Source organism: Sandaracinobacter neustonicus, from assembly GCF_006385875.1.
Taxonomy (GTDB): Bacteria; Pseudomonadota; Alphaproteobacteria; order Sphingomonadales; family Sphingomonadaceae; genus Sandaracinobacteroides; species Sandaracinobacteroides neustonicus.
Map to the genome: position 1 here is coordinate 1 of NZ_VFSU01000023.1, position 56,675 is coordinate 56,675.

Consider the following 56,675-nt stretch of genomic DNA (forward strand, 5'->3'; position numbering starts at 1 on the left):
ATGTACCTGTCGACCGTGCTCGACGACTTCTCTCGCTACATCATTGCATGGAAGCTGTGCACCAACATGCGGGCCGAGGATGTCACCGACACGCTGGACCTCGCGCTCAAGGCCTCGGGCTGCGACAGCGCCACGGTGCTGCACAAGCCCAGGCTGCTCAGCGATAACGGCCCCAGCTACATCGCCGGCGAACTGGCGGAATACATCGATGCGCAGAAGATGAGCCATGTACGCGGCGCTCCGATGCATCCCCAGACCCAGGGCAAAATCGAACGCTGGCACCAAACCCTGAAGAACCGCATCCTGCTGGAAAATTACTTCCTGCCCGGCGACCTTGAGTCCCAGATCCAAGCCTTCGTCGAGCACTACAACCACCAGCGTTACCACGAGAGCCTGAACAATGTGACGCCCGCCGACGCCTACTTCGGCAGGGCTCCGGCGATCATCCAACAGCGTGAAAGGATCAAGCGACAGACCATCGAACATCGGCGCTTGCAGCACCGCAAGCTCGCCGCGTAACATCAACCCCCAGACGAGGCCCGCACTCCGCTAATTTACGCCGCGAGTTGCGCCAAATGTTCTGACGACTGACATATTCGAACGGCTTTATGCCGTGCGGCTGGACCGACTTCGTGCGTTGGAAGAATGTCGGTTGCTTCTCGCACCGCTCGACCGTCAGGAACTTTTGACCGGCGCAGAAATCGCTGCGCCTGTTTCCGCCGATGACATGGACACCGACGCGCTCATGGCCGAGCTTGCCGGGGCGGCTGGCGATTCCGAAATCACCGACCTTCGCCATGTCCGCTCAACCGCCGAAAAGCGCGCCGCCGAAGAAATCGCGAACCGAGAAGCTTGCTCCGACTTTGATCGCTTCAAGCCGCTATTCGAGCAGGTGCGGATCGACCTTGATTCCGGCGTTCGCATTACCCGACAGTTTGTGAAGGACGCCGGATTTCTGAAAGCTGACATCACCGAGGGCCAGTTTTTCATCCTTGGCGGTCAAGTCGCCTATGTTGCGGAAGTTGGTGAAACCCTCCGCGCGCCTAACGGTGAAAGTGATGCTCGCTTGCGCGTCATCTACTCCAACGGGACGGAAAGCAATCTGCTACTCCGCTCGCTGCAACGGGCACTCTATAAGGATGAGGCTGGGCGGCGCATCACAGAGCCAACCGCTGGCCCGCTGTTTGCCGACGAAAACGACGACGAGGATATTGCGAGCGGGACCATCTATGTCCTTCGCAGCAAGGCCGACCATCCGCTTGTCGCTGCCAATCGCGATGTACTGCACAAGATCGGCGTGACCGGCGGTGACGTAGCGCGACGTATTGCCAATGCGAAGCTGGACCCAACCTTTCTCATGGCGGATGTGGAAATCGTAGCGACTTACACGCTCTACAACATCAACCGCGTGAAGCTCGAAAATCTGATCCACCGCATCTTCGCGCCCGCGCAACTGAACATCGAGATAAATGACCGCTTCGGCAATCCGATAGTGCCGCGCGAATGGTTCCTTGTGCCGCGCTTCGTTGTGGATGATGCCGTGGAGCGGATCAAGGACGGCACGATAACAGATTACACCTACGATCCAGCGGCGGCGCGATTGGTGCGAATGGGGGATTTAATATGAGCGTCTGGGATTACTGGAACGCTACTCCCGCCGACAAAGCAAACCTCCGCCTTCTGATTTCGGGAAAAGGTTGGACGGCTTTTTCTGATCGCCTCGATGACGAGGGCAAGGTTGTCGAACGCGGCAGCAAGGAGCAGGTCGATAGCGCACTCATAAACGCTTTGTCGGCGTCGAATTTCCTGACCCTGACCGGCGCGGGTGCATCGCTGTGCGCTCGCAATGGTGCGGGTGAACCGCACGCCCCTTCTATGGTCGATTTGTGGGATGCTGTGAGCGCGGCGGTCGGGCCTGTCCCCTTCGCGGCGATTTGCGCAAAGTTCCCTAAGGCAAAGATCGAAGACAACATCGAGAAGCTCCTGAGCTTGTGCAAGGTCTATCTGGAGCTGAACGAAGCTGCCGAAGCCGATGACGCTGAAGTCAATGTAGTCAAAAACTTTGTCACGCAGGCCGAAGCCTGCATCCTATCCAAGGTGGATTTCGTATCGCAGACCACGGCTTTGCCGGCACATGAAGCCTATGTCAGAAAAATCGGGCGACGCGGCTTTCGAAAGGCGCGCGCCAAGATATTCACGACGAACTATGACCTGACGCTGGAAGAGGCCGCGCGGCGGCTGCGCTTCACGATCATAGACGGTTTCTCCCATTCGCTCGATCAGGTTTACGATCCGCAGCATTTCGATTTCGACATTGTAAGGCGAGACGCCAACAAGGATGCACCGGATTACATTCCGAATGTTTTCCACCTCTACAAACTTCATGGCTCCACCGACTGGCGGCGCATCGGCACTGACGTTTTCCGGTCACGCGATAATGACAAGGGTAAGCCAGTCCTTATCTATCCGAGATCAAGCAAATATCAGGAAGCGTTCGACCCACCTTACCTAGATATGATGGGAGCATTTCAGGCAGCATTGCGGGAGCCGGACACGTCGCTGGTCATTGCTGGTTTCGGATTCAATGACGATCATGTCAGCCGTCCGATCATTTCGGCGCTCGAAACAAACCTATCGCTGCGTCTCATCATCTGCGACCCAAGTTTCATACCGTCAGAGAATGATCTGCGCGGGATTGCGCCAGCCCCCGCTGCCCATGTCATTGCTGATGGCGGCGCGCATCGGAACAGTTTTCTCAACAAGATTAAGACGCTTGCCGCAGCGGGCGACCAGCGTGTTCATCTCATAAATGGCCGCTTTGAAGATTTGGCTGAAGGATTGCCCGATCTCATCGGTGAAACCGATAGAGAACGGCATATCGAGCGTGTGAAGGTTCTACGGGATCAGGCGCTCTGACGATGGCAAACATCAGCCCTGTCGATCCTGACCAATATATCGGCACCGTTACAGTCGTCAGCGCCTCGCAGGTGCAGGCGAACCTTCCGCTTGCCAGCGCGAACCCGGAAAGGCGCGCTTTATCCAAGGGAGCGGTTGGCGATTTTGTTTTTGTGGATTGCGAGCGCACGAAGCTTTTGGGACGGATCACGGAAGTGAAAATTCCGGACGGCGAAAGGCTATCGGTTGAACCTCATCTCGGGTCAGTTAGCACGCCGAATCCCATTGGTCGGATTCAGCTATTGGCCACCGTGATCGACGGCGATAGCAAACTCTCGCGCGGTGTGGATCACTACCCTAAGATCGGGGATGGCGTTTTCTTGGCTGGGGCTGAAATTCTCGCCCAGATGATTGGCCGAAGCACCACCCGTCAGGGAGAAAAGAACGTACCCGTTGGCGCTATTGAGGCAGGCGGTCGCAGCGTTCAGGTCGAACTTTCGCCCGAAAAACTGTTTGGCCGCCACTGTGGGGTTTTCGGCGCAACGGGCGGCGGTAAGAGCTGGACGATTGCCAGCTTGATCGAGAAAATCAAGGCGATGAACGGCAAGGCCATCGTGTTTGACCCTACCGGAGAGTTCTGCGGTATCGACGGCATAGATACGATTTTCGCGTTCGAGGCTGGGGTGCCGAATGCGCGGCACGTCCATTTTCCTTACACGGAGATCACGGAAGACGACTTGTTTTCGCTCTTCCGTCCATCGGGGCAAAGCCAAGGTCCGAAACTCCGTGACGCCATAAAGAGCCTGAAACTCGTCAGGGCGGTGGGTAACGCCATCCCGCAGGGGCTTTCCGTAGCAAACGGCGCATTGGAGAAGGCCGGTAAGTCGCGGACGGTCTTTTTCGATGCCATCAGAAACAACGCGCAAGCTGTCCATTCCGCCAAATGCAATTTCGACATTGCTCACCTTTCAGAGCAGATTAAGAATGAATGCGTGTGGGGAACCGCTAATGGCAACGCCGCGCTGTTCGGTGGCCCAGACAACAACGCCGCCAGCTACTGCGAATCCTTGGCCTCACGCATCAACACGCTGACCAATTCACGCGAACTGGAGTGCATTTTCCGAACGCAAGGGGACTCGCTAGTCGATGAACTGTCGAATTTCCTGAACGACGATGAGCGGGATATCGCCCTGATTTCGTTCAAAGAAGTGCGCTTCGAGCATAATACGCGCGAATTGCTGCTCAATATAATCGGTCGATTCCTCCTCAATATCGCACGGGAGGGACGGTTCCGCGATGCCCCGATTGTCGTGTTCCTGGATGAAGCGCACCAATTTCTTGGGCGAACGGTCGGCGATGAATATGGCAGTGTTCGACTGGATTCCTTTGGCCTCATCGCCAAGGAAGGCCGCAAATACGGGCTGACCTGCGTGCTTGCCACGCAGCGTCCTCGGGACGTTCCCCAAGACGTATTGAGCCAACTCGGCACTTTGATTGTGCATCGGCTCACCAACGAGCAGGATCGCGGCACCGTGGAACACGCCTGTGGCGACCTCGACCGTGCGGCCACACAGTTCATTCCAATGCTGGCTCCCGGAGAAGCGATCATCATCGGCCCCGATTTGCCAACTCCACTGCCGTTGCGAATGCTCAGGCCGAAATCTCCACCAGATTCAAAAGGACCACCGTTCCAAGCTTATTGGGCAGATCGGCAGGAGCGCTGGATCGAACGAGTCCTCGGGGATGGCCCTGCCGCCCCTCCTAACGCTGTTCCCTGAGATAATCCCGCGAATATCCATGCGATACCAAAAAGCCGCCGCCGGGTTTCCCCAGCGACGGCTTCGCTGCCCGTCTGGCGGACCTACTTCTTTTCGGTCGATTGGCGTCCGCGCCAATAATTTTCCCGCTCGGCGGCGCTAGCCTGATCGAGTTTGGGAACCGGGTTCTGCCTCTCTCCGTCGTTCTTGCCCTGATTGAAGCCGGGAGTGTTCATCGCATTTCCTTTCGTTCTCTCTGTCGGTCCAATCGACCGATGCCCATTCCCTGCCAGCGTCGCCGTCGCCATTCGGGGGGATAAGACGAAAGCGGTCCTGAAATGTCGGTAGGTTCTCGATGCAGGCCGGATGCGCATTCCATCGGTTTTATTCATGGGTTTTGGACCGGACGCGCCGGGGTTCAAGGCCGCTTCCTTCCTTCGTGCAGGTCCGCGCCAATGGTCAGGCTCCGCCTGAGCCTTTGATCCCCGGCTTGTTCGTCCGCTCCGCACTCTCCCCATGAACCGAGGGAATGATCCTTCGGCAAACATGAAGGAGAACATCATGTCCGACGCCAATCAGAACCGCCCCAGCCATCGCCTATTCGCCGTGAACGGCGAAGGCGACAACGCCCGATGGACAGACATCGGCGTGGCATGGGCAACTCGCGACGGAAAGGGCTTCACGCTCAATCTCAACGCGCTGCCGCTCAACGGGCGCGTCGTCATGCGGATCAACGATGCCAAGGACGAAAAAAAGGGGCGCGGTTAGCGCCCCTTCGCCGTCCCTATGGGGATGGACCGCGTTTCGCGATTTCGGCGCGGATCATCGCGAGAAGCGATTGCGCTGATGCGAGATCGGATTTGGTGGCGATCAGGCCTTTGCTTGCCTCCTGAAAAAGAGCGAAAAGCTGAGCGTTCGTTTTCGAGGCAAGATCGCCTTTGATCATTTTGAACATGGATTCCTCCTGTCTGTCTTGCGCCGCCCCCGTTGGGCCGCGTTGGGAAGGAGAAATCAGGCCGGATGAATGAGGTGCATTGCCCGCCAAGCGAAACGGAGGTGGAGAAGGCTGTTCACACGCCTTGCACCCATCGACATTCACCGGACGATAAGACGATCACAACGCGACCCGGCGGGGCGCGAAGACTGGGGAGGAAAACTGGAAGGCCAAAGCGATCAGGCCGAACGGACGACAGGTTGAGTTTCAGGCCAAGCCTATCGCCCCAACTCCGGGCCGCGCGGCGCAGGCCGAGCGCGTTCCGTGCCATCGCGATCAAACTGTCCATCGCGCATCATGCGGCGATATTGGGCCGCGTCCCGATAGAGGCCGAGCAACTGACGAGCATGACGATCACGCAGGAGGCCGATTTGCGATTGCAGGCCCGCTCGTTCTTTAAGCTGCGCCGAAACCAGATCGTGCCGCTGCGCCCGGTCGCGTTGAAGCGCGAAGAAGGCTTCCACCTCATTCTGCTTCCGCACCTTGAAATAGCGCCCGGTCACGATGTCCCATAGACCCTTCGCACCCGTGCGGACGCGGGCCGACCGCTCCCGCTGCTCACTATCCCGGCGCTCCCGCTGCATCCTGTCCAACTTTGCCCGTTCGGATTGATGCACATCCTTCATCGCTGCTTTTTGCTCATTGAGCGACCTGATAGCGTTCTGAGCTACTCGCTTGGCTTCCGAGATGAAGCGTGAAAGGCGAGGTGCGACCGTCTCACCGATATGGCGGGCGGTATCCGTGACCGAGCGGAGCGCCTTCGGATCGCCGAGCCGCGCCGTGACTTCCTTCGATTTCTTGTCGATCATCCGGGCGATGGCAAATGCCTCGCCCTCAATCGAGACAGCGACATGCCCCCGCCGATCACCTTGCGCGAGGAACAGGCCGCGCTCCTCCAACGCCTTCGCGAAGGCAGGGCCGTTGTCCGACATGGCCCAGCATTCCTGAATGGTCGCCTTGATTTGCTTGGCGTCTAGGCCCGCCCGCTTCGCCTGCTGCCATTCGTCGAGCGTGAAATTGCGGGGATCGCGCAGGCTGGAATCCCGAAAGCCCTCCGGCATCTTCCAGCCGTTTTCGAGATAGAGTTCCTTGGCAATGTCCCGCAGCTTCGTTCTGAAGAACGGCAGCGGCTTCGCGGTCATCGTGTCCGCGTCGATGCGCGACCATACGGCATGGGCATGACGACGCCCTTCCTTTTCATGGAAGACGATCATGCGCGGCTGGCCTTTCAGTCCTAGCCGCTCTTCAATCACGTCGCAGGCCTTCTCGAAAACCTCAATCCGCACCGACTCGCCGACAGGCGGATTGAGGGACACAGAGAAAAGGAATTGCTTGCATTTGGTCCCGAGCGACAGCGCATGGGCTTCCTTCATCGCACCCATGAGATCGTCGGACATGAAGCCGCTGACCTCATGCACTTCCACATGCTCGTTTTCCTCCGTCTTCATCAGATGGAGGCCGAGCTGTTTTGCGCCGCTGCGCTGGGAGGCCTTGAGGATCATGGCTCCACCTCAAGATTCAGCGCCTCCATCAACAGGAGGCGGATTTCCCGGATTTCGGCCACGGCAGCGAGAAGCGCCGCTTCCGTGTCGGGGGTGACAGGCAGACTCCCAGAATTAGCCGACCGGGCCAACTGGTTGAGGTTGGCCGAAAGGCGGGACTGGCCGAGTTTGCCCAACACCTGAGCCAAGGCCTGATGGTCCTTGACCGGACGCTTTCCCCGGCGACGCGGGGCGGGATTTTCAGAATCAAAGAGGCGCGACTGGATATAGGCCGCGAGGGACATGCCGCCCGCGTCCTGTTCCAATTGGGCGCGTTGTTCGAAAGTGAGCCGAAGCGAGAAAGGGGCTGGGCGTTTGTCCGCCATGCTGCCCCCCGCCTATGCCGTCTTGCGCCTCCGCCCGACAGCCGGACGGCTATCGCGCGGGGCGCGTCCATCCTTCCGGTCATTGTTGTTTTCGGCCTGTGGGCAACAGAGGCTGGAATGCTTGAGAACGGCTGACCATTCCATTAGCATATCCGACAGTTGGTTCGAACCTGATCCCATCAGGTCCGCCATTGCACCCGGCTTCAGCGCGGGCGGGCCTGATACATGGCCACGGCGTCTGCCCCGGCCGGGAACTGGAGCTGGCCCGACATGTCGTGGGCGGCGGCCCAGATGGCTTCGGCGACATCCGTTTCCTTCGTTGTCAGCGCGGGGCTGGCAAATGCCGCGAAGATCGGGGCCGCGAACCCGGCATAGGTGGGCGGGATGAGATCCTCGACACGCAGACCCGCATTTTGCGCGAAGCGGGTGGTGGGGGCGTATCCCGGCTCCACCAGCTTCGCACGGACATCGAAACAGGCGAGTTCCTGCGCGAGCGAGCCGGTGAAGCCCTCGATCGCCTGCTTACTGGCGGTGTAGGCCGCCGCCAGCGGCAGGGATGTCAGCGTCACGCTCGACGTGACGTTGATGATAACGCCGGATCGGCGTTCGCGCATCTGCGGAATGACGGCCTGAGACATCGCCATGACCCCGAATGTATTGGTGTCGAACAGCTTGCGGATATGCGCCATCGGCGTCACCTCGAACGCGCCGACGGTGCCGATTCCGGCGTTGTTGACAAGCACATCGATCGGGCCAGCGGCCGCGACGGCAGCGGCGATGCTTTCGTCGCTGGTAACGTCCAGCGGCAGGATGCGCAGCTGTGGCGATGCAGGCAGAACCGTCGCATCCGGGCGGCGCATCGTGGCCAGCACATTCCAGCCCTTGCCAAGGAAATAGCGCGCTGTCTCAAGGCCATAGCCGGATGATGCGCCGGTGATCAGAATCGTTTGCATGGGGAGCCTCCATTGGGTTCGGATGGCGCCTTCATAAAGATTGGGAACAGGACGATATATAATCAGAAGTCCATTTTAGATTTCCAACTGTCCAGATCGATCAACCCTGAACGGGTTCGGGGCTGCCGCCGATGCGGGCGAATTTTCCGGGTGGGCAGCCCAGCCGTTTTCGGAAGGCCGTGCTGAAGGCGCTGGCGGATTCATAGCCGATTTCATCGGCGATCCGGTCCAGCGTCTTGGTGCCGCGCAGCAGCGCGTCTTTCGCCAGCGCCATCCGCCAGCGGGCGAGATATTCGATCGGACCACAGCCGAGCATCCTGTTGAAGCGGGCGGCAAAGGCAGAGCGCGATTGCCCGGCGATCCGGGCAAGGCTGGCGACCGTCCAGTTGGTCCGCACATCGGCGTGCATGGCAGCCAGCACGCGCGCCAGCGCCGGATCGCGCATCCCGTTGAGAAGCCCTGTCCGATCGGTGTCGGCCGCGATGCCACCACCGCGCAGGGCCTCCACCAGCAGCACTTCCAGCATGCGCTGAAGCAGCATGTCCTTGCCCGGCTCGTCAGCGCTGCATTCCTCCATGATAAGGTCGATGATCCGGCCGAACCGGGCCGACCGCCCTTCGGAAGGGGGCACATGGATCATGCGCGGCAGCAGGGCGAGCAGCAGAGGCGCGTTGGCCGCCTCGATATGAAAGCTGCCGCCGATCGATTCAAAGTCCGCCTCTCCCTCTTGTTCGCCATGGCGGATGGGCCTGCTGGCCGGCTCGCGCCACTCACAGGCGATGCCGGGGTGGCTGCTCAGTGTGAAGGCCGGGATTGCGGGCAAGAGTAGAAACGTGCCCTTTTCCAGCTTCAGCGGCGGCGCGTCCTCGAATTCGATCCAGCAGGCTCCCTTCAGGATGATGGTGAAACCGGGCGAATTGCGCGCCGCATAGCGAACACCCCATTGGCCCCGCCCGGTGATGGGCTTGGAAATGGCCGTGTTCGGCCGAAGCAAGGCGATCAGGTCGCTGAGAGGGTCCATATGGACTATCCGTAATCAATGTTGATTATCGGCTTATATATCGTCCCAAGCCCTCTTCCAAGGCAGGAACGCGCTTCCAGCGCCACCCGCCCTCAATCCTGCACGATCTCCGCCAGCCGATCGGCGAGTTTCAGGCGGCCGTTTTCCTGTGTGGTTGGGCCGGGTTGGACCTGATTCCAGCTGACGACGATGCTGGTGTCGCTGGCGGGGCAATAGATGGCGACGAGGCCCCAATAGCCTGCGTGGCGGAGGCAGTATTCGCGGCCTGTGGAGCCGGGCTCCATCAGTGCGGAATGCGGCGGGCGTTTGGCGGGCAGGCTGGTGGGGGTGAGCAGGCTTGCTGCCAGCGTGCCCGGTTTCCGGAACAGCTGCCCCAGCAGCAGCGCCCGCATGAAGGTGGCGACTTCCGGCGTGGTGCTGATCAGGCCGCCGCCGCCCCACAGGTCCATGGAGGGGTCGATCGTCGCCACGTCGATGCTGCCGAACAGTTGCCGGGCGCGTTTCTGGCCGCCCGGCGTCGGGTCCAGCCGTTCGAAATGCGTCTGGGTTAGGCCGAGGCGGCGGAAGCCCAGTTCGTGCGCCATCGCCTGCCCCAGTGGGCGGCCGGTTGTGCGCTCGATGATCTCGCCCAGAATCACGTAACCGGTGTCGGAATAATGGAAGCGCTCGCCCGGCGCGCCGACCGGGGCGCCCGCCGTCATCGCCAGCGCGATATGCTCCTCGCGGCTCCAGCGGTGTGAGAGATCGGCCTGCACCGCCGCCACGAAGGCGGGCGAGGTGGCATAATCATAGATGCCGCTGGTGTGGGTGAGCAGCTGGTGCAGGGTGATGCTGTCTGGCCGGTAGCCGCCTGCTTCCAGAAGGCTGCGCGTCTTGTCGGACAGCAGCGGGGCGATGGGCTTGAACAGGTCGAGCCTGCCCTGCTCTGCCAGCCGCATCACCGTGGCGGCGGTATAGACCTTGGTCACGCTGGCGAGCCGCAGGGCGTGGGCGGGGGTGAGCGGCGCGCCGTCCGCCGCCTGCCCGACCGCGCCGGACCATTGCAGCCCGAGGCGCGGGGCGGACACGGTGGCGACGATTCCCGGCAGCGACGGATCAGCTTGCAGGCTGCTGGCCAGTTCCGCATCCAGCGCGCGGGAGAGCGCGGCCGGGCCCACCGCCGCCGGGTCTGCCGCCGCCGGGGCAGCGAGCGCCAGCAGGAGGCAGGCGGCCGCGATCCGCATCAGAAATCCGCCCGCATGGTGACGCCCCATGTGCGCGGCGCGCCGAGGATGATGTGCTTCTGGCCGACCAGGTCGCTGTTATACTGGTTGAAAAGCCGCACCATGTAGGTCTCGTCCGTCAGGTTCTTGCCCCACAATGCCACAGACCATCGGCCCTTGTCCGGCCGGATCGTCGCCCTGAGGTTCAGCAGACCATAGGGGGCGACGCGGCCATCCGGGTCATTGTCCGGCGTGAGATAGGTGCGGCCCTGCATATTATATTCGCCCAGCAGCGTCAGGCCGAAGCGGCCGCCCAGCGGCACCTCGAGAGAGGCGTTTAGCGCGGCGGTATAGGCCGGGGCGAGCGGGATATACGCCAGCGGTGTGCCATTCGGCAGCGTGCCGCCGCGATATTTCGCATCCACCACCGCGATGTTCGCGCCCAGTGTCAGCGCGTCGAACGGGCGCGCCAGCAGTTCGGCTTCCACGCCCTGAGACCGGGCCTTGCCGCCGTTGCCGATGGTGGGATCGTAAATGGGGGTGTCCGGGTTGTTCTGCGTGATCTGGATATCGTCCCAATCCATGCGGAACAGGGTGACGTTGGCGAGGAGGCGGCGCTCAAACAACGTAGATTTCACCCCGGCCTCGTAGTTCCACAGCACTTCCGGCCCGAAGGCGATGCCGTCCGCGTCGCCCAGCGCATCGTTGAAGCCGCCGCTTTTGAACCCCTTGCTGATGGCGGCATAGGCCATCACGTCCGGGGTGACATGCCAGCGCAGGTTGAAATTGGGGGTGAATTCGCCCCAGCTGGAACTGGCGCGGATGCGTGCGGTGCCGCCCAAGATGCCCAGCGGATCATATTGGCTGTAGTCAATCCGCTTGTCGTCCATGGTGTATCGGCCGCCCACCGTCAGGTCGAACCGCTCTGAAAAGCGCCATGTCAGGCTGGCGAAACCGGCGAAGCTATTCGTGGTCAGCGTGCCGTCCGATCCGGTGCGCAGCCCGGCGATGGAGGGGTCGCCGAACAGGTCGGCAAGGTCCGCGCCCAGATCGACGAAGCTCTGGTTGGAGCTGCGCTGGTTGAAGACATAGACGCCGGTGATCCAGTCCAGCTTGCCGAAGCTGCCGTCCAGCCGCAGTTCGCCGGACAGGCGCTTCACCGTTTCCGGGTCTCCGTCATACACCCATTGCAGCGGCGAACGGTCCGTGTCGGTGTAACTGTAATAATCATGGTAGCGATAGGCACCGATGAAGGTGAGGTTGGCGTCGCGAACCGGCGTCTTGAAGGTGGCGGAAATGGCGTGCGCGTTCAGCGTTTCCTTGGTGCGCACGTCTGACTGGACGATGCGATCGAAGGGATCGGCGTTGCGCGGATAGCCATAGGCATCCAGCACCGCCACGAACAGCGAATTTTCATTGTATTTCAGCGTTTCGAACACCAGCGGTTCCTGATCCACCCGCCGAAGCTCGCCGGTGAGCAGCAGGCTGGTTTCCGGGCCGAAGTTGAACAGCAGCTGCCCGCGCGTGTGCCAGAAGCCCTGCGTGTTCACCGCCCGATCCAGCAGCTCATTATGTTCGGTCCCGCCGCGCGACTGGCCCACGAACGCGATCTTGCCGAGCACGCTGTCCCCCACAAGCGGGCCGGAGATGGAGACGCCGCCACGGACATAGTCATAATTGCCCGCTTCGGCGGTGGCCGAGAGTTCGAAATCCTCGCTCGGGCGCTTCGTCGTCAGGCTGATCACGCCGCCGATGGCATTGCGGCCGAACAAGGTGCCCTGCGGGCCGCGCAGCACTTCCACCTGCGCGATATCATACAAGTCCAGATTGGCGCCCGCGCCCTGCCCCACATAGACTTCGTCCACATAGAAGCCGATGGCCGGATCGGCCCCGGCGGACCCGGCGCTGCTGACGATGCCGCGCAGCGACGTGGGGGAGAGTTTGAGGTCTCCGTAGCTGCCATAGCGCAGGCCCGGCGTGCGCTGGGCGATGCCGGCGAAATTGGTCACGCCCGCAGCTGACAGCGATTCCGCCGTGAACACGGTGACGGACACCGGCGCATCCTGCGCGCGCTCTTCGCGTTTGCGCGCGGTGACAACGATGTCCTCCAGCCCCTCTGCCTGTGCATGTGCGGGGGGCGGCGGCGCGAGCAGCGGCAGGCTGGAAAGGGCTGCGAGAATTGCGAACGGGCGGCTCGTCATGGGCACTCCCTACATTTTTTGAGTCTGTCCTCAAAACATGCTGGCGGCGCACAAATCTGTCAATATTATTGAGCAATTCCTCAAAAAATATTTCACCCGGCTGTCACCGGGCCGCAATGCTCAGCTCGACGCGCTGGCGCGCGCCTTCAGCGCCACCCTGTCAACCTTGCCGATGGGCAGCAGCGGAATGTCCGTGGTGATTTCAAACCGCTTCGGGCATTTGTAATTGGCCAGCCGCTCCCGGCACCAGCGATCCAGTTCATCGGCGGCCAGCGCCATGCCGGGATTGGGCAGCACGAAGGCCACCCCCACCTCCTGCCACAGCGGGTCCGCCACCGGCACCACAGCGGCGAGGCTGACGGCCGGATGCGCCTCGATCGCCATCTCCACCTCGCGCGGATAGACATTGTAGCCGCCCGATTTGTACATCTCTTTCAGGCGACCGACGATGCGGACATGCCCATCCGCCCCGCGCACGGCGATGTCCCCGGTGCGGAAATAGCCGTCTGCGGTGAAGGCCGCCGCCGTTGCTTCGGGCCGGTTCCAGTAGCCGGGCGTGTTCAACGCGGAGCGCGTCTGCACCTCGCCCGGCTCGCCATCCGGCAGGGCGTTGTCGGCGGCGTCGGCGATGCGGATGTCCACCCCCGGCGTTGCCCGGCCGCTGGAGCGCAGCAGCAGCTCCCGGTCGCGCGTCGGTTGCAATATCGTGATCGCGCTGGTGGTTTCCGTCATGCCATAGTTGGTGGCCAGTGGCGGGCCGATCCGCAGCAGCCGCTCCAGCAGATCGTCCGGCATGGCCGCGCCTTCCCAGACGATCAGCTGCACGGAGGAGAAATCGGTGCGCTCGAACGCCGGCAGCGCCATGATCAGCGCCAGCACGCTGGGCACAGAGCCCCACAGCGTCAACCGCTCGGTTTCCACCATGCGCAGCGCCTCGGCCGCATCGAATTGTTCCATGAAATGAATGGTCCCGCCCGCCAGCAGGCAGGGGGTGCCCAGATCCACCACGCAGCCGATGTGGTTGATCGGCAGGAAATTCTGCACCGAGAGTGGCTCGGTCGGCCACAAGCGGTTCTGGATGCGGCAGAATTCCACGATCTGCGCATGGGTGAGCAACGCCCCCTTCGGCTCCCCGGTGGAGCCCGAGGTGTAAACCATCAGGCAGGGATCATCGCCGCCGCAGGCGGACCGTGCTGCGTTGAGGGTGGCGGCGTCTATGCCCTCCCCTCTTGCCAGAAAATCGGCCATCGGCAGCGTGCCCGGCGGGTTCGCGCCCCAGCAGGCCGTCCGCTCGACGCCGGGCAGGCCCGCCAGCGCGGCGATCTCACCGGCATAGCCGCGCCCGCCCAGTTCGGCGCGCGCGAGCAGCACGCGCGGCTGGGCATCGCGCACCGTTCGTTCCAGTTCCATCAGTCGGTAGCGCGGGTTCAGCCCCAGCCAGATCGCGCCGATGGAAACCGTCGCCAGATAGGCGATAAAGAAATCCGGGCATGGCGCCTGCAAGGTGGCGACCCTGTCCCCCTTGCCCACGTCTGCGGCCAGCAGCGCCTTCGCCAACGCATCCACTTCAGCATTCAGCGCCGCGTAGGAAACGCGCTGCGGCCCCAGCGTCAGGGCGATGGCGTCTGGCCGGGAGCGGGCATGCAGGGCGGCATAATCGCTGATGCGCGGCAGCAGCGGCGCATCGCTCATTCCGCCGGAACCCACAGGAACAGCCATTCCGCCACCAGCGCCGGGCGGCTGTCGCCCTCGATGTCGATAATGGCTTCCGCCGTCGTCAACTGGCGGCCCTTTTCATCCAGATGGCTTTCCAGCACCCGGAAGCGGCCGCGAATCCGGCTGCCCGCCTTCACCGGGGCCACCAGACGCAGCTTGTTGAAGCCATAGTTCAGGGCATGGCCCGTGCCTGCGGTGTCCCGCACATCTTCCGATCGCGTGCCCTTGGCCTGGTGCATCAGGTGCGACAGCAGCGCCATCGTCTGGAAGCCGAAGGCAATGGTGGTGCCATAAGGGCTGTTCGTGCGCGCCCATTCGGGATCGATGTGCATCGGATCGGGATCGAGCGTGTTCTGGCCGAAGCCGCTGATCATCTCCTGCGTCACCTCCAGCCAGCCGGATTCGGCCGTGGGGCTGCCGCCGAACAGTTCAGATGCGGGAACCGGCTGGGATGTGGACACGGAAGACCTTCCTCGGCAAACTGCGGGATATTTTTTGAGGATTGGCTCAATTTACGTGCATGGTCAACCAACCCCAGCGGAAAAGCCGGACGACGCGCCGGACATGCTGAACTTCTGCGCCTTTCTGGAAACGAAGCTGGAGCAGGCCGGGAAAATTCCCAAGCGCGACCGCACGCGCGAACGGCTGCGGATCGCCGCCGTGCGCGTGCTGGACGAGCGCGGCTATCACACCATGCGCGCCATCGACGTGACAGAGGCGGCAGGCCTCGCCGAGGGCAGTTTCTACGTCTATTTCAAGAGCAAGCTGGATATCAGTGTCGATATCCTGCAATCCTATTTTCTGGAATTCCTGTCGCTTGCGGCTGCCTCCGATCGGGGTATGGGGCGGCTGGAGGCGATTCAGGCGGTGAACCGCCGCTGGCTGCAGGTGGCGGCGGCGAACCCCGGAATCACCCGCTGCGTGCTGCAGACCTCGTCTGAGGTGCCCGAAATCGCCGAACTGGTGACGCGCTTCGACCGGGTGTGGAACGAACGCGTGCTGGCGGGCGCAGAACGCCGGGGCGGGGCAGAAGTCTCCCTGCTGGCCGTGCATATGCTGGGCGGCATGATGGACGAAATCACCCGCCGGCTGCTGGTCTATCCCGATCCGCAACTGGTGGCCAAGGTTCAGGATGTCGGCGCGGATCTGGATGCCGTCGCCGATGCGGCGTCTGCGGTATGGCATCGCATCCTCTATCCGGGTCTGCCGCTGGATGCGGAGCTGTCGGACCCGGCGCGGGCGCTGGCGGGCAGGCTTTGACTGCATCTCAACAGCGCGGAAAATTGGGGCCGTCCAGACGCGCCCCGTCGGCGAAATCCAGCGGCGCCAGAAGACCGGTGCGGATGCTCTCCTTCTCGACAAATGTGCCGGGGCGCGCGTCCCAGCGCGCGTCATCGCCCAGATAGCGGATCGCGATCGCCCGCCGCCGCACGGTGGGTGAAAGATTGCCCGCCGAATAATGCAGCGCCAGCGGGTGATGCACCACCACATCGCCCGGCTGAGTCTCGAAGCAGAGGATTTCGTGCCGGTCGCGAATCTCCGCCTCCGAAGGCAACGGCTCCAGATTCATCCGCGCATAGAGATCGGCAAAGCCGGACCCGGCGGAAAAGGCGCGCGGGGCATAGAAATGCCCTTCCGCATGAGAGCCGCGCGCATATTGCACCGCCCCGGTTTCCAGCCGGACAGGATCCAGCGGCACCCAAAGGGACAGCACATCCTCCCCCTTCACCGGCCAATAGGGCAGATCCTGATGCCAGGGGGTTTCCTCCCGCGTGCCCGGCTCTTTCACCAGCAACTGATCGTAGAACAGCCGCGTCTCCTGCGATTGCATCAGCGATTGCGCCAGCGCCGGAAGCGGCGACTCCAGCATCAGCGCCCTGAAATCCGCATCCCGCATCCAGACGAAGAAATCGCCCACATAACGACCGGGCGCACCGCCGGGGGTGTATTCCACCGCCGAGGCGGACGGAGCGGAGATGACGCGTTCGACCGCGGCGCGCATGCGCTCGATCCAGCCCGTGTCCAGCACGTCGCGGATGACGGCTGCGCCGTCGCGCCGATAGGCGATGCGCGCGGTGGCGATGCTGTCGTCGATCATATTCCACCCTCCCATGGCGGCCCGGCGGCTTTCGAGTCTAAAATCTGAAGCCAACATCATATTTCCTCCATTGCCCGCCCGTCGCAAGCAATTTATGACGTTGACGTCAGTTTTCTTGGAGAGCCGCCATGTCAGCCAGACCGTTCCTCCCTGCCGCACTGTTGCTGGGTGGCGCGCTCGCCGCCTGCGCAACGAGTGCGCCGCCAAAGGCCCCGGCAAGCGCCTTCGCTGTGCCCGCAGATGCCGCCGCGCGCGCCGACGCATCCGTGAAGGCGCTGATGGAACAAGGGCCCTTCCCCGGAGTCGCGGTCGCCGTGGCGCAGAACGGCAAGATCATCTACAGCCGCGGCTTCGGCGTGGCAGACCGGGCGACCGGCGCGCCGGTGCTGCCGGATACCCGCTTCCCCATTGGCTCCATCACCAAGCCGATGACCTGCCTCTCCGTGCTGCAACTGGCAGCGAAGGGGAAAATCGACATCGACGCACCGGTTGGCCGCTACCTGCCCGATGTGCCCGCCCCCAGCCGCGACGTGCCGCTGCGCAACCTGATGGAGCATAGCTCGGGTATCCTCAACTATCTGCAAAACCCGGATTTTCCCTATAACAAGCCAGTCGGCCTCTCCCGCGCGGACATGCTGGGCTATTTCGCGGCCAAGCCGCTGCGCTTCACGCCGGGCAGCCAGTTCGATTACTCCAACTCCAACACCTTCCTGCTGGGCCTGACGATCGAGGCCGTCACCGGCGCGGGCTATGACGAGTATGTCCGCGCCAATGTGTTCCGCCCGTTCGGCATGACCTCCTCGGATTTTGGCGAACGCCCGGATCGGGCCAAGGGTTACCTGACGCGGGCCGGGGCCGTGCGCGACGGCACCCCCTATGACTGGCTGGTGCCCTTTTCCGCCGGGGCGGTGGTTTCAAACACGACGGACCTGATCCGCTTCGCGGATGGGCTGTTCGGCGCGGCCACGCCGGACAGCATCCGCGCCGCCGCGCTCAGCGGAGACCGGCTGGCCGATGGCAGCCCGAACATCTATCTGAAGGGCTGCCTGATCGAAGGGGAGCTGGACGGGGTGCGGAAATATTCGCACGCAGGCTCCATCTATGGCTTCAGCAGCCACCTCGCCCGCTACCCGGACAAGGGGCTGACGGTGACGGTGCTGACCAACGCGCAGGGCGAGAATTTCCCGGCGCTCACCATCGAGCAGGCCGTCGCCCGCGCCTTCCTGAACCTGCCCGAGCCGGACCAGCGGCCGACCGCCTTCGATGCGGCAGAGGCCGAATGGATCGGTGGCAGCTATGTCATCACCAACCGGCGCATGGGCTTCGACAAGCTGTTCATCTTCCCCTCGGACGGGCAATTGCTGCTGAGCTATGGCCCGCAGGGAAGCGGCGCGCCGACGATCGTGCTGAACCGGCTTGGCGAAGGGCGCTATGTCTCCTCAAAAGATCCGGCCCAGCTGTTCGGCTTCCGGCGCAATGCCGACGGCTCCGTCGATCTGGCGCTGCGATATTATGAAGGGGCGATCCCGATGCGGAAGGCCGGCTGAAAAGGGCGATCAGGGGCTTTGCAAACGCGTCGGCTTTGCGACCGTGCTGCTCCTCCCCCCGCTCAGCCCCCCTCTCCGCCCGCTCAGGCTGAGCTTGTCGAAGCCCATGGAGCAGTCCCCCCGGCTCAACTGTTGAACCTTCACATCCGGGGCTTCGACAAGCTCAGCCTGAGCGGGGGGATATCTGAGTGGGGCTGAGGAATCGCCCCAAAAAAACAGGGGAGAGCTGACCGGCTCTCCCCCGAACTCAGGGGCGTGAAGTCCGTCGGGATCAGAAGTTGAAGCTGGCCTCGATCCCGAAGGTGCGGGGCGCGCCGATGGCTTGCAGCGCCTGCCCCGGCACGATCGCGCCGCCGAAGCGGCTGACGGCATAGTCCCGGTTGCCGATGTTGCGCATCCAGCCATAGACGCCCCATCCCGCCGCGTCGTCGCGCACGCCGACACGGCCGTTGAACAGCGCCAGGCCGCCCTGGCTGAACGCGTTGTCGGCTTCGAAATGCACCCGGCTGCGCAGCGCCATTTCGCCTCGCAGGAACAGTTCCAGATTGGTGGAGATCGGCGTGACATATTGGGCCGAGACGCTGCCGCTGTGGCGCGGCGCATACGGCAGACGGTTGCCGGTGTAATCGTCGCCCGAGGTGTTGGCGTTCTGACAATCGGTGAAGCGGGCGTTCAGATAGCTGTAGGTGGCGGCCAGTTCCAGCCCGTCCAGCGGTTGCAGATGCAGTTCCGCCTCCAGCCCCTGGCTGCGGGCGCGGCCGGCGTTAGATGTCACGAACTGCGGCAGGCCGCCGATCAGTTGCAGCTGGTTCACCTGCAGATTCGCATAGTTCATGTGGAACAGGTCCAGCGAAAGCCAGCCCTTCACGCCGGGCAGCCCCGCCTTCAGCCCCAGTTCGAAACTGTCCACATGTTCCGGATCATAGCGGGCGTCGTCCGTGGGCGTGACGGAAAAGACATTGAACCCGCCCGATTTGAAGCCGCGCGCATAGCGGCCATAGAGCAGCACGTCGTCCGCCGGCTTGTAGTTCAGGCTGAGCGTGGGGGAAAAATCATCTTCCGAGCGGCGGATGTCCCGCTGGGGCGTGGTGGGCAGCAGAACGCCCCACGGATCGCCCGTCTGGCTGTGCTGCAGCAGCTTCTTCTCATAGGTGTAGCGCAGGCCGACCGTGAGGCTCAGCTGTTCGGTGAAGGCGTAATCGCCATGGGCGAAGGCTGCGAAGCTGTCGGTATCGACATCGCCGAAGATGGAGGCGGTAACGGCGTTGGGATAGACGCCCAGATCCGGCCCGACATGCGAGCGCGCCTCTGTGTCGAGGCTTTGGTGGAAGTAATAAAGCCCGGCGACATAGGTCAGTGCCCCGGCGGTTCCGCCGTAACGGAATTCCTGCGAAAATTGCGACTGCTTCTCGTGGATGCCGGACGCGAGGATATCCAGCACGGTATAATCATTGTCGGCGATGTTGGACCATTTGAAGCCGCGCAGCGCCGTGAGCGAAACCAGTTCGCCGCTGCCGACGCCCCATTTGATTTCGCCCGAAACGCCCCAGACGTCGCGATCCTGCACGCTGTCCTGATCCTTGGCGATCTTGCGGTCCCACGGGTCCGCATCGGCCAGCGGGGAGCCTGCGAACGCGCCATTGTCCAGCACATCGACTGCGCCCGAATGGGTGCGGTCGCGGCTATAGTCGGCGCGCAGGATCAGATCGAGCGTGTCCGTCGGCTGGAAGCGCAGCGCGCCGCGAACGGCGAGCGAGTTGATGTCATCCTCCCGCGTGCCGGTCGCCACATTTTCGGAAAAGCCGTCGCGCTTGTCGAACGCACCCGCAAGGCTGGCCGACACGCCGCGCCCCAGCGGCCCGCTGACGGCCCCGCGCACGCGCAGAGTGTTATAATTGCCATAGCCCAGTTCCACCCGCCCGCGCAGTTCGTCGCCGGGAAGCCGGGTGATATAGTTGATCGCCCCGGCAATGGTGTTCTTGCCGTACAGCGCGCCCTGCGGCCCGCGCAGCACCTCGATCCGTTCCAGATCGAACAGCGATGCGTTGCCCGGAGTCGCCCGGCCCAGATAGACGCCATCCACATAGATGCCGACGGACTGGTCCAGACCGGGGTTGTTGAGATCGGCGGAGAGGCCACGAATGGCCAGCGTCTGCGTGCGCAGCGCGCCTTCCTCGATGAACATGCCGGGCACAAATCCCGCCAGATTTTCCAGCCGTGTCACGTCGCGATCCTGAAGATCGGCGGAGGTGAACGCCGACAGCGAGATCGGCGTATCGATCAGCCGCGAGGCCCGGCGCTCGGCCGTAACGACGATATCGGTGGCGCTGTCCGGCTCGGCAGCGGCCGCCTGTTGCGCCATCAGCGCCACCCCGCACATCAGCGCCTGTTTTGTCGCACGCATCTTCAGACCCCTCATCCTGAACCTCCTTGGAGAAATTTTATGTTTATGACATCAGCTTCATAAATTTGTCCAACGCTATTCGAATCTCGCCCGGTCACGCCTGTTCCGGCGGCACCCACACCACGACCCACAGGGCAGAGAGCGCGGGCCGCCCTGCACCTTCGATCTCGATCACCACGTCCACGCCGAGGCGGATTCGCCCGGCCTCGTCGCGGCTGCGTGTCGCCAGCCGGAACTCGCCGCGCACGCGGGAGTCCACCGGAACGGGGGCCACCAGCCGCAGCCGATCAAAGCCGAAGTTCAGGAAATAGCCCGTCTGTTCCGGCTCGCACGCGGGGCCTTCCTGCATCGCATCGTGCATCAGGTGCGTCAGCAGCGACATGGTGAGGAAGCCATAGGATACCGTTTTGCCGAACGGGCCTTTCTCCGCAGCCCAGACGGGATCGGTGTGCATCGGATCATCGTCCAGCGTCGCCCGGCTGAAGCTGTCGATCATCTGCTGGGTGATGGTAACCCATTCGGATACCCCCAGAAGATCGCCTGTTTGTGCCGTTGCAATTGCGCTTTTCCGCTGATCCGCCATTATATCCCTCGAAGATTTCAAAATCTGATATCAGTATCATATTTTTCACGCAAGGTTCGGGGACGATGGGAAAAGCAGCACGACAGCAGCAGGACGAAGCGGCTCAGGCGGTGCCCAGAGATGTGACCTCGTTCATTCGCTATGCCGATTATCTGGCGCATCTGATCGAAACCGCGCCCAAGCAGACCAAGGGCGAACGCACGCGCGACAAGCTGAAATTCGGCGCGATTCAGGTGCTGGACGAAGTGGGCTATCACGCCATGCGCGTGTCCGACATCTGCGATGCGGCGGGCGTGGCGGCGGCCACATTCTACCTCTATTTCGACAATAAAGAGCAGGTGACCAGCGTGGTGCTGGGCGAATGCCTCGAAGCCTCGATGAAGATGATGGCGACACGGCATTCCGGCAAAAGCGCCTTCGAAGCCATTCGCGCCTCCAACATGAAATGGGTGCAGGTGACGGCCGCGAACGCCGGGCTGATGCGCTGCATCCTGCAACTGGGCGACGAAGTGGAGGAGTTCCGCAATCTCTCCAACGCCGCCAACAAGAAATGGTATGAACGGATTGCGCAATCGATCCTGCGCGAACATGGCACCGCCCTGCCCCATGATGTGGCGCTGCTGTCGGCCTATGCGCTCGGCTCGATGATGGATGAACTGGCGCGCAAGCTGCTGATCCACCCGGACCCGGCGCTGGTGGACCTGCAACTGCGGGTCGCGCCCAGCCATGAGGATCTGGCCGATTATCTCTCCGTGTTGTGGCATCAGGCGCTGTATGGGCGGATTCCGGCCGACATCGATCTTCGCCCGGCCGCCGCTGCGGCAACCGCGCTGGTGGGACGTGATCCGGGCTGACGGCCCTGCCGCGTTGACAAGGTTCTGACAAAAACTGATACTGACGTCAGTTTTTTGACCGGAGCCCTTTCATATGCCGCGCGCCGTCCCCGCCCTCCCCCGCTTCGCCATCCTGTTGTGCGGCTGCGCGCTGCTGATCGCAGCCGCGGCAGACGCGAAGCCGCGCGCCCGCGATCTGGGCATTCCCTTCGATGGCACCCCCGGCGCGTTCAACGCCATCACCGATGTGGCCGGTGTGGAAGTGGGCCATGTCACGCTGATCCGGGGAGAAGGCCGGCTGGAACCGGGGCGCGGACCCGTGCGTACCGGCGTCACCATCATCCATCCGCTGGGCCGGGCGGGTCTGGCGGGCGTTGCCGCCGGTCGCGCCGTGATCAACGGCACCGGCGAGTGGACGGGGATGCACCTTGTGGATGAAGCCGGGCTGTTCATGGGGCCGGTGGCGCTGACGGGTTCGGGCAATGTCGGCATCGTCCACCAGAGCCTGATGGACTGGTCTTTGAAAACGGTGCCGCCCGCCCTGCTCACCACCCGTGTGCTGCCGGTGGTGGCGGAAACGCTGGATGGCCGCCTGAACGATGTGTTCGGCAAGCCCGTTACCCCGGCCGACGTGTTCGCGGCGCTGGAAACCGCGAAGGGCGGCCCGGTGCCCGAAGGCAATGTGGGCGGCGGCACCGGCATGATCGCCTATGCGTTCAAGGGCGGGATCGGCACATCTTCCCGGATCGTGGAAACCCCGGCCGGGCGCTTCACCGTGGGCGTGCTGGTGCAGGCCAATCATGGCAACCGGCAGGATCTGCGCATCGCCGGAATCCCGGTGGGGGACGCCATCACCGGCGCATGGCCGGAGGTGAATGGAGTCGCGGTGATGGGGCCGGATAAGGGCAAGCCGCAAGAGAAGAATTCGCTGCTGGTGGTGATCGCGACCGATGCGCCGCTGCAACCGCACCAGCTGGAGCGCATGGCCCGCCGCGCCGTGCTTGGCGTGGGCCGCAACGGCAGCACGGCGGCGAATCTGTCCGGCGAAATGGCGCTGGCCTTTTCCACCACCAATCGCCTGATGCCCGGCGAAACCCCGCCGCCGCTGAAGCCGATTTCAGACCTCAGCAGCGACATCCTGAACCCGCTGTTCGAAGCCACCGTGCAGGCGACGGAGGAGGCGCTGGTGAACCAGCTGGTCGCCTCAGAGACGATGACGGGGGCGAACGGCGTGACGGTTCATGCCCTGCCGACGGACCAGCTGGTGGCGATCCTGAAAGCGCATGGGCGGCTGACGCGTTAGCGCTTCGGCTCGATCAGGATCGTCCCCGTGCCGCCGTTGGCCACCTGCGCCGCTGATCCGGTGATCCGCACATATTGGCCCTCGCTCCAGCGCCCGGCCAGATGCCCGAACCATGGCGACAGCAGGTTGCCGGACATCCCCGGCGCGATCATGAACAGGCTGTCCTCAGGCTTTGAGAGGTCGATCAGCTGGCGATAGCGCGGGCCATAATCGGTGGCGAAGGGGTTATCCCCCCACGGCTTGCCCTGCGCTGCGTTCACCGTGTTCGCATCCCCGCCCACAATCGCGCGCGGCGAAATCCACCGCCCGATCAGCGGCACGAAGCTGAAAATCTCATGCCGGAAGGTCACGGCGTGCAGTTCCCCCCAGCGCCAGCCCTTCCTGTCTCCCTGCGTCGCGTGCAACCCGGCCATGGCGCTGTCCAGCGCGGCCCCGGCCTCGCCCGCGCAATCGGTGCACCATGGGCTGCCGGGGCGCAGCAGCCGTTCAAAGCGGGGTTTGTTCTGCGCCAGCCATGCGTCCGCCAGCGGCCCCATTGCGGGCTTCATCAGCCGCAGCGCCAGATCGCGCTGCCATGCGGCCCAGATCAGCGGCTCGGCCCGGTCCCGCGCCATCGTGCCGTCCCACGCCAGCAGCGCCTCGCGCGCGGCCTTGCCCTCGGCGCTGTGCGGCCGCGCCGCGCGGATCAGCGGCATCAGCACCGGCACTTCGGCTGATCGCACATCCAGTTGCAGCGCCGCCATGGAGCGCAGTGTCGCGCCCTGTGTGCCTTGCAGCGTCTCGCCGATGCGGGTGGCGCGCCAGCCGGGTTCGAAACTGTGGCTGTCCAGCGCCGCGCCGCTGCCGGGCAGCAGCCGGTTGTTGGCGTTGAACTGGTATCCGCGCGCCGGGTTCAACACCTGCGGCCAGTTCGCCGACGGCAGATGCCCCGCCCAGTCGAGCCGCCCGTCCCAGCCGGGCACCGGCAGGAAACCGTCGCTGCGGCGCTGCGGCAACCAGCCGACGGAGACCATGCCGATGTCGCCGCTGCGCGATGCGAAGGCGAAATTGTGCTGCAACAGGAATTCGCGCGAGGCGGCGTGGAAACCCGCCCAATCCTTTGCTTCGGCCATGCCCAGAAAGGCCTGTACCAGCGGATTGCCATCCGGATACTCCAGCCCGGCCAGCGCGATCACATGGCCCGGGCCGATGCCGGTGCGCAGCAATTCGGCTGCATCGGCGTCAAAATCGGAAATCACCACGCCATGCCGTGTATAGCGCAGCGTCAGCGTCTCGGCCCCGCCGCCTTTCCGCGCGATCTTCACATGGCGCACGCGGAACGGCTGCGGCCCATCCGGTGTCAGGTAGCGCGACGGGTCCGCCGGATCGAGCCGTTCCACGAACAGATCGGCCTGATCGGCCATGATATCGGTGACACCCCAGGCAATGTCGCGGTTGCGGCCCGAGGCAATCACCGGAGACCCGGCCCGCGTCACGCCGACGATCTCCATCCCCGGCCAGTTCAGCCGCACCGGGTAATAATCGGCCGGTGCCGTCAGCCCGCCATGCGGATCATTGGCGAGGATCGGCTTGCCGCTGGCGGTGCGGTTGCCCGCCACTGCCCAGCTGTTGGAAGCAGGCATGGCCCGGCCATGGGGAAGGCCGGTTTCGGCTGCCTTCGCCCCCGCGCCAAAGGCCAGCAAGCCGCAACTGTCCGCCAAAGGCGCGGCGGCGGGTTGATCCGGATAGGTCGGCGGCCCGCTGTCCGCCGGGGAGGCGTAAAGGTCGCGCAGTTTCTCACAGCCCAGCCGGGGCAGCAGGCGTGCCCGCATCAGCTCGTCGCGCCAGTCTCCGAAGCCCAGTGCGATCAGCCCGCCCAGCGCGTTCACGTCTGACACAGTCCAATGGCCGGGGCGGATGCCCAGCAGCACGAACTCCGGCGCGGGCGCACCCCGGTGGCTGTCGATCGCGGCGTTCACCCCGGCCACATAGGCGCGGATCGCCTCCCGCGTGGCGGGGCTGTTGCGCGCATCGGTGCGCGCGGCGAGCGCGGGGATATCCAGCGCCGCCACCAGCCGATCCGTCGCCAGCGCGCTGTCTCCCACGGCTTCAGAGATTTCCGCCCGTGCGGCGCGGCGGGCCATTTCCAGCTGCCATGGCCTGTCTTGCCCGTGCACGAAGCCCAGCGCGAAAAAGGCGTCCGCCCGTGATTGCGCGAAGATGTGCGGGATGGCGTTCGCATCGCGGACGATGCGGATCGGGGCCTGCGCGCCCGCCAGTTCCAGCGTGCCCGCATAGTCCGGCACAGAGGTGCGCAGCCACGCATAGCCGCCCACGCCGCCCGCCACCGCCAGCAGCGCCACGCCGCCCAGCGTCCACAGCGCGATGCGCCCGGCCTTGCGCCAGCGGCTCATTTCGGCGCGGCTTGCCGCTTCAGGAAGATGCCCGGCGTGTCGCCCGTCACCTTGCCGTCGCGCAGCACCTCGCGGCCGTTCACCAGCACGGTGCGAATCCCGGCGGATGGCGCGGAGGGCTGCAGATAGGTGGACCGCGCATTCACCGTGGCGGGATCGAAGATCACGATATCGGCCGCCTTGCCCGGCGCGATCCGCCCCCGGTCCACAAGGCCCAGATGATCGGCGGGCAGCGAGGTCATCCGGCGCACCGCTTCCTGCAACGGGAACAGGCCGACGTCGCGGCTGTAATGGCCCAGCACGCGGGTGAAGCTGCCCCATGAACGGGGGTGCGCCTTGCCCGCCGCCAGCACCTTTTGATCGGCATAGAAGCCGTCGCTGGCGATCATCACCCACGGGCGGCGCATCAGCGTCTGGATATCGGCTTCGTCCACGCTGCCCAGCGTCAGCCGCAGATCCTGATGCTCAGTCGCCAGCCGGGCGAAGGTGTCGAACGGGCTGAGGCCCCATTCCTTCGCCAGAAGCTCAATGTTGCGATCCACCAGTTCGGGCGCATCCGGCGCGTCGACGATCCGCATGGAGCCGTAACCCACCGCCTTCACCCAGGAAAAGCCGCCGTTCACGCCCTGCTCGGTCGCGGTCTGCATCGCCGCGCGCGCCTTCGGATCGGCCAGCGCCGCCTTCAGCGCCGCCTGATCGGGGGCCTTGCCGCTGGGCAGCAGGAACAGTTCGCGGATATAGCGCACGGTCGCGCCATCGAACGGATATTGATCCGCCACCACCGCCACGCCGCGCGCCTGCGCCGCCTCCACCATGGCGATCACCTCGCCGATCCGCCCCTTGTTCAGCAGCCCCACCGCCTTCAGATGCGCCAGCTTCACCGGCACGCCGGTCGCCTCGCCCAAGCGCACCGCCTCGGTTTCGCTTTCCAGCATCTTGAAGCCGGGATCGCGGGTGTGGGTGTCGTAACTGCCGCCGAACGGCTTCACCGCGCGGGCGAGATCCTGCACCTCCGCCTCGCTCGCGAACATGCCGGGATCATACATCAGGCCTGTGGAGAGGCCGACGCAGCCCATCTGCATCCCCTCGCGCACCAGCGCCGCCATGCGTGCCACTTCATTGTCTGTCGCGGCCCGGCGCTGGCCCGGCATGACCTGTTCCCGGATGCCGTTGTGGCCGATGTAGCAGGCGTGATTCACCGCACTTCCCCGCCGCGCGGCCTCGGCATGGAAGGCGCGGATGGAAGCGGGGCTGCCCGCGCCGTCCGGCCCGGCGACGATGGTGGTCACACCCTGCGTCAAATCCTGCTCGTCCAGAAACGCCCCTGCCATGTTGCCGATCGATTCCGGCACATGGCTGTGCGGATCGATGAAGCCGGGCGCCACCGCATAGCCCGTCGCGTCGATGATCCGCTTCGCTTTCAGGCCGCGCGCGGAGGGAGCGACCGCCGTGATCCTGTCGCCGTCGATGGCGATGGCGGCGGGCTTCGGCGGTGCGCCGGTGCCATCCACAATCTGGCCACCCACGATCAGCAGATCATGCGTCTGCCCCGTGGTGCAGGCCGCCAGCAGACCGGCGAGAAGCGGAAGCGCACAGGTGCGAAAGAAATATGATGTTCGCATCAGTTTTTGTATCGCGCGCAATCCCCACTGGCAAGAGCGACGAAAGTGGATCGCGTGCCCACAGGAACGGGCCACGAAAATTGGCGACTACGTCCCTTGCAAACCCGCCGGCCTTCACCACCACTCCTCTCCCCCGCTCAAGCTGAGCTTGTCGAAGCCCATGGAGCATGCCGCCCGGCTCAGCCGTTGCGCTTTCTCGTCCGGGGCTTCGACAAGCTCAGCCTGAGCGGCTGGAGGGCGGGCGCGATGCCTGCTTGCAAAGGATATAATCGCCCACAAAAAAGGGCCGGACGCTCGCGCCTCCGGCCCCTCCTTGCGGTGACGAAACGGGAAATTATTCCTTCACGGTCACTTCCACCCGCCGGGCAGCGGCATAGCTGTCAGACGTGTCGGTGGTCGCCGCGGGCTTGTCGAGGTCGATCTGGTCGGCCGCGAAACCCGCCGCGACAAGCGCCGCCTTCACTTGCTCGGCACGGCTCTTGGACAGCGCCGCATTGGCAGCCGCGTCGCCAGTCGGGTCGTTATAGCCCGAAACCGACAGCTTGGCGCCGGGGTGGCTGTCCACATAGCTTTTCACGGTGGCGGATGCGGGGGCCAGATCGTTGGTCACGTCGCTCTTGCCCACGTCGAAGAACACCACCAGCACCGGGCGGCCTTCGCGCTCTTCGGAAACGACTCCTGCCCCGGTCGGCACGGGGGCCGGTTCGACAACAGGTGCGGTTTCCACCACGGCGGGCGTCACCGGGGCGGCGACCTCTTCCTTGTGGCCACGGCCGAACAGCCACCACAGCAGGCCCAGCAGCGCGAGGCCCAGCAGCAGCCACTTCCACCAGCCCGATGCGGCAGCGGCCGTTTCCACCGGGACGGCAGCCGGGGCAGCCGCCACAGGGCCGATCAGGTTGCGCAGCCCGGCGGGCAGCGCCGTTTCATAGCTGTCCTTCTCGGAAAGCAGCAGCTTGCCGAGCGAGGCGGGCGTGGGCGTCGCGCCCAGCACCTTGCCGATACCGCCCGCCAGAAGCGGCCCGGCCAGCGTCAGCAGCGATTGCACCGTGCCCGGCTTCAGCCCGAACAGGTTGGAGACAACGGACGACGCCGGGCCGATGTTCGACCCCAGCAGTTGAGAGGCCAGCCCGCCGATCCCGGCAGTCGAGGTGCCGCCGCTGAGCAGCGCGGCCGGGTTGTCCAGCGGGTTGCCACCAGACAGCGCGCCCGTCACCAGAGAGAGCAGACCCGACAAATCCGATCCGGACGCGGCCTTCCCGGCAAAGCTGCCCAACAGCAACGGCAGGATCGCGGACAATCCCTTGAAGCTGGCATCCGGGCTGTCGCCCAATGCCGCCCCCAGTGCGTCGCCCGTATTCGCAGGCAGGCTCGACAATATCGTCTCAACCAGATTTGCCATGATGCTCGCTCCCATAGTTGAAGGCGGAACCTGAACCTGTCCGGCCTGACTGTCAAAGGCATGTTCTTCCTGGAGGTTGCCAAGTCGGGCTTGCATCAGCGCGTCCGCGATCAATCGCCGCTTGGCGACGGCCGTGACTTGCCGCTATGCGCATGGCCCATGTGGAGGATGAGTTCGGCTGTCGCCGCTGCGGCGGTCGAATTCGCCCCGGAAATCAAGGTGCAGGCAGACGAATGACACACAGCACGGACATTCTGATCGTCGGTGCCGGGCAGGCGGGGGCGCAGGCCGCCATCTCTCTCAGGCAAGAGGGCTTCACCGGCCACATCACCATGGTGGGAGAAGAAGCGGACCTGCCCTATGAGCGGCCGCCGCTGTCAAAGGACTACCTGTCTGGCGAGCGCCCGGCGGACCGGCTTCTGCTGCGCCCGCCCGCCTTCTGGGCCGAACGCGACGTCGAGATTCTCACCTCCACCACCATCGTCAGCGTCGAAGCCGGTATGGCGATCGCGGATGACGGCCGCCGCTTCGCTTTCGGCACGCTGATCTGGGCGGCGGGCGGCCATGCGCGCAAATTGTCCTGCGCGGGCGCGGAGCTGGGCGGGGTGCACATGATCCGCACCCGCCGCGACGATGACGACCTCCGCGCAGACCTGCACAGCGCGCAGCGCATCGTCATCATCGGCGGCGGCTATGTGGGGCTGGAAACCGCCGCCGTGCTTTCGAAACAGGGCAAGGACGTCACCGTGGTGGAAGCACAGCCACGCCTGCTGGCGCGGGTGGCCGGGCCTGCCGTGTCCGATTATTACAAGGCCGCGCATGAAGCGCATGGCGTGACCATCCTGCTCAACACGCAGGTGGAAGGGCTGGAGGGTGCGCATCGGGTGAGCGGCGTGCGGCTGGCAGATGGCCGCCTGCTGCCCGCCGATCTCGTGATTGCGGGGATCGGGCTTGTCCCCTCCGTCGCGCCGCTGGGGCTGGATGCGGTGACGGTGGACAGCCACTGCCGCACCAGCCTGCCCCACATCTACGCCATCGGCGATTGCGCCGCCCATCCCAACCGCTATGCGCGGGGCAGCATCCGGCTGGAATCGGTGCAGAATGCGGTGGACATGGCGAAGGCCGCCGCCGCCCATATCGTGCACGGGGACAGCGCGAAGCCTTACGACGCCTGCCCGTGGTTCTGGTCCAACCAATATGATTTGAAGCTGCAGACGGTGGGGCTGTCGCTCGGCCATGACGAAACCGTGGTTCGCGGAGACCCGGCGGCAGGTGGCTGGTCCCTCGTCTATCTGAGGGCTGGCGCAGTGATCGCGCTCGACTGCATCAACGCGCCAAGGGATTATGTGCAGGGCAAGGCTCTGGTGGAGCGCGGCGCGCGGATATCGCCCGCGATGCTCGCCGACACGACCACCCCGCTGAAACAGATGGAAGGATAAGGCGAATGAACCCGATCACCGCGAAGCTGAAGGCCCGCATGCAATTGCCGCTGATCGGCTCGCCTTTGTTCATCATTTCCAACCCCGATCTTGTGATCGCCCAGTGTAAGGCGGGTGTGATCGGCAGCTTCCCCAGCCTGAACGCCCGGCCGCTGCCCCAGTTCGAGGAGTGGCTGCAACGGCTTTCGGCGGAACTGGGCCCGGATGACGCGCCCTATGCGGTGAACCTGATCGTCCACAAGTCGACGGACCGGCTGATGGCCGATCTGGAACTGGTGGTGAAATATAAGGTGCCGGTGGTCATCACCTCGCTGGGCGCGCGGGAAGATGTGAACGCCGCCATCCACAGCTATGGCGGCGTGGTGCTGCACGATGTGATCAACAACAAGTTCGCGAAAAAGGCGATCGAAAAGGGCGCGGACGGAATCATCGCCGTCGCCGCCGGTGCGGGGGGCCATGCCGGCACGCTCAGCCCCTTCGCGCTGATCGCGGAAATCCGCGAATGGTTCGATGGCCCGCTGGCGCTTTCGGGCGCGATGGGCACCGGCAACGCCATCCTTGCGGCCGAAGCGCTGGGGGCCGATTTCGGTTACATGGGCTCGGCCTTCATCGCCACCACGGAAGCCCGCGCGGACGAGCGCTACAAGCAGGCCATCGTCGACGGCACGGCGTCCGACATCGTCTATTCCGACCTGTTCACGGGCGTGTCGGGCAATTACCTTCGCCCCTCCATCGTCGCGGCCGGGATGGACCCGGACAATCTGCCCAAGGGCGATTACAGCACCATGAACTTCGGCTCCGGCGGCAACACCGATGCCAAGGCCTGGCGCGACATCTGGGGGTCCGGGCAAGGCATCGGCGCGATCAAGTCCGTGCTGCCCGCAGCCGAGCTGATCGCGCGGCTGAAGGGGGAATATGCCGCCGCCAGGGCACGCATCAGCGGGGGCGCGGCAGCGGCATTGGCGGCGGAGTAAACCGATGGGCGGCGCCTTCGCCACGCGCCGCTGGCCCTATCTGATCCTCTCCGCGCTGGCCGGGCTGGCGATCATCATGGCGACCGAAGCGCTTGCGATACGCGCAATCCCGCTTGCAGACCATGTGGTCATCCAAACCACGCCTCTGGCCTATCTACTGTTGCTCGCCCCATTCCTGCTGGTCGGGCTTGGCTGCAGCCTGCATCGCGGCCTGCCGACTTTCAGATGGGCAGTGCCGGGCGCGATTGTCGCGACCGCCGCGCTGGCGTGGCTCTATTACGCGATGTTCGTGGAGTCGCTGCGAGCGCTCAATCAAGAGGCATGGACAGCCTCCGCCCTCTCCTCCGGCTTCCGCCTGATCTATGGTCTGGGCGTGGCGGCTGTGTATGCGCTGATCGCCATCTTCCTGCGACGGAAAGCGCACTGAAGGATTGCTGGCCAGACTTGAACTGTGGCTAGCCTTCGGTTATACCCCTAGTATGAAGACGGCCGTTTCCATCCCGGATGCCCTGTTTGACGAAGCTGATGGCCTCGCCGAGCGGATGCAGACCTCGCGCAGCGACCTGTATGCGCGCGCGCTGCGGCTGTATCTGGCGAGCCACGCACCTGATCAGGTTACCGAGGCTGCCAATGCCGCGATCGACAGCCTTGCGGAAGATGATCACGAATTGACGGAGATGGTCGCGCAACAGGGATTGCAACGGTTGCGCCAAATCGAGTGGTAAATGGCTTGACCATCGCTCAGGGCGAAATCTGGTGGGTGGATCTCGGTGAACCGCAGGGCTCCGAACCCGGCTATCATCGGCCGGTGATCGTGTTGCAATGCGACGCGTTGAACGCCAGCCGGATCGCGACCTTACTCTGTGTGCCGCTGACATCGAATCTGAAATGGGCGAGCTTTCCCGGCAACGTGCTGCTGACGGCGCTGAACAGCGGGCTGGATCGGGATTGCGTGGCGATGGTGTCGCAGCCCGTCACGCTCGACAAACGCCGCCTCCAGCAACCCGCCGGACAGGTTGCGCGACGGCAATTGCTCGCCATTTTCGACGGGCTGGACCGGGTGCTCGGCCGCTGAGCCGCCTGACCCACTGCGGCTAGAGGATCAACGCCCCCACCAGCCGTTCCTCGGCTGCCAGCACGTTGAAGGTGCGCGCGGCAGAGGCGCTGTCCATCGGCTCCACCCGCCATCCGCGGGGGCGCAGGGCTTCGGTGAAGGCCATGGGCGGGCGGCGCAGTGTGTCGCCGGTGCCCAGCAGCAGCAGCTCCACGCCCTCCAGTTCGGGCAGTTGCACGCTCTCAAGCGCCGCGAAGTCCAGCCGGGGCAGCGTGCCCGCGAACGCCTGCGTCAACAACAGCGCCGGGCGATACAGCCGCCCGGCAACCACCCAGCCATCGGCCGTCCGCCCCTCGATCCGCGAGGGCGAGGGGCGCATCCGCATCCCGCTCATGTGGCGGCGCTCAGACCTGTCCGCGCTCGGTGGCTTTCTTCGCCTTCAGCCGGTCTTCCGCGCTCGCTTCGCTGGCGATGAAGCTGTCGGGCGTGACGCCCAGCCACAGCAGCAGCGGGGCGGAGACGAAGATCGACGAGAAGGTACCGATCACGATCCCCAGCAGCATCGCCACCGAGAAGCCGAACAGCACCGAACCGCCCAGCAGCACCAGCGTGCCCAGCGCGATGATCATCGACAAAGAGGTGACGATGGTGCGCGACAGCGTCTCGTTGATTGACAGGTTCAGAATCTCGGCCATGTCCATCTTGCGGTATTTGCGCAGATTTTCCCGGATCCGGTCATACACCACCACCGTGTCGTTCAGCGAATAGCCGATGATCGTCAGCAGTGCCGCCACCGTGTTCAGATCGAATTCCAGCTGCGTCAGCGCGAAGAAGCCCATCGTCAGCGCCACGTCGTGCACCAGCGCGAACAACGCGCCCACGCCGAACTGCCATTCGAAGCGGAACCAGATGTAGATCGAAATGCCGATCATCGCCAGCAGCATGGCCAGCGCACCATCACGGATCAACTCGTTGGAAACCTTGCCGGAAACGGTTTCCACCCGGCGGAATTCCACATCCGGGTTGCTCGCCTCGATCTTGCCCTGCACCTGCTTCACCACCGCCTGCACGGCAGCATCGTCACCTTCGGGCAGCGGCAGGCGGATGGCCACCGTGCGCGGATCGCCGAAGGTCTGCAGATTGCCGTCCCCGGCCCCGGCTTCGTTCACTGTCGCGCGCAGGTCATCCAGTTCCACCGGCTTGTCGAAGCGGGCTTCGATCATGAGCCCGCCCGCGAAATCCACCCCGAAGTTCAGGCCGCGAATGGCGACCAGCGCGATGGAGGCCGCGATCAGCGCAATGGAGAACCAGATGGCGACGTTGCGCCATTTCAGGAACGGGATGTTCGTGTCGTCGGGAACAAGTTTCAGAAGTCGCATCACTTATTCCTTACAGCACCAGCTGCTGCGGGCGCGCCCGGCGCAGCCACAGCGAAACGAGCAGGCGGGTCACCGTCACGGCGGTGAACACCGAGGTGATGATGCCGATGATCAGCACCACGGCGAAGCCCTTGATCGGCCCGGAGCCGAACCAGAACATCATCACGGCGGCGATCACATTGGTGACGTTCGCGTCGAAAATCGCGCGCGAGGCCTCTTTATAGCCCAGCTCGATGGACTGAACGAGTGCCTTGCCGCGTCGCAATTCCTCGCGGATGCGTTCATTGATCAGCACGTTCGCATCCACCGCCGCGCCGATGGTGAGCACGAAGCCCGCGATGCCCGGCAGCGTTAGCGTGGCCCCGATCAGCGTCATCACCGCGAAAATCAGCAAGCCGTTCAGCAGCAGCGCAACCACCGAATAGATGCCGAAACGGCCATAGGTGACGAGCATGAACAGCGCCACCAGCACCGTGGCCAGCACAGAGGCGATGGCCCCGGCGCGGATCGAATCCGCCCCCAGATCGGGGCCGACTGTGCGCTCCTCGATCACCTTCAGTTCCACCGGCAGCTTGCCCGAGCGCAGCAGGATCGCCAGCTGGTTCGCGCTTTCCGTAGTGAAATTGCCCGAGATGATGCCCGAGCCGCCAAGGATCGGTTCATTGATGCGCGGCGCGGAAATCACCTGATTGTCCAGAATGATGGCGAAGGGCTTGCCGACATTTTCCTGCGTCGCCTTGGCGAAACGCTTGCCGCCCACGCCATCGAAGCGGAACGACACGACGGGCATGCCTTCCTGGAACGACGGCTGGCTGTCCACCAGTTGATCGCCGGTGATCAGCGCCCGGCGCTTCACCACCAGCACCCCGCCATCGGCGTTGGGCACCACCTGGCTACCCGCGGGCGCACGCCCCTGCGCAGCTTCGGCCGGATCGGCTTCGGTATCGACCAGCTTGAATTCCAGCTTCGCCGTCTTGCCCAGCAGCGCCTTCAGCTGCTCAGGCTCCTGAAGGCCGGGCACCTGCACCACGATCCGGGTCTGGCCCTGACGGATGATGGTGGGTTCGCGGGTTCCCAGTTCGTCGATCCGGCGACGGATCACTTCCACCGCCTGCGCCATGGCGCGATCCGTTTCCTGCGTGATCCCGGCGGCAGACGGCCGCACGGAAACCCGCGTGGAATCGGCCAGATTCACCTCGATGTCGCGCTGCGCGGAGAGTTGCCCCACCGGCTGCGACAGGCCGCGCATGGTTTCCACCGCCCGGTCCACGTCACCCGCGTTGCGCACGGTGAAGCTGACGGCCCCATTGGCAACCGACAGGTCCATATAGGGGATCGCCCCGCCGCTGGCGTCGCGCAGGCCCTGCCGCACCACTTCCTCCAGCACTTCCAGCCGCATCTTGCGAACGTCGGCCGGATCAGCCTCCAGCAGGATATGGCTGCCGCCCCGAAGATCGAGGCCAAGGTTCAGCTGACGGCTGGGGATGGGGCTGGGCAGGCTGGCGGCCTGCTGCTCGGACAGAAAATTGGGGGCGGCCACGATCGCGGCCAGCAGCATCGTCAGCGCGATGCCCCAGATCTTCCAGGGCGGGAAATCAAGCATGGGGAAAAACTCAGGCCTTGCTGTCGTTGGCGGCGGCCGGCGTTCCGCGCGGCGTCACGCTGGACAGCGTGCCCTTCAGCGCGCGGACCTTCACGGTGGGGGCCAGCTCGATTTCAAGTTCGGTATCCGTCACCTTGGAAACCTTGCCGATCAGGCCGCCGCCCGTCACCACTTCATCGCCCTTTTTCACGGCGTCCACCATGGCGCGGTGCGCCTTCAGCTTTTGCTGCTGCGGGCGGATGATGAGGAACCAGAAGATGCCGAACAGCGCCACCAGCGGCAGAATCTGCATCAGCATATAGCCGATGCCACCGGTTGCGGCGCCTCCGGCAGCGGCCTGGGCGTAGGCGGGGGTGGAAAACATGTCTGTCAGACCCTCATAAATGGTGCCGGGCTGTCGGCCCGGAAAATCGGCTGGAAATCGTCAAGTGGCCGCGCTTACACGTGGCGACACTCTTTTTCAAATGGGTTAGCTGCGGCTACAGGCAAGCCATGCCCAACGAAATCGCCCCCATCCTGTTGCAAATCGCCCACAGCCTTAAGCTTCTGGCCCCGGATGCCACGCCAGAGGCAGACCCGGCGCTGGGAGACGCCTTCCGTTGGGATGGCCAGCGGCTGCACGCCGTGCCGCGCCTGAACGCCCTGCCGCTGAACCGCTTTGCCGGGGTGGACAGCCAGATCGAAGCGCTGCGCCAGAATGTCGGCGCGCTGGGCAAAGGCCTGCCCTCGCACGACATGCTGCTGTGGGGCAGCCGGGGCATGGGCAAATCCGCGCTGGTGCGCGCGGTGGCGGCAGCCGAGGGCGTGGCGCTGGTGGAGGCTGCCGGGGATTCGCTCGCCACCCTGCCTGCTCTGTTCGCCCGGCTGCAAGCTGCCGGGCGGCCGTTCCTGCTGTATGTGGATGATCTTGCCTTTGCCGCGACCGATCCGCAGGTGCGCATCCTGCGCTCGCTGCTGGATGGCGGCGTGGCGGAGCGGCCCGCGAATGTGCGCCTCGCTGTCACCTCCAACCACCGGCATCTGGTGGAGCGCAGCGCCGAAGACAGCCGCCACGCCCGCGATTCCGCAGACGATCAGCTGGCGCTGGTCGATCGCTTCGGGCTGATTCTGGGCTTCCATGTGCCGGATCAGCAGACCTGGCTGGAGATGGTGCGCCGCCATCTTCAGCCCGAAGGCCTTCCGCTGGACGAGACGGACGCCATCGCCTTCGCACTGGCGCGCGGCGGCCGTTCCGGGCGCACCGCATGGCATTATCGCACCGAATTGCTCACCCGCCGGGCCGCGACGGACGGTTCCGCAGAATAGAGCTTGTTTCTGCAAACCATTCGCAATAGCTTTCCTGCGACTCATTCGCAGGAGATGCCCGTGCGTCCCGATCTCAGCATTCGCCAGTTCACCCCGCCGCCCGTGACCGCCCTTCCCGAAGACGCCCGTGTGCAGCTGAAAGCCGCCCGCATGTGGGTGATGCTGGCCCGGCATCAGCGCAACCCGAAGCCGGTGCTCACGGCGCTTCTGGGCAGCACCACGGCGGCCTTCTGCACACTGATGGAGGGCGTGGTGACGGCATGGCCAGACGCCTTCACCACCTTCCCGCCCTGCGCCAGCCAGCTCGCGCCGGACGAAGCGACCTTCCTCGATCTTCTGGCCCACGCCGCTGACGGAGACGAAGCAGGCGCGCACGGCCTGCTGAACGACCTGCTGCCCCCCACAGACCGAATCCGCCTGTGGCAAGCCGCCATGCGCGCCGTGCCAGCCGGTTTCGCGTTCTGATCGGGCACGCCGCCCGGCGTGCCACACATTGCCATCCCCCTTCGGCCCGGTCTAGCAAGCGGGATCGAAGGGGAAACACATATGAAGATTCTCGTCGCGGCGCTGCTTGCGGCTGCCGCCGTTCCGGCTTTCACCACCCCGGCTGTTGCCGCCGCACCGGCCACCCTGCCTTTCCAGCCCGCCGATCTCTACGATCTCGCGATGGTCGTTTCGCCCTCGGTGTCGCCCGATGGCACGCGGGTGCTGTTCACCCGCGTCACCTTCGATCGCACGCTGGATCGGCGAATGGGCGAATTGTGGCTCGCGCATCTCGATTCCTCGGGCAAAATCGTGGACAAGCGGTTGCTCGTCGCGCGCGATGTCTCGCCCCGGCAGGCGGCGTGGTCCCCCGATGGCAGCCGCATCGCCTATGTGGCGCAGGTGCTGGGCAAGCCACAAATCCATGTGCTGGCGCTGACAGACGGCGTGGGCAAGCCGCTCACCAGCGGAGAGACCAACCCCTCGCAGCCTGCATGGTCCCCCGATGGCCGCCGCATCGCCTATGTCGGCCGCATCGACGCCAAGCCGGTGACCATCCCCGGCCTGCCGGAAAAGCCCAAGGGCACAGACAGCGCCCCGGATGCCAAGATCATTTCAGACCTGTTCTGGCGCGCGGACGGCGCGGGCGAGATCAAGCCCGGTGCCACCCATCTGTTCGTCGCCGACGCCGCCACCGGCACCATCACCCAGCTGACCACGGGCGACACCGACAAGGTGAATGACGACGGCGGCCTTGCATGGACGGGCGACGGCCGCGCCCTCATCGCCCCCTTCACCGCAGACCCGATCAACGGCCCGCGCGAAATTGACCTTTATTTGTATGAGGCGAAGGTCGGCGAAGGCGGCAAGGTGTGGCCGCCCGTGCAGCTGACGAACCGCCCCGGCAGCGAATATGATCCCGCCGTTTCGCCGGACGGCAAGACGGTCGCCTTCCTCGGCTCACCTGCGTCGGACCAGTTTTACGACATGCCCGAACTGTGGACCACCGGTGTTACACCCGGCAGCCCCATCACCCATGTCTCAAAGGCGCTGGACCGCCCCGTGGCCAGCATGGACTGGGCCGCAGACAGCCGCAGCCTCGCCATCCTCTACAACGATGAAGGCACCCAGCGCATCGCCCGCATCGATGCCGCCACAGGCGCGACCAGCATCCTCGTGCCGTCTGTGGGCGGCACAAGGCTCTATCTGCCCTCCTCCGGCGGGCAGGCCAGTTGCGTGAAGCAGATCTGCGCCTTCACCTCCCCGCTGACGGACCGCCCCGCCGGGCTGGGCATCGCCAGCGCCACCACCCAGACGGACTCGCTGGATTTCAACGCCGCCTGGGCCGCCACCCGCAAGGCCGCCCGCATCGAGGCACTCGAAGTCGCCTCCCGCGCAGACGGCAAGCGGGTGCAGGGCTGGATCGCCTTCCCGCCCGATTTCGACCCGAAGAAGCGTTATCCCGTCATCCTCGACATCCACGGCGGGCCGAACAGTGATTACGGCCCCTTCTTCTCCGTGACGCACAGCCTGTATGCCGCCGCCGGTTATCTTGTGCTCTACACCAACCCGCGCGGCTCCATCGGCTATGGCAACGCCTTCGCCAACGCCATCACCAACGCCTATCCGGGGCAGGACCATGACGACCTGATGACCATGGTGGATGTGCTGGCGAAGCGCCCCTATGCCGATGCGCGAAACCTGTTCATCGGCGGCGGCTCCGGCGGCGGCGTGCTGACGCTGTGGGCCATCGGCAAAGAGCCGGACAAGTTCCGCGCCGCAGTCGCCCTGCGCCCCGTGGTGGACTGGACCAATCAGGTGACGACCTCGGACGGCACCTCCTACTTCATGAAGCACTGGATGGGCGCGACGCCGTGGGAGAAGCCGGAGCTTTACTTCAACCGCTCCGTCTTCAGCCTTGCCGGGCAGATCAAGACGCCGACGCTGCTGATCACCGGCGAGAATGACTATCGCACCCCCATCGCCCAGACGGAGCAGATGTTCGGCGCGCTGAAACTGCGCGGCGTGGAAGCGGAAATGATCCGCCTGCCCGGCGCGGGCCATGGCATGGGCCGCCCCAGCCAATGGCTGCAATCCGTGCTGGCCCCGATCGACTGGTTCAACCAGCGCAAGGCGAAGTAGCGGGCGGGGGGGGAGTGCTGCGGCGCGCCGGGGGGTGTTTTTGCCTCCGGCGGGCAGGGCTCTGCCCTGCACCCGGCAGGGAAATGATTTCCCTGCACCCTCTAAGTTGGCGTTGCGCCCCAACTCCAACGTCGTGTGAGTGATCAGATTCGATTGCCTGCGGCGCTACGAGGCCCTCTCCCCCTGCAAGGGGGAGAGATGGAGAGGGGGTGTCAACGGTTGGCCTGATCCACCAACCTCCCCACCGCTCAGCCTGAGCCCTGAGCCTGCCGAAGGGTCGAAGGCCACTGAGCAAACCCACCAACCTCCCCACTCCCACAACCGTCACCCCGGACTTGATCCGGGGTCCCGCTTTCCACCCGCAACGTTGGAGAAGAAAGCTGGACCCCGGATCAAGTCCGGGGTGACGAGTGGAGAGGTGGGTGGGATACACCCCCAAGCCGCAGGCAATAACCCCCAACCTCGCGCCAGGCGGACAGCCACCACCCCAACCCCTCCCCTAAAGGAGGAGGGGCTAAAAAGTTCGGCGGTGCGAGCGGCGTCACGCCCCTGCCGGGGTGAAGGGGCAGAGCCCCTTCAAAAACGCTCCCGTAGTCAGCCTCAGTTGCTCGCCACCAGCTCCACCTTCGGCGCGGCGTTGGCGCGGTGGGTAAACCGCCCGTCCACCTGCCCGCCCGGCTCGATCGTCAGCTTCTCATAGGTCACGTCGCCGGTGATGCGGGCGCTGGCTTGAATCACCAGCTCCTTGGCGTTGATGGAGCCGTCCACCGTGCCGGCAAGACGGGCGCTGTCGGCGGTCACCGCGCCGCGAATGACGCTGCCCGCGCCCTGCACAAGGCTGGCGCAGCTCACGTCCCCGTCCACCCGGCCGTCCAGATGCAGGTCCACCCCGGCGCTGATATTGCCGGTAACCGTCACGTCCGCGCCCAGCACGGAAAAGCTGCCGCCGGCAGCCGCTCTAGCTTGCGGAGACACGGCCGAGGACGCGTTCGCGGGCGTCTGCCTTGATTTCGAGAACATTCGCGTTGGCCTCCAGAAAGCGACGGGGGTTGACGGCTTCGCCGTTCACACGGACTTCGAAATGCAAATGCGTGCCGGTGGAGCGGCCGGTAGAGCCCATGCGGGCGATTGCCTGGCCGGATTGCACCTCGTCGCCCACCTGGGCATTGAAACCGGCAAGGTGGGCATAGCGGGTGAGCAGGCCGTGCCCATGATCCACCTCCACCACATTGCCATAGCCGGATTTCTGCCCGACGAAGCTGACACGGCCCGGCGCAGCGGCGCGGATCGGGCTGCCATGGGGCCCGCGAAAATCAATCCCCGCATGGATGGCGCGCGCGCCGTTGAACGGGTCATAGCGGGTGCCGAAACCGCTGGTGATCTGCATGCCGTCCGCCGGGCTGCCCGACGGCACCGCGACCAGCAGCGATTCCACCTGCTCCATGCGCATCAGTGTCGTGGCCAGCCGCTTCAGATCCGGGTCTCCGGGGGCGTCCTGCTTTGCCGTGCGCCACGGCAGGAAGGGGCCGCCCTGCGCCAGCCGGGCGGTGGGGCGAAGGCCCACGGCGGCCAACGCGGATTCGGCACGCGCGGTGCGGCGGGCGGCGGCGTCCGTCATCGCGGAGACCAGCTTCTGCTGCCGCGCGCCTGTGGACTTCAGCCTCTCGCTCGGGTCGATCACGGCTGCCACCGGCTGCACGTCTGCCTCTGCGCTGGCGGGTTGTGCGGTTGCGGGCGCAGGCTCTTCGGCCAGCGCGGCGGCGGCTTCCGGATCATCGCCGAAATGGGATTTGAACAGGCTTTCCAGCTGCTTCTGCCGCGTTTCCACGTCACTGGCGATCTGCTCGGCGGAGCGGCGCTCGGCTGCGACCCGCACTTCGGCCTGAGCGACGGCGACAGCGCGCTGCTCCATGTCCCGCGTCTGATGGCTGGTCCATGCCTGCCAGCCGATCAGCGCGGCGGTGCCCGTCAGCCACACGCCGGCGACGCCCAGTGCCGCCACGGCGGCCTTGCGCTGTGCGCCCGCGCCCAGCCGCAGATAGCGGACATGGCCGTCGGTGCGCACGATCAGCTCATGATCGCGAAACAATCTGTTCCATCGGCCGGAGAGAGAGTTCCGGCTGTCGAGCGCTGGCACTGTCGGGAAGACCCTTTTTGGTTTGGTTAACTTGCCCTGTGTGCGCCGGACCTAGCAGCGCCCGCGTCACCATCCGAATCCCACCAGCTGAATCCGTGACGAGTCGAAACAGAATCACGACAAGCGGCGGAACAATTCCGCCGCTTTCACCAACCAGTCAGGAAATCGCGTGGCTGAAAACGCCTGCGCGCAGCCTTAGCCCTTCAGCCGATCCGCATATTTCGCCATGAATTTCCGCATCTTGGGGCTGACAACCGCCGCGCAATAGGGATTTTTGTCACCGATTCGGTCGAAATATTCCTGGTGCTCGCCCTCCGCCACATACCAGGGGGCGGCCGGTTCCAGAGTCGTCACCACCGGATCGGCCCAATCCGCCTGCGCGCGGCCAATGGCCGCCTTCGCCTCCGCCTCCTGCTCGGGCGATTGCGGGAAGATCGCGCTGCGATACTGCGGCCCGATATCATTGCCCTGCCGGTTCAGCTGCGTCGGGTCATGCGTGGCCAGAAAGATGTCCAGCAGATCGCGATAGGGGATCACCACCGGGTCGAACTCGATCTTCACCGCCTCGGCATGGCCGGTGTCTCCGCCGCAAACCTGCTTGTAGCCGGGGTGCGCGACATGCCCGCCGGTATAGCCGCTCTCCACGCTGGCCACGCCGCGCAACCTGTCGAAGATCGCTTCCGTGCACCAGAAGCAGCCGCCGGCGAACACCGCCGTTTCAAGTTGCGCTGCATTGGGGGTGGAGGTGTTGGTCATCTGTCTCTCCCGGCTTTCGGCGAGGCGAAGATGGGGATGGCCTGCGCCTAGGGCAATGCCGCGCCCTTTCCGTGCGCCGATGCGGGCGGGTTCAATGTTGCCGACATGACTTTTTGGTTAACGTGCCGAAAACACCATTGCAGTTTGATTACGAACGCGCTCAATTAACCTTAATGAGTCGCCCGGCGGGGGCCGGACCGGCGCTCATAAACCTGTATTGTAACCATCAAGGGGGTACTTCGATGAAAATGAACGGGCGGACGTCCGCGCTCGCACTTGCGCTCCTGGCAGGTGCGAGCCTTGCCCTGCCGACGGCAGCACATGCCCAGCGCAAGGAAATCTCCGGCATTAGCAAGGGCCTCAGCTGGACAGCCAGCAACCTGATCGTCGGCGTCGACTCCACCGCGACCCTCGCGGGCGGCGGCAACCCGGCCTATTTCGCCAATGATCCCAAGTATAGCGGCGTCGCCACTCTGATCATGCAATATGATAACGGTGACGCCTACATCTGCACCGGAAGCCTCGCAGCCCGGAACAAGATCGTCACCGCCGGCCACTGCGTGTCGGATGGCTATGGCACCAAGGGTCCGGCCAAGGTGACGGCCTTCTTCACCGAAAATCCCGATCCCGATGCCGTTCGCTATGCCTATGACTCAGCAACCAACACCTTCAAGCCGACAGCAGGTGTGACCGCGGTCGAGGTGGGCTATATCCATGTGAACCCCGGCTACACCGGCGAAGTGATCGATCAGAACGACATCGCGGTTCTCACGCTGAAGAAAGACGCGCCCGCCTACGCCAAAATCTATGATTTCTATTACGACGACGACCTGCAGTATCAGACGTTCAACGTCGTCGGGAACGGTCGCCGCTCGGACGTTGGCGGCGATGTCGGGGCCAATCTGGGCACCGGCCGGATGCGCCAGGGCGAGAATATCTATGACTATGCCCTTGGCGACCCGATCTGGGGCGGCTTCTGGGACGGCTTCTTCGGCGAAGCCGACGTCACCCACAGCTGGCTCAGCGATTTCGACAATTTCAGCCCGGTGATTATCGGCGGCAACCTGTACGTCGGCAATGATCAGGGCTGCATCGTCGGAATCGTGCTGACCGACACATTGTTCGGCTGCACCCCCATGACCGGCCTCGAAGTCGGCGTGGCTGGCGGCGATTCCGGCGGACCAGGCTTTCTCAATGGCAAGATCGCCTCGGTGAATTCCTATGGCCTGACGTTCGGCTCCGAACTCGGGGACATCGACGATGAGCTGAACAGCAGCTTCGGCGAATATTCGGGCTATGTCCCTGTCTATGCCCACAAGGATTGGCTGAAGAGCGTCGTGCCCGAGCCTGCCACATGGGCGATGATGATCACCGGCTTCGGGCTGGTGGGCACCATGATGCGCCGCCGTCGCAGCGCGCTGGCCGCCTGAGCCACCAAGGCGGTTCACTAAGGCGGCGGGGGGATTCCCCTCCCCTCGCCAGCGGAAAAGCCGGCCCATCGCGGGCCGGCTTTTCTGTTTCCGGCCCCGCCCGGCTAGGGTGGAAAAGTTGTTCAGTCCGATATCCACACGGTCGAACGCCACCGTTCGGAAAGCGTCTTTCGCGAGGCCGCGCAAAGGCGCATGTAGCCCGGCCCATGGCAACTCTCCCCAATCTTTCGATCATCGAATCCGGCACCGACGGCGCACAGCGGCTGCCCTTCAATATCGAGGCCGAAAAGGCCCTGCTCGGCGCGCTGCTCGTCGAAAACCGGCTGCTGGAGGAAATCACCCTGCATCTGCGCGATGAACATTTCTACGAGCCACTGCACGGCCGCATCTTCGCGCAGATCCGCCGGCTCGCCGATCTGAACATGGTCGCCAATCCCATCACCCTGCGTCCGCTGTTCGAAACCGATCCCGCGCTCGCCGAACTGGGCGGCGCCGCCTATCTGCTGCGGCTGACGGAAGACCCGACCGTGGTGATCGCCGCGCGGGACTGCGCCCAGCAGACCTATGATCTGGCGCTGCTGCGCGCGCTGGTGCTGGTAGGCACCGATCTCGTCCATTCCGCGACAGACACCAGCGCCGAAGTCGCCCCGATGAAGCAGATCGAAGCCGCCGAGGAAGCCCTCTACAAGGTCGCGGAATCGGGCGAAGTCGCCGGCGCCACCGTCGATTTCGCGGGCGCTGCCCGCAAAGCGGTGGACATGGCCGCCAAGGCGATGAAATCCGGCGGCCACCTCTCGGGCCTCACCACCGGGCTCAACGGCCTCAACAACAAGATCGGCGGCCTGCACAATTCCGACCTTCTGATCCTCGCCGGCCGCCCCGCCATGGGGAAAACCGCGCTCGCCACCAACATCGCCTTCTCCACCGCGCTGCGCTACAAGCAGGACCAGCGCGACGGCGTTTCGCAAAGCTCGGGCGCGCCCGTCGCCTTCTTCAGCCTCGAAATGTCCTCCGATCAGCTGGCCAACCGGATTCTCGCCGAACAAAGCCGGATCAGCTCGGAAAACCTGCGCATGGGCAAGATCAACCAGTCCGAATTCAACGAACTCGCCCGCGCGGCCGAGGAATTGTTCGATCTGCCGCTCTACATCGACGACACGCCCGCCCTCTCCATCGCCGCCATGCGCGCCCGCGCCCGCCGCCTGAAGCGGCAGAAGAAAATCGGCCTGATCGTCGTCGACTATCTGCAACTGCTGCAAGGCACCGCGAAAAACGCCTCGGAAAACCGCGTCAACGAAATCTCCGAAATCACCCGCGGCCTGAAAACGCTGGCCAAGGAACTGGACATCCCCGTCATCGCCCTCTCCCAGCTCTCTCGCCAGGTGGAAAACCGCGAAGATAAGCGCCCCCAACTCTCAGACCTGCGCGAATCCGGCTCCATCGAGCAAGACGCCGACATCGTGCTCTTCGTGTTCCGCGAAGAATATTACCACGAATCCAAAAAGCCCGAAGACGGCAGCGAGAAGTTCCAGCAATGGCTGGAAAAAGCAGACCGCCTGCGCGGCCGCGCCGAAGTGATCGTCGCCAAGCAACGCCATGGCGCCACCGGCACCGTGCCGCTGATCTTCGAACGCGAATTCACCCGCTTCGGAGACCCGGCCGACGGGGATTGGGTGCCCGACAGTTACGAGTAAGCGGGGTGCTGGTGGCGCAGTGTTTGCGCCTCTGGCGGCCGATGGCATTGCGCTTGGAACACGCCTGCATTTTTGCCTCCGGCGGGCAGGGAAATGATTTCCCTGCACCCTCAAAATTGGCGTTGCGGCCCAACTCCAATATCATTCGAGCGATCAGATCGATTGCCTGCGGCGCTCCGCAACTCTCTCCCCCTGCAAGGGGGAGAGTACGAGAGGGGGTGTCACCGGTTGGCCTGATCACAACATCCCCACCAACCACCACCGTCACCCCAACCCACCCTCCAACCCGCTCAGGCTGAGCTTGTCGAAGCCCCCGACGCGAGAGCGCAACGGCTGAGCCCGGGGTTATGCCACATGGGGCTTCGACAAGCTCAGCCTGAGCGGGGGGAGGGCGGGACATCAGCTAAAAAGCGCCGCAGGCAGTAACTCCCAACCTCACGCCAAGCGGATGGCCCCCACCCCAACCCCTCCCCTAAAGGAGGAGGGGCTTTTAAAAACGTCGGGGGTGCAGGGGCGTCACGCCCCTGCCGGGTGGACGGCAGAGCCCTCCCCGCCGGAGGCGAACTGCGCGCTCTCTCCACCCACGCCCCTCACATTTCCGCCCAACCCCGATCTTCCCCCTCGCCCCCGCACGGGAACCGCCCTAAGGCAGCGCGATGGACTTCAATTCCGACAATGCCGCCGGCGTGCATCCCGCCGTTTTGGAAGCTGTTGCCGCCGTCTCCGGCGCTCATCCGCGCGGGTATGACGCGGATGACTGGTCGGCGCGGCTGGATGGCGCGTTCAGCACCTTGTTCGGAACCCCGGTGCGGGCGTTTGCGGTGCCCAGCGGCACGGCGGCCAACGCGCTGGGGCTTGCGGCCTGCGTGCCGACCTATGGTGGTGTGTGGTGCCATAACGAGGCGCATATCGAGGTGGACGAAGCGGGCGCGGTGGGTTTCTACACCGCGGGTGCGACGCTGATGCTGGTGCCCTCGCCCAATGGCAAGCTCACGGTGGAGGCGCTGGATGCGGCGGCCGCCAGGCGGCGCGGCGATGTGCATCAGGTGCAGCCCGCCGCGCTCAGCCTCACGCAGGCGACGGAGGCGGGCACCGTTTACACGCCCGATGAAGTGGCAAACCTCAGCGGCTGGGCGAAGGCGCGCGGGCTTGCGGTGCAGATGGATGGCGCGCGCTTCGCCAATGCGGTGGCGCATCTGGGCTGTTCCCCGGCCGATGTCACATGGAAGGCGGGCGTCGATATCCTCTCGTTCGGCTGCATCAAGAATGGTGGCATGTCGGCCGAAGCCCTGCTGTTTTTTCGGCCCGATCTGGCGGAAAGCCTGCCGGTGCGCCGCAAGCGCGCCGGGCTGATGCCTTCGAAGGGCCGCTTCGCTGCCGCGCAACTGCTGGCGATGATCGAAGGCGGCGTCTGGCTGGAGAACGCCCGTGCCTCCAATGGCGCGGCGCAGACGATCGCCGCTGCCGTGCCGGATCGGCTGCTGGTGCCGGTGCAGGCGAACGAGCTGTTCCTGCGGCTGACGCCTGCCGAGCGCGACACGCTGCGGGCGCAGGGCTTCAGCTTTTACGATTGGGAATTGTCCGGCCCGGATGCCGCGCGCTTCGTCGTGCGCTGGGATCAGGAGCCTCAGGTGATCGCCGCGCTGGCCGCCGCGCTGCGGGCGCTGTGAGCCCGCGCACCATCCTGCAATTCGCGGCCGTCACCCTGATCTGGGGGACGACGTGGATCGTCATCAAGTTCCAGCTGGGCCATGTGAACCCCAGCTGGTCTGTCAGCTATCGCTTCCTCACCGGCGGGCTGGCGCTGCTGGCGTGGTGCCTGATCCGGGGGCTGCCGCTCAGGGTGCCGCGCACGGCCTTGCCCTTTCTGGCCCTGTTCGCGCTGTTCCAGTTCGTGATGAATTTCAACTTCGTCTATCGCTCGGAACTCTATATCCCGTCTGGCATCCCGGCGGTCGCCTTCGCGCTGCTGATGGTGCCCAACGCCATTCTCGCATGGCTGTTTCTGGGCCGCCGCATCAGCCGCCGCTTCGCGCTAGGCTCTGCGCTGGGCATTTTGGGCGTCGCCATGCTGTTCGCGCAGCAGCTTTCACTGCCCGGAGACAAGGCAAAGACGGCGCTCGGCCTGTCTCTGGTGATCGCGGGAATTCTCTCTGCCAGCATCGCCAACGTCATGCAGGCCAGCCCCCGCGCGCTCACCTTCCCGGCGATCGCCGGGCTGGGCTGGGCCATGCTGATGGGGGCGGCGATGAACGCCCTGTTCGCCTTCGCCGTCGCCGGGCCGCCGCAGTTCGATCCGCAGCCCGGCTACTGGCTGGGCTTCCTCTATCTTGGGGTGTTCGCCAGCGCCGTCGCCTTCGCGCTTTATTTCGATCTGATCCGGCAGATGGGCCCGGCCGAAGCGGCATGGACCAGCGTGCTGGTGCCCATCATCGCCATGGCCATCACCACCGTGATGGAAGGCTATCGCTGGACCCCACTGGCCGCAGCAGGCGTCGTTGTGGCGCTGACGGGGCTGGTGGTGGCGCTCAGGCAACCCGCCAAACGCGTTCAGGCATAGTTGCCGCGCACATACATCAGCGGGTGCCGTTCGCCGGCAGAGCGAAAACTGTCGATCCGGCCCAGCAGCAGCTGGTGATCGCCCGCATCGATATCGTTCACCAGCGCGCAGGCGAAATTCGCGCAGGCCCCTTCCAGCAACAGGATGCCGGATTCCGATTCCACCCATTCGCCATGGGAAAAACGATCCACCCCTCGCTGCGCGAACCGGTCCGCCACCTCGCGCTGCGCGTGCGACAGCACGGAAACCCCGAACAGCCCGCTGTGGCGGATCGCCGGCAAGGTGGAGACATTCTTGCCCGGGCACACCAGCAGCAGCGGCGGATCCAGCGACACGGAGGTGAAGCTGTTGGCGGTGAAACCCACCGGGCTTCCGTCCTCGTCGAAACTGGTCACGATGGTGACGCCGGTTGCGAAGCAGCCAAAGGCGTCTCTGAGCGCGCGATGATCGGTCATGCCCCGGCCTAGTGCGGCCGGGGCATGCAAGACAAGTGCTACAGGCGCTCGATTTTTTGAGCGGCTTCGTCGATCAGCGCCGCCACGTCCAGCAGCGCGGCCTTGTCCGCGCCGCCCTCGCGCAGCTTCGCCTGCAGCACGGCGGCCAGATTGGCCATCGCCCGCCGCACCGGCGTCGGATCGACCCCCGCCGCCTCGGCCAGCGCCTTCAGCCGCGCCATCGCCGCCTCCGCCGCTTCGGCATGGGCCACCAGATAGGCCTCGCCATCCGGCGTAATCGCGAAGCTGCGCCGCGTGCTGTCCCCCTCTGCCTGCGCGATCAGGCCCATTTCGGCCAGCATGCTCAGCATCGGATAGATGACGCCGGGGCTGGGGGCATAATTGCCGCCGCTCAGCTCGTCCATGGCGCGGATGATGTCATAGCCATGGCGCGGTTCCTCCGCGATCAGCTTCAGCACCACCAGACGCAGCGCCTCCGCATCGAAGCGGCGACGACGCCCGCCATGACGCCCGCCCGGGCCACCAAACGGCCCGCCATGGCCCCGGCCGCCCTCGCTGAATCGGCCAAAACCGAAACCGCCCCCGAACCGCCCGCCAAACTCACGGGCAAACCCACGGCCGCCGCAACGACGGCCCTCATGATGTGTGAAATGCATGGAATATCCTTTCATGAGGAGCCATATCGCATCATGTCTGGATATTTTCAAGATATATCTTAAAAGTGTTTTAGATAAAAATGAGGGGGCTTTGCCCCCTCAAACTCCCCCAGCAGGGACATGATGTCCCTGCACCCTCAACATTGGCGTCGTGCGGAAGCTCCAGCGGCGCGCGAGTGATCAGATTCGATTGCCTGCGGCGCGACGCGGCTCTCTCTCCCCGCCGGGGAGAGAGGTGGAGAGAGGGGAGCAACGCCGGGCCTGATCCACCAACCTTCCCACACCCACAACAGTCACCCCGGACTTGATCCGGGGTCCAGCTTTTCTGCTCCAGCGTTGCCGAAGAACAGCTGGACCCCGGATCAAGTCCGGGGTGACGTGGGGAGAGGTCGGTGGAACACACCCCCAAAAGCGCCGCAGGCAATAAGCTCCCATCCTCAACCTCCAGCCTCGCGCCGGGCTGATGGCCCCCACCCCAACCCCTCCCCTCGAAGCGAAGCTGACGCGAAGCGTCAACGGGAGGCGCTAAAAACTCCGGGGGTGCAGGGGCGTCACGCCCCTGCCGGGGGAGTTTGAGGGGGCAGAGCCTCCTCAACTCTGACCTCTCCGCAAAATAGCCGGGCCCCGGGTCTGGTCTGCGGGCACGCTGCGGGTGTCAGATAACGCCCCCCACCAAACCCCTATTTCCCGGTAAACTGCGCCGGGCGCTTCTGCAGGAACGCCATCACACCTTCCGCGAAATCGGCACTCCGCCCCGCCAGCATCTGGTTGCGGCGTTCCACCATCAGCCCTTCGGTCAGGCTCTTGTCCATGCAATCGCGGATGCCGGTGCGGATCAGCGTCAGCGCCTTTGTCGGCCCGCCCGCCAGCTTCTTCGCGATTTCATGCGTGCGGGCGGCCAGATCGGCGTCCTCCACAACCTCGGAAACCATGCCCCATTCATAGGCGAGATCGGCGGAAATGCGTTCGCCCAGCATCATCATGCGGGTGGCGCGCGCCCGGCCGATCATGCGCGGCAGCATCCATGTGGAGCCGACATCGGGCACCAGCCCGATGTTCACGAACGCCTGCAGGAAATAGGCCGACTTCGCAGCGACGATGATATCGCCTGCCAGCGCGTAAGAGCAGCCTGCCCCGGCGGCCGGGCCGTTCACGGCGGTGATGAAGGGCACCGGCAGCGCGAACAACCGCTCCATCAGCACGTTGAAATGGGTTTCCAGCACCTTCCCCGCGTCGATTGGCCCGCCCGTGCTCGGGCCACCGCCCGCCGTGCCGGGGGCCAGATCCGCACCGCTGGAAAAGCCCCGGCCCGCGCCCGTCAGCACGAGGCAGCGCGCGGAGGAAAGGCCGTCGCGCAACTGGTCCACCGCGTCGATCATTTCGCCGATCACATCGGTGTTCAGGCTGTTCAGCTTGTCGGGCCGGTTGATCGTCAGCGTGGCAACGCCGTCGGCTTCGGTCCAGGTGATATGCGCATAGGCCATTCGAAAAACCTCCCGTTCGGATAGGTGGAGGATGTAGCCCGGCAGCGGCCAGCGCCGCCGCTCGGCAAATGGCTAGGCAGGCGTCAGGTGCGCGCGGACACCATCAGGAAGGCGGGCACGCCTTCTTCGCCGAAGCCGGGGCCGATCGGCGGGCCGTCATCGCGATCCTGATAGCCGCGCGAACGGTCGCCGCGGTCCCGCCCGTCCCGTCGAGAGTCGTCGCGCCGGGGTTCGTCGCGGCGATTGTCCTGACGGCGCGGTTCGTCGCGGCGGCTCTCCTCGCGCGGGCCGCTGTCCCGGCGGGGTTCGTCCCGGCGTGATTCCGGGCGCCTGCGTTCGCGGCGGGGCTCCTCCACCCTTGCCTCGCGGGCGGGGGCTTCCTCCTGCCGCTTCGCCTCCGTCCGGCGGCCGTCGCGGCGACGGGGCGCGGCTTCGGCGCGCTCCTCCGCGTCCGGCGCAGCGGCCTGCCGCGCCATCGGCGCGCGGCGCGGGATGCTCTGGCCCGTCAGCTTTTCAATGTTGGCAATCGCCTCGGCGTCTTCGGCGGTGATCAGCGTGATCGCCACGCCCTTTTGCCCGGCGCGGCCGGTGCGGCCGATGCGGTGGACATAGTCATCCGGGTGCCAGGGCACATCGAAGTTGAACACATGGGACACGCCCTTCACGTCCAGCCCGCGCGCGGCGACGTCGGATGCGACCAGCAGGTTGATGTCGCCATCCTTGAAGCGGTCCAGCTCGCGGATGCGGTCCGCTTGCTCCATATCGCCGTGAATCTGCCCCACCTTGAAGCCGTGCCGCTTCAGGCTGGCTGCCAGATCGCGCACCGTCGTCTTGCGGTTGCAGAAGATGATCCCGGCCTTCACATCGTCGTCAAGGATCAGCTGCCGCAGCACGTCGCGCTTTTGCCGGCTTTCCGCGGGCATCAGCGATTGGGTGATATCCTTGTTGGTGGTGGCAGGCCGCGCCACTTCCACCATCTTCGGATTGGTCATGAAGCGGTCCGCCAGCTTCTTGATCGGCGGCGGCATGGTGGCGGAAAACAGCAACGTCTGCCGCTCCGCCTTGATGAGGGTGCAGATTTTCTCGACATCGGGGATGAACCCCATGTCCAGCATCCGGTCCGCCTCGTCGATCACCAGCACGTCCACGCCGGAGAGCAGAATCTTGCCGCGCGCATGCTGGTCCATCAGCCGCCCCGGCGTGGCGATCAGCACGTCCACGCCCTTTTCCAGCGCCTTGTCCTGATCGCCAAAGGCCACGCCACCGATCAACAGCGCCATGGAAAGCTTGTGATATTTGCCGTATTTCTCGAAATTCTCGGCCACCTGCGCGGCCAGTTCGCGCGTGGGTTCCAGGATCAGGCTGCGCGGCATGCGGGCGCGGCTGCGGCCTTCGGCCAGAATGTCGATCATCGGCAGCACGAAGCTCGCCGTCTTGCCGGTGCCGGTCTGCGCGACTCCGATCAGATCCTTGCCCATCAGAACCGGCGGAATGGCGGCCGCCTGAATGGCGGTCGGCTCGGAATAGCCGCTGTCGGCAACGGCTTTCAGCAGGGCATCCGACAGGTGCAGGTCTGAAAAGGGCAATTCAATTCCTTGGGAGGTATATTGGCGGGGGCAGATTGGCGCAGCATGTGCCAGCGCTGTGCGCAATAGCGCGCCGCGCTTCACAAGAAAAGGGCCGCGTCCGATCTTGCCGTCCCCAACGAAAAGAGGGGAGCGGACCAGCCGCTCCCCTCCCCTCGCTTGCGGGCGGTATGCCCGCCCGTCCTCCCCGCAAAGCTAGAAGCGGAAACCTGCCGTCAGACCGTAACGGCGGGGTTCCAGCGTGAAGATGTTGGTAAAATTCCCCGAGGATTGGTCGGTGGAATACAGCCCGGTGATGGCGCTGTTGTCGGTGATGTTCTGGATGAAGGCGCGGACGAACCAGCGGTCATTCTGCCCGTTCAACTGCACCTGCGCGTTCATCACCAGATAGGAGGGGATGCTGGTGCGGGTGGAGTTGAAGATGCTGCCATAGCTGTCCCCGGTGAAGGCGAAATCCCAGCGCGGCACGATCGTCATCCCGTTGGACAGATCCTGCGTCCATTGCACGCCACCGGCAATCTTGAACTCAGGTGCTTGCGGCAGCCTGTTGCCCTTGATGTTGTTTTCCACGCCCGGGCTGAGCACGGCGACACCATTGGCCGTGGCCGTCGCGGCCAGCACAGAGCAGATGCTGAACGCCCCGGTCGCGCCGTTGATGCCGCTGTCTGTCGGGAAGGCGGTTGGCCCGCGCAGCCCCAGCTGCGTGTTCACCGCCGTGACATAGCCATTGGTCAGCGCCGCGCCGCCCGCGCCGGTGGGCACGACGGCGCAATTGGCTCCGTTCGTCAGATCCTTCACGATCACCGCATCGGAACGGCCACCCGACGGATCGAACGGATCGGCCAGATATTTGTCGGAACTGACTTCGGTGTGCAGGTAGGACAGGCTGAGGTTCACCGTGAGCGGCGGGATCGGGTTGACGATACCTTCCACTTCCAGCCCCCAGATATTGGCGTCCACATTGTCGTTCACCGGTGTGCGGGCGACGATCCGGCTCAGCTGCAACGCCTTGTATTTATAGTAAAAGGCCGTTGCGTTCAGCTGGATCGTGCCATCGGCGAAGCGGTTCTTCGAACCAATTTCGAAGGCGTCGATGAACTCCGGCTCGAAGCCGTCCGGCACCGCGAAGATCGGCTGCAGCGGCGGGTTGATCCCGCCCGATTTGTAACCGCGCGAGTAGGACGCATAGAGCAGATTGTCGTCGGTGATCTTATAGTCGACGACGAAGCGGCCCGTGAATTCATCGAACGACACGCTGCGTTCCGCCCAGGGCTGGATGCCCGGCGTGCTGGGATCGGCATCCCAGCCTGCCATGAACGGAGAATCGAAGGCGTTGTCCAGCCCGAAGGGAACCGCAAAGCTCGCCAGCGTGGAGCGGGCGCGCAGGCTCTTCTTGTCGTTGTTGTAGCGCAGGCCGACGGTGAACTTCAGCGAGTCGGTCGCCTGGAAATAGGCTTCGCCGAAGATGCCATAGCTCTTCAGACGCATGTCCTGCGTGTTGTTGCGGAAGAAGGGCGTGCCCAGATAAATGTTGCCCAGCGCCGGGGTGCCCACGGCGGTCGCGGCACCCAGAACGCCCGAGAGATAGTCGATCCCGAAGGAGTTCACATAATAGCTGTTCTCCTTCATCTTCATGTCGTTGAAGATGGCGCCCAGCAGGAAGTTGAACTTCCCGTCGAAATCGCTGGAGACGATGCCTTCAACCGTCCACGCCTTCAGATACTGGTTGGAACGGTCGAAATCCTGCGGGGTGGACGAGCAATATTTATGCCCGCCAAAAGCCCCCGTCCCGGTTTCTTCCGCCAGCGAGGTGCAAAGCTCTCCGGAAGGGCCGTTCGGGAACAGCGCGGCCAGCATCGGGCGGAACTGCGGCAGCACCGTCGCCAGCCCGTGCAGGTTGTTGATGCCGGTCTGGTAAATGGCGCGGTTCTGCACCGACAGGCTGTAATCCTGCGAGCTGTCCACCGAGTTTTCCTGGAACTGGCCTGACAGCTTGGCCTTCACCGGGCCGAAATCATGCTCGATCTTGGCCTGAACCTGGATTTCCTCGGCTTTGTAGGTCGGTGCGAAGTCCGTATACACCTTGCGCGGATCGGCCGGGTTCTGCCCGCCCGTATTCGCATCCGGCCCATAGATGCTGCCAAGTCCGACAGTGGAGAGCGTGGGGCCGAACGCCGCACCGCCCTGAATGCGCAGGAATTCCCGCGAGGTCAGCGTGCCGACGAAGGTGGAGTTGGAATTGGTCAGCCCATATTCGCGCCGCCCGGGCAGACAGCCCAGCACGCCTGTCGGGTCGCGCTGGCACATCTGCTTCTGGATGCGCATCCGGTTGTCGTCTTCCTTGAACCAGTAGCCCATCACATCGACGGTGGTGTCAGACGTCGGCTCCCAGCGCAGCGAGCCGCGCAGCGCGAACATGTCGCGGCCATCATAATGATCGCCGTTGAAGACATTTTCCGTATAGCCGTCGCGCTTCAGGTAGAAACCGGCCGCGCGGGCGGCGAAATTCTCACCAAGCGGCACGTTGACCATGCCTTGCAGGCGGATTTCGTTGAAATTGCCATAGCTGGCCTCGCCGCTCGCCTTGAATTCGCGCGGATCGGGCTTTGCCGTCACGAAGTTGACCACGCCGGATGTGGCGTTACGGCCGAACAGCGTGCCCTGCGGGCCGCGCAGCACTTCCACCCGTTCCAGATCGAAATATTCCGTTTCGAACAGGCGGGTTGCGAACAGCGGCAGATCGTTCAGGTGGATGGCGGTGGCGCTGTCGCACGACACGCCCACGCACAGATCGCCCACGCCGCGAATGGTGAAGCTGGAGCCGGTGAAATTGCCCTTCGAGAAGGTGATGTTGGGCAGCGTCAGCTGGAGCTGGGTGGCGTTGTTGATTTGCTTTTCCGTCAACGCCTCGGCGGAAAAGGCCGACACCGCGATCGGCACATCCTGCAGGCTCTGCGCCTGCCGCTGTGCGGTGACGATAATATCCTCCACGCCGGACGACGCGGTCTGCGCCTGCGCCGCGCTTAACACACCGATCAATCCATGAACCGAAACGGCAGACACGAGCACGGCGCGAAGCGCCAGCTTGCTGGTCTTCATAATCGAACCTCCCCAACTCCCACCGGCGCGTTTTCGCGGCCGATTTCCCACCAGACGCGTTTCGCGTCTGACCGAGCCTGGCGAGGCATACGGAACCACCACTTGCGACCGCCACGGCGCGAACCGTGGATCTCCCTGGCCGTGTGGCTTTTCTCCCGCCGGTCCTCCCCAGGCCGACGTTGGTATTGAAACAGCAGCACTCGGGCTTGTCCAGCCGTGCAAGGGGCTTTTCGCCCCTCACGAAAATGAGGACATGACCTTGTCTCTATTCGGCAACACACTGATGGGGCGCGGGTTAACCACGAATGGCCCCGTGCGCCTGTTTTCCAGCGATCAACCGCCCCATATCAGCGGCGGCGAACGGGCTTCATTTCGCTGATCGTGCTCACCCGACAGGCCCCGCCGGCCCTGCTCATCACCCGGTCTGTCCCGGCGCAGAATTTGCCCGGCACACGCGGCTGGTAATAAAAGCCGCCATAGTAACTGAGCTGCGGGCATTGCTGCGCCAGCGTCAGCCGCCAGCGCTTGCCGCCGCGCATCGTCACATCCACCGTCCGCGCATCCACCACGATGGCACCGGCTATGTTGGCCGTGTCGAAACAGCCCGTGCGGCTGGTTCGGGCAGGCACCCAATGTTCGACGGCGGCGGAAGGCGGCATCGGCCGCACCGGCACCACCCCCACCTGCGCCCCGGCCGGTTGCGCGAAGCAGCAGCCCGCCGCAATGGCGGCAAGCAGGCGCAATCCTCCCGCACGGGGGCGCTTCACAGGAGTGTCTCGACGCAGCACGACATGAGGCAGCGCCATGTCTGGCGCGGCTTGAACCGGCTGTGAACCCCCCGTTTTGCCGCATCGCCCCTCAGTTGGCGGGTTTCACGAACTTCAGCGTCATGCGGTCGCTTTCGCCGATTGCCGCATAGGTCGCCTTGTCCGTATCGCCCATCGCGTAGGTGGGCGGCAGCGTCCACACGCCCTTGGGGTGATCGGCCTTGTCTTTGGGGTTGGCATTCACCTCGCTGCTGCCGACATATTTGAACCCGGCCGCCTCGGCCAGCCGGATCACCTCGCTCTGTTTCACATAGCCGGTGCGGCGGCTCTCCTCCGTATCGGGCCGGTCTTCCGGCATCCGATGTTCCACCACGCCCAGCACGCCGCCGGGCTTCAGCGCGCCGTAAAAGGCCTTAAAGGCATCTGCCGCGAAATCCGCCATCAGCCAGTTGTGCACATTGCGGAAGGTCAGCACCATGTCGGCAGAGCCGGGCGCGGCAAGGTTGGTTTCAATGCCCTTGCCGAAGCTCGTCACCGCGACATTGCCGTAAAGTTCCGGGTTCGCCTTCAGCTTCTCGATAAAGCTGGCGCGCTGCCGCAGTGCGTTGGGCGATCCCATCGGGTTGTTGTGCGCGGCGACATAGCGCCCCTTGGCGGCCAGCACCGGCCCCAGAATCTCGCTGTACCAGCCGCCGCCGGGCGTCACTTCCACCACTGTCATCTCCGGGCGCAGGCCGAAAAACAGCAGCGTTTCCTTGGGATGGCGATATGGGTCGCGCGCGCGGTTCGCCTCGCTGCGCTGCGGCCCGGCCAGCGCCGCGTCGATCTTCGCAGCCGTTGCGGCTTCTGCCTTTGTCTGCGCGGCAGAGGGCGTCATCGCC

General features: G+C 64.6%; 51 protein-coding genes and 2 pseudogenes (1 of these 53 running past the window's edge). 23 read left to right on the forward strand and 30 right to left on the reverse strand.

Annotated elements, in window-relative coordinates:
* The 4 genes from FJQ54_RS08400 to FJQ54_RS08415 form a co-directional block, all read left to right on the forward strand.
* Positions 1 to 519: integrase core domain-containing protein (locus FJQ54_RS08400; protein WP_140927230.1), on the forward strand; the 519-nt coding region annotated here is incomplete at its 5' end.
* 133 nt (positions 520 to 652) lie between these two features.
* Entirely contained in the window at positions 653 to 1,627 is a 975-nt protein-coding gene (locus tag FJQ54_RS08405) for a GIY-YIG nuclease family protein (RefSeq protein ID WP_235890373.1), read from the forward strand.
* On the forward strand, positions 1,624 to 2,916 hold the full coding sequence (locus FJQ54_RS08410) for an SIR2 family protein (RefSeq protein ID WP_140927976.1): 1,293 nt from the start codon (positions 1,624 to 1,626) through the stop codon (positions 2,914 to 2,916). The genes FJQ54_RS08405 and FJQ54_RS08410 overlap by 4 nt, the downstream gene beginning before the upstream one ends.
* 2 nt (positions 2,917 to 2,918) lie before the next feature.
* Positions 2,919 to 4,673 (forward strand): ATP-binding protein, encoded by a 1,755-nt coding sequence (locus FJQ54_RS08415; RefSeq protein WP_140927977.1) that lies wholly within the window; start codon positions 2,919 to 2,921, stop codon positions 4,671 to 4,673.
* Between the two features lie 83 nt (positions 4,674 to 4,756).
* Here FJQ54_RS08415 and FJQ54_RS17940 read toward each other — a convergent pair whose 3' ends face one another.
* Entirely contained in the window at positions 4,757 to 4,888 is a 132-nt protein-coding gene (locus tag FJQ54_RS17940; RefSeq protein WP_268920567.1) for a hypothetical protein, read from the reverse strand.
* Positions 4,889 to 5,213: 325 nt separating this feature from the next.
* On the opposite strand from FJQ54_RS17940, the gene FJQ54_RS08420 reads away from it, so the two are divergent.
* Positions 5,214 to 5,420 carry a hypothetical protein gene (locus tag FJQ54_RS08420; protein WP_140927978.1) on the forward strand — a complete coding sequence of 69 codons (207 nt, stop codon included), beginning with the start codon at positions 5,214 to 5,216 and terminating at the stop codon, positions 5,418 to 5,420.
* 16 nt (positions 5,421 to 5,436) lie between these two features.
* Here the strand turns inward: FJQ54_RS08420 and FJQ54_RS17470 are convergent, their stop codons facing one another.
* The 9 genes from FJQ54_RS17470 to FJQ54_RS08460 form a co-directional block, all read right to left on the reverse strand.
* Positions 5,437 to 5,607 carry a hypothetical protein gene (locus tag FJQ54_RS17470; RefSeq protein ID WP_181160057.1) on the reverse strand — a complete coding sequence of 57 codons (171 nt, stop codon included), beginning with the start codon at positions 5,605 to 5,607 and terminating at the stop codon, positions 5,437 to 5,439.
* A 257-nt stretch (positions 5,608 to 5,864) separates the two neighbouring features.
* On the reverse strand, positions 5,865 to 7,148 hold the full coding sequence (locus FJQ54_RS08425) for a relaxase/mobilization nuclease domain-containing protein (RefSeq protein ID WP_140927979.1): 1,284 nt from the start codon (positions 7,146 to 7,148) through the stop codon (positions 5,865 to 5,867).
* Positions 7,145 to 7,513: a plasmid mobilization relaxosome protein MobC gene (locus FJQ54_RS08430; RefSeq protein WP_140927980.1), complete on the reverse strand. Its 369-nt coding sequence runs from the start codon at positions 7,511 to 7,513 to the stop codon at positions 7,145 to 7,147. Before FJQ54_RS08430 ends, FJQ54_RS08425 begins: the two co-directional genes overlap by 4 nt.
* A 203-nt stretch (positions 7,514 to 7,716) precedes the next feature.
* Positions 7,717 to 8,466: an SDR family oxidoreductase gene (locus FJQ54_RS08435; RefSeq protein ID WP_140927981.1), complete on the reverse strand. Its 750-nt coding sequence runs from the start codon at positions 8,464 to 8,466 to the stop codon at positions 7,717 to 7,719.
* A 100-nt stretch (positions 8,467 to 8,566) separates the two neighbouring features.
* Complete coding sequence (locus FJQ54_RS08440; protein ID WP_140927982.1) at positions 8,567 to 9,487, reverse strand: AraC family transcriptional regulator; 921 nt, start codon at positions 9,485 to 9,487, stop codon at positions 8,567 to 8,569.
* A gap of 92 nt (positions 9,488 to 9,579) precedes the next feature.
* A complete protein-coding gene (locus FJQ54_RS08445; protein ID WP_181160058.1) occupies positions 9,580 to 10,710 on the reverse strand; it encodes a serine hydrolase domain-containing protein in 1,131 nt (376 codons plus the stop codon).
* Complete coding sequence (locus FJQ54_RS08450; RefSeq protein ID WP_140927984.1) at positions 10,710 to 12,890, reverse strand: TonB-dependent receptor; 2,181 nt, start codon at positions 12,888 to 12,890, stop codon at positions 10,710 to 10,712. Before FJQ54_RS08450 ends, FJQ54_RS08445 begins: the two co-directional genes overlap by 1 nt.
* Before the next feature lie 120 nt (positions 12,891 to 13,010).
* Positions 13,011 to 14,609, reverse strand: a complete 1,599-nt coding sequence (locus FJQ54_RS08455; protein WP_140927985.1) for a class I adenylate-forming enzyme family protein — start codon at positions 14,607 to 14,609, stop codon at positions 13,011 to 13,013.
* A complete protein-coding gene (locus FJQ54_RS08460; protein ID WP_181160059.1) occupies positions 14,579 to 15,067 on the reverse strand; it encodes a MaoC/PaaZ C-terminal domain-containing protein in 489 nt (162 codons plus the stop codon). The genes FJQ54_RS08455 and FJQ54_RS08460 overlap by 31 nt, the downstream gene beginning before the upstream one ends.
* Positions 15,068 to 15,122: 55 nt before the next feature.
* Here FJQ54_RS08460 and FJQ54_RS08465 point away from each other — a divergent pair, with 55 nt between their 5' ends.
* Positions 15,123 to 15,866 (forward strand): TetR/AcrR family transcriptional regulator, encoded by a 744-nt coding sequence (locus tag FJQ54_RS08465; protein ID WP_181160060.1) that lies wholly within the window; start codon positions 15,123 to 15,125, stop codon positions 15,864 to 15,866.
* A gap of 7 nt (positions 15,867 to 15,873) precedes the next feature.
* Here FJQ54_RS08465 and FJQ54_RS08470 read toward each other — a convergent pair whose 3' ends face one another.
* Complete coding sequence (locus tag FJQ54_RS08470) at positions 15,874 to 16,704, reverse strand: phytanoyl-CoA dioxygenase family protein (protein WP_181160061.1); 831 nt, start codon at positions 16,702 to 16,704, stop codon at positions 15,874 to 15,876.
* A gap of 128 nt (positions 16,705 to 16,832) precedes the next feature.
* Between FJQ54_RS08470 and FJQ54_RS08475 the strand changes: the two genes are divergently transcribed.
* Positions 16,833 to 18,251 (forward strand): serine hydrolase domain-containing protein, encoded by a 1,419-nt coding sequence (locus tag FJQ54_RS08475; RefSeq protein ID WP_140927989.1) that lies wholly within the window; start codon positions 16,833 to 16,835, stop codon positions 18,249 to 18,251.
* Between the two features lie 271 nt (positions 18,252 to 18,522).
* On the opposite strand, the gene FJQ54_RS08480 is transcribed toward FJQ54_RS08475, so the two are convergent.
* A complete protein-coding gene (locus FJQ54_RS08480) occupies positions 18,523 to 20,670 on the reverse strand; it encodes a TonB-dependent receptor (RefSeq protein WP_140927990.1) in 2,148 nt (715 codons plus the stop codon).
* Positions 20,671 to 20,749: 79 nt separating this feature from the next.
* Positions 20,750 to 21,238, reverse strand: coding sequence for a MaoC/PaaZ C-terminal domain-containing protein (locus tag FJQ54_RS08485; RefSeq protein ID WP_140927991.1), 489 nt, complete (start codon positions 21,236 to 21,238; stop codon positions 20,750 to 20,752).
* Between the two features lie 65 nt (positions 21,239 to 21,303).
* Between FJQ54_RS08485 and FJQ54_RS08490 the strand changes: the two genes are divergently transcribed.
* Together FJQ54_RS08490 and FJQ54_RS08495 are read left to right on the forward strand one after the other, a co-directional pair.
* On the forward strand, positions 21,304 to 22,092 hold the full coding sequence (locus FJQ54_RS08490) for a TetR/AcrR family transcriptional regulator (protein WP_140927992.1): 789 nt from the start codon (positions 21,304 to 21,306) through the stop codon (positions 22,090 to 22,092).
* A 73-nt stretch (positions 22,093 to 22,165) separates the two neighbouring features.
* Positions 22,166 to 23,374, forward strand: a complete 1,209-nt coding sequence (locus tag FJQ54_RS08495) for a DmpA family aminopeptidase (RefSeq protein WP_140927993.1) — start codon at positions 22,166 to 22,168, stop codon at positions 23,372 to 23,374.
* Here FJQ54_RS08495 and FJQ54_RS08500 read toward each other — a convergent pair.
* The 3 genes from FJQ54_RS08500 to FJQ54_RS08510 all read right to left on the reverse strand — a co-directional run bounded on the left by FJQ54_RS08500 (position 23,371) and on the right by FJQ54_RS08510 (position 28,791).
* The gene (locus tag FJQ54_RS08500) at positions 23,371 to 25,767 is read right to left on the reverse strand and encodes a penicillin acylase family protein (protein ID WP_140927994.1); all 2,397 of its coding nucleotides are present in this window, start codon (positions 25,765 to 25,767) and stop codon (positions 23,371 to 23,373) included. The two genes, FJQ54_RS08495 and FJQ54_RS08500, sit on opposite strands and share 4 nt — an antisense overlap.
* On the reverse strand, positions 25,764 to 27,389 hold the full coding sequence (locus tag FJQ54_RS08505; RefSeq protein ID WP_140927995.1) for an N-acyl-D-amino-acid deacylase family protein: 1,626 nt from the start codon (positions 27,387 to 27,389) through the stop codon (positions 25,764 to 25,766). The genes FJQ54_RS08500 and FJQ54_RS08505 overlap by 4 nt, the downstream gene beginning before the upstream one ends.
* A 334-nt stretch (positions 27,390 to 27,723) precedes the next feature.
* Entirely contained in the window at positions 27,724 to 28,791 is a 1,068-nt protein-coding gene (locus FJQ54_RS08510; protein WP_181160062.1) for an OmpA family protein, read from the reverse strand.
* A gap of 60 nt (positions 28,792 to 28,851) precedes the next feature.
* On the opposite strand from FJQ54_RS08510, the gene FJQ54_RS17475 reads away from it, so the two are divergent.
* The 6 genes from FJQ54_RS17475 to FJQ54_RS08535 are packed head-to-tail and all read left to right on the forward strand — an operon-like array spanning position 28,852 to position 32,279.
* Positions 28,852 to 29,028 (forward strand): hypothetical protein, encoded by a 177-nt coding sequence (locus FJQ54_RS17475; RefSeq protein ID WP_181160063.1) that lies wholly within the window; start codon positions 28,852 to 28,854, stop codon positions 29,026 to 29,028.
* On the forward strand, positions 29,025 to 30,230 hold the full coding sequence (locus tag FJQ54_RS08515; protein ID WP_140927997.1) for an NAD(P)/FAD-dependent oxidoreductase: 1,206 nt from the start codon (positions 29,025 to 29,027) through the stop codon (positions 30,228 to 30,230). The genes FJQ54_RS17475 and FJQ54_RS08515 overlap by 4 nt, the downstream gene beginning before the upstream one ends.
* Before the next feature lie 5 nt (positions 30,231 to 30,235).
* The gene (locus FJQ54_RS08520; protein WP_140927998.1) at positions 30,236 to 31,204 is read left to right on the forward strand and encodes an NAD(P)H-dependent flavin oxidoreductase; all 969 of its coding nucleotides are present in this window, start codon (positions 30,236 to 30,238) and stop codon (positions 31,202 to 31,204) included.
* Positions 31,205 to 31,208: 4 nt separating this feature from the next.
* The gene (locus FJQ54_RS08525; RefSeq protein WP_140927999.1) at positions 31,209 to 31,631 is read left to right on the forward strand and encodes a hypothetical protein; all 423 of its coding nucleotides are present in this window, start codon (positions 31,209 to 31,211) and stop codon (positions 31,629 to 31,631) included.
* Positions 31,632 to 31,683: 52 nt separating this feature from the next.
* Complete coding sequence (locus FJQ54_RS08530) at positions 31,684 to 31,929, forward strand: CopG family ribbon-helix-helix protein (protein WP_140928000.1); 246 nt, start codon at positions 31,684 to 31,686, stop codon at positions 31,927 to 31,929.
* Between the two features lie 5 nt (positions 31,930 to 31,934).
* Positions 31,935 to 32,279 carry a type II toxin-antitoxin system PemK/MazF family toxin gene (locus tag FJQ54_RS08535; RefSeq protein ID WP_207790396.1) on the forward strand — a complete coding sequence of 115 codons (345 nt, stop codon included), beginning with the start codon at positions 31,935 to 31,937 and terminating at the stop codon, positions 32,277 to 32,279.
* 19 nt (positions 32,280 to 32,298) lie between these two features.
* Here FJQ54_RS08535 and FJQ54_RS08540 read toward each other — a convergent pair whose 3' ends face one another.
* The 4 genes from FJQ54_RS08540 to yajC are packed head-to-tail and all read right to left on the reverse strand — an operon-like array spanning position 32,299 to position 35,604.
* On the reverse strand, positions 32,299 to 32,652 hold the full coding sequence (locus tag FJQ54_RS08540; RefSeq protein WP_235890374.1) for an Mth938-like domain-containing protein: 354 nt from the start codon (positions 32,650 to 32,652) through the stop codon (positions 32,299 to 32,301).
* A gap of 10 nt (positions 32,653 to 32,662) precedes the next feature.
* The gene (gene secF / locus FJQ54_RS08545) at positions 32,663 to 33,637 is read right to left on the reverse strand and encodes a protein translocase subunit SecF (protein ID WP_140928001.1); all 975 of its coding nucleotides are present in this window, start codon (positions 33,635 to 33,637) and stop codon (positions 32,663 to 32,665) included.
* A 10-nt stretch (positions 33,638 to 33,647) separates the two neighbouring features.
* Positions 33,648 to 35,240 (reverse strand): protein translocase subunit SecD, encoded by a 1,593-nt coding sequence (gene secD / locus FJQ54_RS08550; RefSeq protein ID WP_140928002.1) that lies wholly within the window; start codon positions 35,238 to 35,240, stop codon positions 33,648 to 33,650.
* 10 nt (positions 35,241 to 35,250) lie between these two features.
* Positions 35,251 to 35,604: a preprotein translocase subunit YajC gene (gene yajC, locus FJQ54_RS08555; RefSeq protein WP_140928003.1), complete on the reverse strand. Its 354-nt coding sequence runs from the start codon at positions 35,602 to 35,604 to the stop codon at positions 35,251 to 35,253.
* Between the two features lie 128 nt (positions 35,605 to 35,732).
* Here yajC and FJQ54_RS08560 point away from each other — a divergent pair, with 128 nt between their 5' ends.
* The 3 genes from FJQ54_RS08560 to FJQ54_RS08570 all read left to right on the forward strand — a co-directional run bounded on the left by FJQ54_RS08560 (position 35,733) and on the right by FJQ54_RS08570 (position 39,170).
* Positions 35,733 to 36,545, forward strand: coding sequence for a DUF815 domain-containing protein (locus FJQ54_RS08560; RefSeq protein WP_140928004.1), 813 nt, complete (start codon positions 35,733 to 35,735; stop codon positions 36,543 to 36,545).
* A 60-nt stretch (positions 36,546 to 36,605) separates the two neighbouring features.
* Positions 36,606 to 37,010: a hypothetical protein gene (locus tag FJQ54_RS08565; RefSeq protein ID WP_140928005.1), complete on the forward strand. Its 405-nt coding sequence runs from the start codon at positions 36,606 to 36,608 to the stop codon at positions 37,008 to 37,010.
* Between the two features lie 81 nt (positions 37,011 to 37,091).
* Positions 37,092 to 39,170 carry a S9 family peptidase gene (locus tag FJQ54_RS08570; protein WP_140928006.1) on the forward strand — a complete coding sequence of 693 codons (2,079 nt, stop codon included), beginning with the start codon at positions 37,092 to 37,094 and terminating at the stop codon, positions 39,168 to 39,170.
* 600 nt (positions 39,171 to 39,770) lie between these two features.
* Here the strand turns inward: FJQ54_RS08570 and FJQ54_RS08575 are convergent.
* From FJQ54_RS08575 to msrA, 3 genes are all read right to left on the reverse strand, one after another.
* Entirely contained in the window at positions 39,771 to 40,190 is a 420-nt protein-coding gene (locus FJQ54_RS08575; protein WP_140928007.1) for a bactofilin family protein, read from the reverse strand.
* Positions 40,129 to 41,259 (reverse strand): M23 family metallopeptidase, encoded by a 1,131-nt coding sequence (locus tag FJQ54_RS08580; protein ID WP_235890375.1) that lies wholly within the window; start codon positions 41,257 to 41,259, stop codon positions 40,129 to 40,131. The genes FJQ54_RS08575 and FJQ54_RS08580 overlap by 62 nt, the downstream gene beginning before the upstream one ends.
* A gap of 243 nt (positions 41,260 to 41,502) precedes the next feature.
* Entirely contained in the window at positions 41,503 to 42,063 is a 561-nt protein-coding gene (gene msrA / locus FJQ54_RS08585) for a peptide-methionine (S)-S-oxide reductase MsrA (protein ID WP_140928009.1), read from the reverse strand.
* A 479-nt stretch (positions 42,064 to 42,542) separates the two neighbouring features.
* On the opposite strand from msrA, the pseudogene FJQ54_RS18100 reads away from it, so the two are divergent.
* The 5 genes and pseudogenes from FJQ54_RS18100 to FJQ54_RS08605 all read left to right on the forward strand — a co-directional run.
* Positions 42,543 to 42,920, forward strand: a pseudogene (locus FJQ54_RS18100) (trypsin-like serine protease); the annotation flags it as partial.
* Between the two features lie 474 nt (positions 42,921 to 43,394).
* Positions 43,395 to 43,493: pseudogene (locus tag FJQ54_RS18105) on the forward strand (PEPxxWA-CTERM sorting domain-containing protein); the annotation flags it as partial.
* A gap of 206 nt (positions 43,494 to 43,699) precedes the next feature.
* The gene (locus FJQ54_RS08595) at positions 43,700 to 45,187 is read left to right on the forward strand and encodes a replicative DNA helicase (RefSeq protein ID WP_140928010.1); all 1,488 of its coding nucleotides are present in this window, start codon (positions 43,700 to 43,702) and stop codon (positions 45,185 to 45,187) included.
* A gap of 656 nt (positions 45,188 to 45,843) precedes the next feature.
* A complete protein-coding gene (locus tag FJQ54_RS08600) occupies positions 45,844 to 46,857 on the forward strand; it encodes a threonine aldolase family protein (protein WP_140928011.1) in 1,014 nt (337 codons plus the stop codon).
* Entirely contained in the window at positions 46,854 to 47,747 is an 894-nt protein-coding gene (locus FJQ54_RS08605; protein WP_140928012.1) for a DMT family transporter, read from the forward strand. The genes FJQ54_RS08600 and FJQ54_RS08605 overlap by 4 nt, the downstream gene beginning before the upstream one ends.
* On the opposite strand, the gene FJQ54_RS08610 is transcribed toward FJQ54_RS08605, so the two are convergent.
* The 7 genes from FJQ54_RS08610 to FJQ54_RS08640 all read right to left on the reverse strand — a co-directional run.
* Positions 47,738 to 48,202 (reverse strand): flavin reductase family protein, encoded by a 465-nt coding sequence (locus tag FJQ54_RS08610; RefSeq protein WP_140928013.1) that lies wholly within the window; start codon positions 48,200 to 48,202, stop codon positions 47,738 to 47,740. The genes FJQ54_RS08605 and FJQ54_RS08610 overlap by 10 nt on opposite strands.
* 38 nt (positions 48,203 to 48,240) lie before the next feature.
* Complete coding sequence (locus FJQ54_RS08615) at positions 48,241 to 48,858, reverse strand: PadR family transcriptional regulator (RefSeq protein WP_140928014.1); 618 nt, start codon at positions 48,856 to 48,858, stop codon at positions 48,241 to 48,243.
* Between the two features lie 680 nt (positions 48,859 to 49,538).
* A complete protein-coding gene (locus FJQ54_RS08620) occupies positions 49,539 to 50,342 on the reverse strand; it encodes an enoyl-CoA hydratase-related protein (RefSeq protein WP_140928015.1) in 804 nt (267 codons plus the stop codon).
* Between the two features lie 83 nt (positions 50,343 to 50,425).
* Positions 50,426 to 51,928: a DEAD/DEAH box helicase gene (locus FJQ54_RS08625; RefSeq protein ID WP_140928016.1), complete on the reverse strand. Its 1,503-nt coding sequence runs from the start codon at positions 51,926 to 51,928 to the stop codon at positions 50,426 to 50,428.
* Between the two features lie 195 nt (positions 51,929 to 52,123).
* Entirely contained in the window at positions 52,124 to 55,027 is a 2,904-nt protein-coding gene (locus FJQ54_RS08630; protein ID WP_140928017.1) for a TonB-dependent receptor, read from the reverse strand.
* Positions 55,028 to 55,374: 347 nt separating this feature from the next.
* Complete coding sequence (locus tag FJQ54_RS08635; RefSeq protein WP_140928018.1) at positions 55,375 to 55,770, reverse strand: hypothetical protein; 396 nt, start codon at positions 55,768 to 55,770, stop codon at positions 55,375 to 55,377.
* 115 nt (positions 55,771 to 55,885) lie between these two features.
* Positions 55,886 to 56,675 carry the 3' portion of a class I SAM-dependent methyltransferase gene (locus tag FJQ54_RS08640; protein WP_140928035.1) on the reverse strand. 35 nt of this gene lie beyond the right edge of the window, so only the last 790 of its 825 coding nucleotides appear in the window; its start codon lies beyond the right edge, outside the window — the gene reads right to left on this strand; the stop codon is at positions 55,886 to 55,888.

Bases quoted from the DNA above. Each gene is read 5' to 3' on its own strand.
- FJQ54_RS08410 (WP_140927976.1), top strand. From the start codon at position 1,624: ATGAGCGTCTGGGATTACTGGAACGCTACTCCCGCCGACAAAGCAAAC.
- FJQ54_RS08415 (WP_140927977.1), top strand. From the start codon at position 2,919: ATGGCAAACATCAGCCCTGTCGATCCTGACCAATATATCGGCACCGTT.
- FJQ54_RS17940 (WP_268920567.1), bottom strand. From the start codon at position 4,888: ATGAACACTCCCGGCTTCAATCAGGGCAAGAACGACGGAGAGAGGCAG.
- FJQ54_RS08420 (WP_140927978.1), top strand. From the start codon at position 5,214: ATGTCCGACGCCAATCAGAACCGCCCCAGCCATCGCCTATTCGCCGTG.
- FJQ54_RS17470 (WP_181160057.1), bottom strand. From the start codon at position 5,607: ATGTTCAAAATGATCAAAGGCGATCTTGCCTCGAAAACGAACGCTCAG.
- FJQ54_RS08425 (WP_140927979.1), bottom strand. From the start codon at position 7,148: ATGATCCTCAAGGCCTCCCAGCGCAGCGGCGCAAAACAGCTCGGCCTC.
- FJQ54_RS08430 (WP_140927980.1), bottom strand. From the start codon at position 7,513: ATGGCGGACAAACGCCCAGCCCCTTTCTCGCTTCGGCTCACTTTCGAA.
- FJQ54_RS08435 (WP_140927981.1), bottom strand. From the start codon at position 8,466: ATGCAAACGATTCTGATCACCGGCGCATCATCCGGCTATGGCCTTGAG.
- FJQ54_RS08440 (WP_140927982.1), bottom strand. From the start codon at position 9,487: ATGGACCCTCTCAGCGACCTGATCGCCTTGCTTCGGCCGAACACGGCC.
- FJQ54_RS08445 (WP_181160058.1), bottom strand. From the start codon at position 10,710: ATGCGGATCGCGGCCGCCTGCCTCCTGCTGGCGCTCGCTGCCCCGGCG.
- FJQ54_RS08450 (WP_140927984.1), bottom strand. From the start codon at position 12,890: ATGACGAGCCGCCCGTTCGCAATTCTCGCAGCCCTTTCCAGCCTGCCG.
- FJQ54_RS08455 (WP_140927985.1), bottom strand. From the start codon at position 14,609: ATGGCTGTTCCTGTGGGTTCCGGCGGAATGAGCGATGCGCCGCTGCTG.
- FJQ54_RS08470 (WP_181160061.1), bottom strand. From the start codon at position 16,704: ATGATCGACGACAGCATCGCCACCGCGCGCATCGCCTATCGGCGCGAC.
- FJQ54_RS08475 (WP_140927989.1), top strand. From the start codon at position 16,833: ATGTCAGCCAGACCGTTCCTCCCTGCCGCACTGTTGCTGGGTGGCGCG.
- FJQ54_RS08480 (WP_140927990.1), bottom strand. From the start codon at position 20,670: ATGAGGGGTCTGAAGATGCGTGCGACAAAACAGGCGCTGATGTGCGGG.
- FJQ54_RS08485 (WP_140927991.1), bottom strand. From the start codon at position 21,238: ATGGCGGATCAGCGGAAAAGCGCAATTGCAACGGCACAAACAGGCGAT.
- FJQ54_RS08490 (WP_140927992.1), top strand. From the start codon at position 21,304: ATGGGAAAAGCAGCACGACAGCAGCAGGACGAAGCGGCTCAGGCGGTG.
- FJQ54_RS08495 (WP_140927993.1), top strand. From the start codon at position 22,166: ATGCCGCGCGCCGTCCCCGCCCTCCCCCGCTTCGCCATCCTGTTGTGC.
- FJQ54_RS08500 (WP_140927994.1), bottom strand. From the start codon at position 25,767: ATGAGCCGCTGGCGCAAGGCCGGGCGCATCGCGCTGTGGACGCTGGGC.
- FJQ54_RS08505 (WP_140927995.1), bottom strand. From the start codon at position 27,389: ATGCGAACATCATATTTCTTTCGCACCTGTGCGCTTCCGCTTCTCGCC.
- FJQ54_RS08510 (WP_181160062.1), bottom strand. From the start codon at position 28,791: ATGGCAAATCTGGTTGAGACGATATTGTCGAGCCTGCCTGCGAATACG.
- FJQ54_RS17475 (WP_181160063.1), top strand. From the start codon at position 28,852: ATGTTCTTCCTGGAGGTTGCCAAGTCGGGCTTGCATCAGCGCGTCCGC.
- FJQ54_RS08515 (WP_140927997.1), top strand. From the start codon at position 29,025: ATGACACACAGCACGGACATTCTGATCGTCGGTGCCGGGCAGGCGGGG.
- FJQ54_RS08520 (WP_140927998.1), top strand. From the start codon at position 30,236: ATGAACCCGATCACCGCGAAGCTGAAGGCCCGCATGCAATTGCCGCTG.
- FJQ54_RS08525 (WP_140927999.1), top strand. From the start codon at position 31,209: ATGGGCGGCGCCTTCGCCACGCGCCGCTGGCCCTATCTGATCCTCTCC.
- FJQ54_RS08530 (WP_140928000.1), top strand. From the start codon at position 31,684: ATGAAGACGGCCGTTTCCATCCCGGATGCCCTGTTTGACGAAGCTGAT.
- FJQ54_RS08540 (WP_235890374.1), bottom strand. From the start codon at position 32,652: ATGAGCGGGATGCGGATGCGCCCCTCGCCCTCGCGGATCGAGGGGCGG.
- secF (WP_140928001.1), bottom strand. From the start codon at position 33,637: ATGCGACTTCTGAAACTTGTTCCCGACGACACGAACATCCCGTTCCTG.
- secD (WP_140928002.1), bottom strand. From the start codon at position 35,240: ATGCTTGATTTCCCGCCCTGGAAGATCTGGGGCATCGCGCTGACGATG.
- yajC (WP_140928003.1), bottom strand. From the start codon at position 35,604: ATGTTTTCCACCCCCGCCTACGCCCAGGCCGCTGCCGGAGGCGCCGCA.
- FJQ54_RS08560 (WP_140928004.1), top strand. From the start codon at position 35,733: ATGCCCAACGAAATCGCCCCCATCCTGTTGCAAATCGCCCACAGCCTT.
- FJQ54_RS08570 (WP_140928006.1), top strand. From the start codon at position 37,092: ATGAAGATTCTCGTCGCGGCGCTGCTTGCGGCTGCCGCCGTTCCGGCT.
- FJQ54_RS08575 (WP_140928007.1), bottom strand. From the start codon at position 40,190: ATGTTCTCGAAATCAAGGCAGACGCCCGCGAACGCGTCCTCGGCCGTG.
- msrA (WP_140928009.1), bottom strand. From the start codon at position 42,063: ATGACCAACACCTCCACCCCCAATGCAGCGCAACTTGAAACGGCGGTG.
- FJQ54_RS08595 (WP_140928010.1), top strand. From the start codon at position 43,700: ATGGCAACTCTCCCCAATCTTTCGATCATCGAATCCGGCACCGACGGC.
- FJQ54_RS08600 (WP_140928011.1), top strand. From the start codon at position 45,844: ATGGACTTCAATTCCGACAATGCCGCCGGCGTGCATCCCGCCGTTTTG.
- FJQ54_RS08610 (WP_140928013.1), bottom strand. From the start codon at position 48,202: ATGACCGATCATCGCGCGCTCAGAGACGCCTTTGGCTGCTTCGCAACC.
- FJQ54_RS08615 (WP_140928014.1), bottom strand. From the start codon at position 48,858: ATGCATTTCACACATCATGAGGGCCGTCGTTGCGGCGGCCGTGGGTTT.
- FJQ54_RS08620 (WP_140928015.1), bottom strand. From the start codon at position 50,342: ATGGCCTATGCGCATATCACCTGGACCGAAGCCGACGGCGTTGCCACG.
- FJQ54_RS08630 (WP_140928017.1), bottom strand. From the start codon at position 55,027: ATGAAGACCAGCAAGCTGGCGCTTCGCGCCGTGCTCGTGTCTGCCGTT.